Annotated in this window: 60 protein-coding genes, 2 tRNA genes and 1 pseudogene (1 of these 63 running past the window's edge); 30 read left to right on the forward strand and 33 right to left on the reverse strand. The window is 47.6% G+C overall.

From position 1 onward, the window contains the following. Nucleotides 1-268: IS3 family transposase (locus B8880_RS13685; protein ID WP_143933427.1), on the forward strand; the 268-nt coding region annotated here is incomplete at its 5' end. 109 nt (nt 269-377) lie between these two features. Here B8880_RS13685 and B8880_RS13690 read toward each other — a convergent pair. From B8880_RS13690 to rapA, 3 genes are all read right to left on the reverse strand, one after another. Further along, on the reverse strand, nt 378-1,448 hold the full coding sequence (locus tag B8880_RS13690) for an AAA family ATPase (RefSeq protein WP_084258131.1): 1,071 nt from the start codon (nt 1,446-1,448) through the stop codon (nt 378-380). Between the two features lie 112 nt (nt 1,449-1,560). After that, the gene (rluA, locus tag B8880_RS13695) at nt 1,561-2,220 is read right to left on the reverse strand and encodes a bifunctional tRNA pseudouridine(32) synthase/23S rRNA pseudouridine(746) synthase RluA (protein ID WP_084258132.1); all 660 of its coding nucleotides are present in this window, start codon (nt 2,218-2,220) and stop codon (nt 1,561-1,563) included. Between the two features lie 15 nt (nt 2,221-2,235). Beyond that, nucleotides 2,236-5,172 carry an RNA polymerase-associated protein RapA gene (gene rapA / locus B8880_RS13700; protein WP_084258133.1) on the reverse strand — a complete coding sequence of 979 codons (2,937 nt, stop codon included), beginning with the start codon at nt 5,170-5,172 and terminating at the stop codon, nt 2,236-2,238. 211 nt (nt 5,173-5,383) lie between these two features. On the opposite strand from rapA, the gene pnuC reads away from it, so the two are divergent. Then, nucleotides 5,384-6,073 carry a nicotinamide riboside transporter PnuC gene (gene pnuC / locus B8880_RS13705; RefSeq protein ID WP_084258134.1) on the forward strand — a complete coding sequence of 230 codons (690 nt, stop codon included), beginning with the start codon at nt 5,384-5,386 and terminating at the stop codon, nt 6,071-6,073. 42 nt (nt 6,074-6,115) lie between these two features. Here pnuC and B8880_RS13710 read toward each other — a convergent pair whose 3' ends face one another. After that, nucleotides 6,116-6,865, reverse strand: a complete 750-nt coding sequence (locus tag B8880_RS13710) for a tRNA1(Val) (adenine(37)-N6)-methyltransferase (protein WP_084258135.1) — start codon at nt 6,863-6,865, stop codon at nt 6,116-6,118. A gap of 180 nt (nt 6,866-7,045) precedes the next feature. Here B8880_RS13710 and srmB point away from each other — a divergent pair, with 180 nt between their 5' ends. From srmB to B8880_RS13730, 4 genes are all read left to right on the forward strand, one after another. Then, a complete protein-coding gene (srmB, locus tag B8880_RS13715) occupies nt 7,046-8,461 on the forward strand; it encodes an ATP-dependent RNA helicase SrmB (protein WP_084258136.1) in 1,416 nt (471 codons plus the stop codon). A 362-nt stretch (nt 8,462-8,823) separates the two neighbouring features. Continuing rightward, nucleotides 8,824-10,947: a FepA family TonB-dependent siderophore receptor gene (locus B8880_RS13720; protein ID WP_269807792.1), complete on the forward strand. Its 2,124-nt coding sequence runs from the start codon at nt 8,824-8,826 to the stop codon at nt 10,945-10,947. A 76-nt stretch (nt 10,948-11,023) separates the two neighbouring features. Beyond that, nucleotides 11,024-11,881, forward strand: a complete 858-nt coding sequence (locus B8880_RS13725; protein ID WP_084258138.1) for an alpha/beta hydrolase — start codon at nt 11,024-11,026, stop codon at nt 11,879-11,881. Nucleotides 11,882-11,965: 84 nt separating this feature from the next. Continuing rightward, entirely contained in the window at nt 11,966-13,012 is a 1,047-nt protein-coding gene (locus B8880_RS13730; RefSeq protein ID WP_084258139.1) for an NADP(H)-dependent aldo-keto reductase, read from the forward strand. A gap of 12 nt (nt 13,013-13,024) precedes the next feature. Here B8880_RS13730 and B8880_RS13735 read toward each other — a convergent pair whose 3' ends face one another. Together B8880_RS13735 and envC are read right to left on the reverse strand one after the other, a co-directional pair. Further along, entirely contained in the window at nt 13,025-13,849 is an 825-nt protein-coding gene (locus tag B8880_RS13735; RefSeq protein WP_084258140.1) for a divergent polysaccharide deacetylase family protein, read from the reverse strand. Continuing rightward, nucleotides 13,849-15,084 carry a murein hydrolase activator EnvC gene (envC, locus tag B8880_RS13740; protein ID WP_244165655.1) on the reverse strand — a complete coding sequence of 412 codons (1,236 nt, stop codon included), beginning with the start codon at nt 15,082-15,084 and terminating at the stop codon, nt 13,849-13,851. The genes B8880_RS13735 and envC overlap by 1 nt, the downstream gene beginning before the upstream one ends. Before the next feature lie 289 nt (nt 15,085-15,373). Here envC and B8880_RS13745 point away from each other — a divergent pair, with 289 nt between their 5' ends. The 6 genes from B8880_RS13745 (at nt 15,374) to cysE (ending at nt 19,530) form a co-directional block, all read left to right on the forward strand. Then, nucleotides 15,374-16,057 carry a 2,3-diphosphoglycerate-dependent phosphoglycerate mutase gene (locus B8880_RS13745; RefSeq protein ID WP_084258141.1) on the forward strand — a complete coding sequence of 228 codons (684 nt, stop codon included), beginning with the start codon at nt 15,374-15,376 and terminating at the stop codon, nt 16,055-16,057. 202 nt (nt 16,058-16,259) lie between these two features. Continuing rightward, nucleotides 16,260-16,700: a rhodanese-like domain-containing protein gene (locus B8880_RS13750; RefSeq protein ID WP_084258142.1), complete on the forward strand. Its 441-nt coding sequence runs from the start codon at nt 16,260-16,262 to the stop codon at nt 16,698-16,700. A gap of 44 nt (nt 16,701-16,744) precedes the next feature. Beyond that, nucleotides 16,745-17,248 (forward strand): protein-export chaperone SecB, encoded by a 504-nt coding sequence (gene secB, locus B8880_RS13755; protein ID WP_084258143.1) that lies wholly within the window; start codon nt 16,745-16,747, stop codon nt 17,246-17,248. Nucleotides 17,249-17,396: 148 nt separating this feature from the next. Beyond that, nucleotides 17,397-17,576, forward strand: coding sequence for a hypothetical protein (locus B8880_RS13760; protein ID WP_084258144.1), 180 nt, complete (start codon nt 17,397-17,399; stop codon nt 17,574-17,576). A 95-nt stretch (nt 17,577-17,671) separates the two neighbouring features. Next, on the forward strand, nt 17,672-18,697 hold the full coding sequence (gene gpsA, locus B8880_RS13765) for an NAD(P)H-dependent glycerol-3-phosphate dehydrogenase (RefSeq protein ID WP_084258145.1): 1,026 nt from the start codon (nt 17,672-17,674) through the stop codon (nt 18,695-18,697). An 11-nt stretch (nt 18,698-18,708) separates the two neighbouring features. Next, entirely contained in the window at nt 18,709-19,530 is an 822-nt protein-coding gene (cysE, locus tag B8880_RS13770; RefSeq protein WP_084258221.1) for a serine O-acetyltransferase, read from the forward strand. 46 nt (nt 19,531-19,576) lie between these two features. Here cysE and B8880_RS13775 read toward each other — a convergent pair whose 3' ends face one another. The 4 genes from B8880_RS13775 to B8880_RS13790 all read right to left on the reverse strand — a co-directional run bounded on the left by B8880_RS13775 (nt 19,577) and on the right by B8880_RS13790 (nt 21,780). After that, a complete protein-coding gene (locus B8880_RS13775; RefSeq protein ID WP_084258146.1) occupies nt 19,577-20,200 on the reverse strand; it encodes a LysE/ArgO family amino acid transporter in 624 nt (207 codons plus the stop codon). A gap of 8 nt (nt 20,201-20,208) precedes the next feature. Next, nucleotides 20,209-20,694: a tRNA (uridine(34)/cytosine(34)/5-carboxymethylaminomethyluridine(34)-2'-O)-methyltransferase TrmL gene (gene trmL / locus B8880_RS13780; protein WP_084258147.1), complete on the reverse strand. Its 486-nt coding sequence runs from the start codon at nt 20,692-20,694 to the stop codon at nt 20,209-20,211. A 25-nt stretch (nt 20,695-20,719) separates the two neighbouring features. Further along, nucleotides 20,720-21,388, reverse strand: coding sequence for a WaaS/CpsH family glycosyltransferase (locus B8880_RS13785; RefSeq protein ID WP_472857737.1), 669 nt, complete (start codon nt 21,386-21,388; stop codon nt 20,720-20,722). 110 nt (nt 21,389-21,498) lie between these two features. Further along, nucleotides 21,499-21,780 (reverse strand): hypothetical protein, encoded by a 282-nt coding sequence (locus B8880_RS13790; protein ID WP_084258149.1) that lies wholly within the window; start codon nt 21,778-21,780, stop codon nt 21,499-21,501. A 257-nt stretch (nt 21,781-22,037) separates the two neighbouring features. Here B8880_RS13790 and mutM point away from each other — a divergent pair, with 257 nt between their 5' ends. Continuing rightward, the gene (mutM, locus tag B8880_RS13795) at nt 22,038-22,859 is read left to right on the forward strand and encodes a bifunctional DNA-formamidopyrimidine glycosylase/DNA-(apurinic or apyrimidinic site) lyase (protein WP_084258150.1); all 822 of its coding nucleotides are present in this window, start codon (nt 22,038-22,040) and stop codon (nt 22,857-22,859) included. A 323-nt stretch (nt 22,860-23,182) separates the two neighbouring features. Here the strand turns inward: mutM and B8880_RS13800 are convergent, their stop codons facing one another. Continuing rightward, nucleotides 23,183-24,238 carry a glycosyltransferase family 9 protein gene (locus B8880_RS13800; RefSeq protein WP_084258151.1) on the reverse strand — a complete coding sequence of 352 codons (1,056 nt, stop codon included), beginning with the start codon at nt 24,236-24,238 and terminating at the stop codon, nt 23,183-23,185. A gap of 83 nt (nt 24,239-24,321) precedes the next feature. On the opposite strand from B8880_RS13800, the gene B8880_RS13805 reads away from it, so the two are divergent. Continuing rightward, nucleotides 24,322-25,041 (forward strand): 3-deoxy-D-manno-octulosonic acid kinase, encoded by a 720-nt coding sequence (locus B8880_RS13805; RefSeq protein WP_084258152.1) that lies wholly within the window; start codon nt 24,322-24,324, stop codon nt 25,039-25,041. Here the strand turns inward: B8880_RS13805 and coaD are convergent. Together coaD and waaA are read right to left on the reverse strand one after the other, a co-directional pair. Continuing rightward, entirely contained in the window at nt 25,038-25,523 is a 486-nt protein-coding gene (gene coaD, locus B8880_RS13810) for a pantetheine-phosphate adenylyltransferase (RefSeq protein ID WP_084258153.1), read from the reverse strand. The two genes, B8880_RS13805 and coaD, sit on opposite strands and share 4 nt — an antisense overlap. Nucleotides 25,524-25,532: 9 nt before the next feature. Then, nucleotides 25,533-26,816, reverse strand: coding sequence for a lipid IV(A) 3-deoxy-D-manno-octulosonic acid transferase (waaA, locus tag B8880_RS13815; protein WP_084258154.1), 1,284 nt, complete (start codon nt 26,814-26,816; stop codon nt 25,533-25,535). Nucleotides 26,817-26,910: 94 nt separating this feature from the next. On the opposite strand from waaA, the gene B8880_RS13820 reads away from it, so the two are divergent. Next, nucleotides 26,911-27,687 carry a glycosyltransferase family 2 protein gene (locus tag B8880_RS13820; RefSeq protein ID WP_084258155.1) on the forward strand — a complete coding sequence of 259 codons (777 nt, stop codon included), beginning with the start codon at nt 26,911-26,913 and terminating at the stop codon, nt 27,685-27,687. On the opposite strand, the gene B8880_RS13825 is transcribed toward B8880_RS13820, so the two are convergent. The 5 genes and pseudogenes from B8880_RS13825 to ispB all read right to left on the reverse strand — a co-directional run bounded on the left by B8880_RS13825 (nt 27,684) and on the right by ispB (nt 32,249). Then, the gene (locus B8880_RS13825; RefSeq protein WP_084258156.1) at nt 27,684-28,724 is read right to left on the reverse strand and encodes a glycosyltransferase family 9 protein; all 1,041 of its coding nucleotides are present in this window, start codon (nt 28,722-28,724) and stop codon (nt 27,684-27,686) included. The two genes, B8880_RS13820 and B8880_RS13825, sit on opposite strands and share 4 nt — an antisense overlap. Continuing rightward, nucleotides 28,721-29,788: a glycosyltransferase family 9 protein gene (locus B8880_RS13830; protein ID WP_084258157.1), complete on the reverse strand. Its 1,068-nt coding sequence runs from the start codon at nt 29,786-29,788 to the stop codon at nt 28,721-28,723. The genes B8880_RS13825 and B8880_RS13830 overlap by 4 nt, the downstream gene beginning before the upstream one ends. Before the next feature lie 75 nt (nt 29,789-29,863). Then, entirely contained in the window at nt 29,864-30,334 is a 471-nt protein-coding gene (locus B8880_RS13835; RefSeq protein ID WP_084258158.1) for a hypothetical protein, read from the reverse strand. A 129-nt stretch (nt 30,335-30,463) separates the two neighbouring features. Beyond that, a pseudogene (locus B8880_RS13840) lies at nt 30,464-31,108 on the reverse strand (epoxyqueuosine reductase QueH); the annotation flags it as partial. A 148-nt stretch (nt 31,109-31,256) separates the two neighbouring features. Then, nucleotides 31,257-32,249: an octaprenyl diphosphate synthase gene (gene ispB / locus B8880_RS13845; protein WP_084258159.1), complete on the reverse strand. Its 993-nt coding sequence runs from the start codon at nt 32,247-32,249 to the stop codon at nt 31,257-31,259. 247 nt (nt 32,250-32,496) lie between these two features. Between ispB and rplU the strand changes: the two genes are divergently transcribed. From rplU to cgtA, 4 genes are all read left to right on the forward strand, one after another. Beyond that, nucleotides 32,497-32,808: a 50S ribosomal protein L21 gene (gene rplU / locus B8880_RS13850; protein WP_084258160.1), complete on the forward strand. Its 312-nt coding sequence runs from the start codon at nt 32,497-32,499 to the stop codon at nt 32,806-32,808. Between the two features lie 17 nt (nt 32,809-32,825). Beyond that, on the forward strand, nt 32,826-33,083 hold the full coding sequence (rpmA, locus tag B8880_RS13855) for a 50S ribosomal protein L27 (protein ID WP_034614873.1): 258 nt from the start codon (nt 32,826-32,828) through the stop codon (nt 33,081-33,083). 120 nt (nt 33,084-33,203) lie between these two features. Beyond that, entirely contained in the window at nt 33,204-34,139 is a 936-nt protein-coding gene (locus tag B8880_RS13860; RefSeq protein WP_084258161.1) for a DMT family transporter, read from the forward strand. A 59-nt stretch (nt 34,140-34,198) separates the two neighbouring features. Next, nucleotides 34,199-35,374 (forward strand): Obg family GTPase CgtA, encoded by a 1,176-nt coding sequence (cgtA, locus tag B8880_RS13865; protein ID WP_084258162.1) that lies wholly within the window; start codon nt 34,199-34,201, stop codon nt 35,372-35,374. A gap of 65 nt (nt 35,375-35,439) precedes the next feature. Here the strand turns inward: cgtA and B8880_RS13870 are convergent, their stop codons facing one another. The 4 genes from B8880_RS13870 to B8880_RS13885 all read right to left on the reverse strand — a co-directional run bounded on the left by B8880_RS13870 (nt 35,440) and on the right by B8880_RS13885 (nt 37,783). Beyond that, complete coding sequence (locus tag B8880_RS13870; protein ID WP_418889023.1) at nt 35,440-36,774, reverse strand: SLC13 family permease; 1,335 nt, start codon at nt 36,772-36,774, stop codon at nt 35,440-35,442. A gap of 368 nt (nt 36,775-37,142) precedes the next feature. Further along, nucleotides 37,143-37,352 carry a transcription antiterminator/RNA stability regulator CspE gene (gene cspE, locus B8880_RS13875; protein WP_084258164.1) on the reverse strand — a complete coding sequence of 70 codons (210 nt, stop codon included), beginning with the start codon at nt 37,350-37,352 and terminating at the stop codon, nt 37,143-37,145. A gap of 242 nt (nt 37,353-37,594) precedes the next feature. After that, a tRNA-Arg gene (locus tag B8880_RS13880) sits at nt 37,595-37,671 on the reverse strand. Nucleotides 37,672-37,706: 35 nt separating this feature from the next. Next, nucleotides 37,707-37,783, reverse strand: a tRNA-Pro gene (locus tag B8880_RS13885). A 175-nt stretch (nt 37,784-37,958) separates the two neighbouring features. Here B8880_RS13885 and folD point away from each other — a divergent pair. Beyond that, nucleotides 37,959-38,813, forward strand: a complete 855-nt coding sequence (folD, locus tag B8880_RS13890; protein WP_084258165.1) for a bifunctional methylenetetrahydrofolate dehydrogenase/methenyltetrahydrofolate cyclohydrolase FolD — start codon at nt 37,959-37,961, stop codon at nt 38,811-38,813. 83 nt (nt 38,814-38,896) lie between these two features. Further along, nucleotides 38,897-39,343, forward strand: coding sequence for a hypothetical protein (locus tag B8880_RS13895; protein ID WP_084258166.1), 447 nt, complete (start codon nt 38,897-38,899; stop codon nt 39,341-39,343). Nucleotides 39,344-39,419: 76 nt separating this feature from the next. Here B8880_RS13895 and cysS read toward each other — a convergent pair whose 3' ends face one another. After that, nucleotides 39,420-40,799 carry a cysteine--tRNA ligase gene (gene cysS, locus B8880_RS13900; protein WP_084258167.1) on the reverse strand — a complete coding sequence of 460 codons (1,380 nt, stop codon included), beginning with the start codon at nt 40,797-40,799 and terminating at the stop codon, nt 39,420-39,422. Nucleotides 40,800-40,890: 91 nt separating this feature from the next. Here cysS and B8880_RS13905 point away from each other — a divergent pair, with 91 nt between their 5' ends. Next, the gene (locus B8880_RS13905; protein ID WP_084258168.1) at nt 40,891-41,400 is read left to right on the forward strand and encodes a peptidylprolyl isomerase; all 510 of its coding nucleotides are present in this window, start codon (nt 40,891-40,893) and stop codon (nt 41,398-41,400) included. A 61-nt stretch (nt 41,401-41,461) separates the two neighbouring features. On the opposite strand, the gene B8880_RS13910 is transcribed toward B8880_RS13905, so the two are convergent. The 9 genes from B8880_RS13910 to B8880_RS13945 form a co-directional block, all read right to left on the reverse strand. Continuing rightward, on the reverse strand, nt 41,462-41,767 hold the full coding sequence (locus tag B8880_RS13910) for a CcdB family protein (protein WP_084258169.1): 306 nt from the start codon (nt 41,765-41,767) through the stop codon (nt 41,462-41,464). Between the two features lie 2 nt (nt 41,768-41,769). After that, on the reverse strand, nt 41,770-42,000 hold the full coding sequence (locus B8880_RS13915; protein ID WP_115306432.1) for a type II toxin-antitoxin system CcdA family antitoxin: 231 nt from the start codon (nt 41,998-42,000) through the stop codon (nt 41,770-41,772). Between the two features lie 109 nt (nt 42,001-42,109). Next, on the reverse strand, nt 42,110-43,003 hold the full coding sequence (xerD, locus tag B8880_RS13920; protein WP_084258171.1) for a site-specific tyrosine recombinase XerD: 894 nt from the start codon (nt 43,001-43,003) through the stop codon (nt 42,110-42,112). Nucleotides 43,004-43,008: 5 nt separating this feature from the next. After that, the gene (locus B8880_RS13925) at nt 43,009-43,305 is read right to left on the reverse strand and encodes a type II toxin-antitoxin system RelE/ParE family toxin (protein WP_084258172.1); all 297 of its coding nucleotides are present in this window, start codon (nt 43,303-43,305) and stop codon (nt 43,009-43,011) included. After that, nucleotides 43,295-43,459, reverse strand: coding sequence for a hypothetical protein (locus tag B8880_RS14505; protein ID WP_159460765.1), 165 nt, complete (start codon nt 43,457-43,459; stop codon nt 43,295-43,297). Before B8880_RS14505 ends, B8880_RS13925 begins: the two co-directional genes overlap by 11 nt. A gap of 119 nt (nt 43,460-43,578) precedes the next feature. After that, nucleotides 43,579-44,667, reverse strand: a complete 1,089-nt coding sequence (locus tag B8880_RS13930; RefSeq protein ID WP_084258173.1) for a 5-methyltetrahydropteroyltriglutamate--homocysteine S-methyltransferase — start codon at nt 44,665-44,667, stop codon at nt 43,579-43,581. Between the two features lie 24 nt (nt 44,668-44,691). Continuing rightward, nucleotides 44,692-45,459 carry an amino acid ABC transporter ATP-binding protein gene (locus B8880_RS13935; protein WP_084258174.1) on the reverse strand — a complete coding sequence of 256 codons (768 nt, stop codon included), beginning with the start codon at nt 45,457-45,459 and terminating at the stop codon, nt 44,692-44,694. Between the two features lie 5 nt (nt 45,460-45,464). Further along, the gene (locus tag B8880_RS13940) at nt 45,465-46,181 is read right to left on the reverse strand and encodes an amino acid ABC transporter permease (RefSeq protein ID WP_084258175.1); all 717 of its coding nucleotides are present in this window, start codon (nt 46,179-46,181) and stop codon (nt 45,465-45,467) included. Further along, nucleotides 46,165-46,980 carry an amino acid ABC transporter substrate-binding protein gene (locus B8880_RS13945; protein ID WP_084258176.1) on the reverse strand — a complete coding sequence of 272 codons (816 nt, stop codon included), beginning with the start codon at nt 46,978-46,980 and terminating at the stop codon, nt 46,165-46,167. Before B8880_RS13945 ends, B8880_RS13940 begins: the two co-directional genes overlap by 17 nt. A gap of 424 nt (nt 46,981-47,404) precedes the next feature. Here B8880_RS13945 and B8880_RS13950 point away from each other — a divergent pair, with 424 nt between their 5' ends. Next, a complete protein-coding gene (locus B8880_RS13950; protein WP_084258177.1) occupies nt 47,405-48,388 on the forward strand; it encodes an amidohydrolase family protein in 984 nt (327 codons plus the stop codon). A gap of 651 nt (nt 48,389-49,039) precedes the next feature. On the opposite strand, the gene argE is transcribed toward B8880_RS13950, so the two are convergent. Further along, complete coding sequence (gene argE, locus B8880_RS13960) at nt 49,040-50,182, reverse strand: acetylornithine deacetylase (RefSeq protein WP_084258179.1); 1,143 nt, start codon at nt 50,180-50,182, stop codon at nt 49,040-49,042. Nucleotides 50,183-50,345: 163 nt separating this feature from the next. Between argE and argC the strand changes: the two genes are divergently transcribed. From argC to B8880_RS13995, 7 genes are all read left to right on the forward strand, one after another. After that, complete coding sequence (argC, locus tag B8880_RS13965) at nt 50,346-51,368, forward strand: N-acetyl-gamma-glutamyl-phosphate reductase (RefSeq protein WP_084258180.1); 1,023 nt, start codon at nt 50,346-50,348, stop codon at nt 51,366-51,368. A 12-nt stretch (nt 51,369-51,380) separates the two neighbouring features. Next, nucleotides 51,381-52,154, forward strand: coding sequence for an acetylglutamate kinase (gene argB, locus B8880_RS13970; protein WP_084258181.1), 774 nt, complete (start codon nt 51,381-51,383; stop codon nt 52,152-52,154). An 88-nt stretch (nt 52,155-52,242) separates the two neighbouring features. After that, a complete protein-coding gene (gene argH, locus B8880_RS13975) occupies nt 52,243-53,616 on the forward strand; it encodes an argininosuccinate lyase (protein ID WP_084258182.1) in 1,374 nt (457 codons plus the stop codon). Between the two features lie 183 nt (nt 53,617-53,799). Then, nucleotides 53,800-54,624 (forward strand): Slam-dependent surface lipoprotein, encoded by an 825-nt coding sequence (locus B8880_RS13980; RefSeq protein WP_084258183.1) that lies wholly within the window; start codon nt 53,800-53,802, stop codon nt 54,622-54,624. Nucleotides 54,625-54,818: 194 nt separating this feature from the next. Continuing rightward, nucleotides 54,819-55,145, forward strand: coding sequence for a DUF2288 domain-containing protein (locus B8880_RS13985; protein WP_084258184.1), 327 nt, complete (start codon nt 54,819-54,821; stop codon nt 55,143-55,145). 85 nt (nt 55,146-55,230) lie between these two features. Continuing rightward, complete coding sequence (locus tag B8880_RS13990; RefSeq protein ID WP_084258185.1) at nt 55,231-56,052, forward strand: Cof-type HAD-IIB family hydrolase; 822 nt, start codon at nt 55,231-55,233, stop codon at nt 56,050-56,052. A 9-nt stretch (nt 56,053-56,061) separates the two neighbouring features. Beyond that, nucleotides 56,062-56,585, forward strand: partial view of a glutathione S-transferase N-terminal domain-containing protein gene (locus tag B8880_RS13995; protein WP_084258186.1) — the 5' portion only. 91 nt of this gene lie beyond the right edge of the window; only the first 524 of its 615 coding nucleotides appear in the window; it begins with the start codon at nt 56,062-56,064; its stop codon lies off the right edge, out of view.

Here is a 56,585-nt window from a genome sequence, read left to right on the forward strand (position 1 = left end):
GTACCAAATGCCGTCTTATCGCAACATATTGGCGGCGAATCGGATTCAAATCAGTATGTCGAGAAAGGGCAACTGCTTGGACAATGGCGCGATGGAAAGTTTTTTCGGCAGGCTGAAAACAGAATGTTTTTATGTGCGACAGTTTGATACGGTTGATGAAATTGAACAGGCGGTTCATCAATATATTCAGTATTACAATGCAGAACGAATTCAAGTAAGATTAAAAGGATTAAGTCCGATACAATATCGAACCCAATTCTTTCATTAAACAGTCCAACTTTTGGGGGTCAGATCACAAGGCAAAACCGCACTTTTATGTGATTTTAGCGAAAATTATACGAAGAAAGTATAATTATATAAGATGAGTATAATTTTAGCTAATTTTGACTAAGCGCTTGATCCAACAACCATGTTTTAAACGCGCTTTCGTTAATCGCCTGCTTATTTTTGGTATCTTTGGTCAGCAATTCTCGATTTTCCAATTTGCGCAAGCTGCCCTGAATCGACGAGGTTTTCACCTCTGCCACACCCAATTTCGTCGCTAATTCACGCCGATTGCGCTCGCTATAAAGTGCGGTTTCTCCCTGCGCCACCACCAATAACAGTTGTTGATCCAACGCCGTCAAATCTTGCCACCATTTGTGGTAATCTGCGCCCGTGCCGCTTTGAGCAATCCGCATTTCTGCGGCCTGTGCAAGGCTCAAAGCAGGGTTGATAATCATATCTTCGATAATCAAGCGCAGATACATCGGTGTATGGTTCAACCGTTCAAAAATGCGGTAAAGTGCGGTTTTATCAATCGTTTTTTGGGTTCTTTGCCGATAAATATCGGCTAGAAAATCGGTAAAATCACGCCCCAACGGCGGAAAATCAATCTGGTGGGAAAAATGGAAAAACGGTGCTTTGCCATCGTTAAACATCGCACGCAAACCGTTGGTGGACGAGCCGGTGAAAATCACTTTGATTTTATTACGATACAGATCCAAACCGGTGCGCAACGAACCGATCACTTCCTGATTTTTCGTACCACGCGCCAGCTCTTGAATTTCGTCTAGCAGTAATAAAATCGGCTTTTTCCCTTCCGCCAAGCGCGCAATAATCCGGCTAATCGCTTCCGTCGGTTTATCAGATTCCAACTCGACACCGCTACCGGCAATCGAAATCCCTTTGACTGACGACAGCCAGTTTTTGACTGCGCTATTTTTATTGTCGGCAAACGCTTGCAATGCACCGCGAAAATCATTGTCGCTATCCATAAAACTGAAATAGAACACGCGAAATCCCTGTTTATCCGCCAACTGCGCCACATCATTCAGTAAAAACTGGGTTTTGCCCATGCGGCGTGGCGCAAACAGGGTAAAGGCGTGGGAAATGCCGGCTTTAAAATTCGCCAGTAGTGTTTCCGCCAGCTCAGTGCGGTGAAAATAGAGTGGATCTTGAATCGGCATAAAACCCCCAATCAGTCGGAATCAGCTAAAATTATACTTGAAAAGTATAATTATACAAGGTGAGTATAATTTTAGCTAAGATTCAATCAAGCAACCGCACTTTCACTCCCGATTAAAACTCCGCCTTTGCCGAAAAAGTGATTTCGCCGCCGTTAATCGGGTGGGTGACGGTCAGCGATTCGGCGTGCAGGCACAAACGCGGCGCAAGGGCTTTGGCGGCGGGGTGGGAGTAGAATTTGTCGCCGAGAATCGGGTGTCCGAGCGCCAGCATATGCACGCGCAACTGGTGTGAGCGTCCGGTGATCGGCGTCAGGCGCACCCGTGCGCTGTTGTTCGGGTAGCGTGCCAGCACCTCGTAATGGGTGACCGCTCTTTTGCCGCGCTCGTAGCAAATTTTCTGGCGCGGGCGGTTTTCCCAATCGCAAATCAGCGGCAGATTGATAAAACCGCTGTCGGCTTCGGGGTGTCCCCACACCAACGCCTGATAGTGCTTTTTGGTTTCGCGCTCGCGGAATTGGCGTTTCAGTTCCTGCTCGGCTTTTTTGCTGAGGGCGAACAGAATAATGCCGCTGGTCGCCATATCCAAACGGTGCACCGCTTCGGCAAAACCGAATTTTTGCCGCACGCGCGTGGTGGCACTGTCGAGATATTCCGGACGGTTGCCCGGCACGGACAGTAAGCCGCTCGCTTTGTTGATCGCCGCCAGATAGTTGTCTTGATAAACAATATCTAACCACGGCTCGGTCGGCGGATCGTAATGAATTAATGCCATTCTCGTTCCTTGTTGCTATTCCTTATTGCTGACAATCACGCGCAAGCAATCCAAGCGCCAGTTTGCTTGTTGCAACTGTTGCAGCGCTTGCTGTTGCAGCTGTTCAAGTGCGGTCACTTCGTCTTGGCGGATATTTTTATTCACCGCCTGAAGTGCGGTCAGGCGCTGATATTCGCTGTTCAGTTGCTGTTCGGCGTTGCGTTTCGCCTCGTCAATCAGCTGTTGCGCTTTGGCAGCGATCAGCTTTTCGCCCTGTTGCAAGCCGTGTTCGACCGCACTTCGGGTCATTTTCACCACTTTATTCGCCATATTTTTACCGATCGGCTTGAGCTGTTTCTGCAAAGCACTAACGGCGACTTTATCCGATAAATCGTTGCCTTTGCTGTCGAGCAGCAAACGAATCGGAGTCGGCGGCAAGAAACGCGTGAGCTGTAATGCCGGCGGCGCTTGCACTTCCACCACATAAATCAGCTCCAACAACAACGTACCGGCTGGCAGGGCTTTGTTAATCAGTAGTGAAACCGCACTTTTGCCGATGTCGCCGGAGGTGATCAAATCAATACCGTTGCGGATCATCGGATGATCCCAAGTCAGAAATTCCAACTCCTCGCGCGCCAACGCCAATTGGCGGTCGAAAGTCACGGTGCTGCCGTCCTCTTTCAAGCCCGGAAAATCCGGCACCAGCATATGCCCGGTCGGGTGGATCACGATGCTTTTCTCGCCCAAATCTTCCTGTTCCAAACCGATGATATCAAACAGGTTGAGGCTGAATTGAATCAGATCGGTGCCGGCATCATCATTGGCAATCGCAGCGGCAAGTTGCTGCGCACTCTCACCACCGTTAGAGTTCAGTTCCAACAAACGATCGCGCCCCTGCTCCAGTTCGTGTTTCAATTGTTCCCGCTGTTGTCGGGTGGATTGGACAAATTGGGCGAAATCGTCGCTGTTGTTACTGTCCGCCGTTTCGGCTAAAAACGCCTGCAACCGCACTTTCTGCTGCGCAAAAATCGCCGCCGCCATCGGGCAAGTTTCTTCAAAGGCATTCAAGCCGTCGTGATACCATTGCGCCAACAGTTGTTGGCTGCTGTCGGCAAAAAACGGCACATAAATTTGAATATCGTGTTGCTGCCCGATCCGATCCAAGCGTCCGATACACTGTTCCAATAAATCGGGATTGGTCGGCAGGTTGAACAGCACCAAATTGGAGGCGAACTGGAAGTTGCGCCCTTCCGAGCCGATAGTCGAACTGAGCAAAATTTGCGCTCCGTCTTCGTCCTGCGCAAAATAGGCGGCGGCTTTGTCACGCTCGACAATGCTCATTTTTTCATGGAACACCGCGGCACGAATCCCCTCTTTTTCACGCAACACTTGCTCCAACTGCATGGCGGTATTGGCGTGCTGGCAGATCAGCAGGATTTTTTCATCACGGTGATTTTTCAGGAAAGTGATCAGCCACTCAATGCGCGGATCAAAATCCCACCACGCCGCACTCGGATTGAGTTTTTGGAACAGCATTTCCGGATAGAACAGCACGTCGTCGGCAACCTCTTCGCCCAACATATGCCACACTTTCAGCGCGTTTTGATACTGTTTCGGCAGCTCCAATTTAATTTGGTGCAAAGTGCGGTTCGGGAAGCCTTTCACCGCCTGACGGGTATTGCGGAACAGCACGCGGCTGGTGCCGTGACGGTCGATTAAATTGTCGATCAGCTCCTGCCGTGCTGCGGTCTGCTGTTCAGCGGAGGATCTTTGGCTGTTGATAATTTTAAACAGCGGTTCAACGTCTTGCTCGGACAGCAGCTCGGCAATGCTGTTCTGCTCGACCGCACTTAAGGCGTTATCATTCAACAGCGTATTGACTGCGTCTGCAACCGGTTGATATTGTTGCTGTTCTTTTACAAAGGCGGCGTAATCATAAAAACGCTCAGGGTCTAACAGTTTCAAGCGTGCAAAATGGCTCTCTTGCCCCAGTTGTTCCGGGGTGGCGGTCAGCAACAGTACCGCAGGAATCTGCCCTGCCAGCTGTGCAACCAATTGATATTCTGCGCTCGGCGCATTTTCGCTCCATTGCAAATGGTGCGCTTCATCGACAATCAGCATATCCCAATCGCTTTGGCACAATTGCGCGGCGCGTTGCGGCTGTCGCACCAGCCAATCGAGGGAACAAATCACAAGGGCTTCGCTATCAAACGGATTTTCTGACTCCGTCTCGACCACACTTTCACTATTTTGCCGATCAAAATCTTGGCTACGTTCTTCATCAAACAGCGAAAAATTAAGATTGAAACGGCGCAGCATTTCCACCAACCATTGGTGTTGCAGCGTTTCCGGCACAAGAATCAGCGCGCGCTCCACTTTGCCGCTGAACAATTGCTGTTGCAAAATCATACCGGCTTCAATGGTTTTGCCTAAGCCCACTTCGTCCACCAACAACACGCGCGGCGCAATCCGATGTCCGACTTCGGTGGCGATGTGCAACTGGTGCGGAATCAAACCGGCACGAATACCGCGCAAACCACGCAACGGCGACTGAAACTGCGCTTGCTGGTGTTTTAACGCCTGATAACGCAAATTGAAATGTTCATTGCGATCGATTTGTGCGGCAAACAGCCGATCCTGCGGTTTGCTGAAGGAGATGTTGTGATCCAGTTCCATTTCGCGCAAAACCGCACTTTCGCCGCTATCGATCCGCTCGCCCAGATAAACAATCAGCCCTTGCCGTTCCTGCACTTCCGTCACCTGCAACTGCCAACCGTCGTGGCTTTTCACCACGTCACCGGCACCAAACAACACGCGGGTCAACGGGGCGGATTCCAGCGCATATGCCTGTTGTTCGTCCGCCGCCGGAAACAGCAGCGTCACCGTGCGCCGTTCCAACGCAACGACAATTCCCAAACCCAATCCGTTTTCACTTTCGCTGATCCAGCGCTGTCCGATTGCAAATACCGTCATATCTTTCTTTGAAACCCATACTCAATTTTTAAAACATAAAAAGGCGCTGATTATAGATGAAACCGCCTCCCTAGTTTAAGCTTTTTCATTAAAAAAGGTTAAACTATTAGTATAAATGTTAAATATAACCGTTAATTGGTATTTCAGCTGGTGCTTTACAAAAGATGTGGGCTATAATTCACCGAACAATCATGACCCGTAAGGACGTTTTATGAATTACCTGACGTTAATCAAAAATGAGTTGTTTTCCGGCTGGACCAAATTTGAAATGGCATGGATTTTTTTATTTCTTGCCTTACAAATCGGGGTTTATGCGTATCAGCCCGAATCCTTGCTGGCTGTGATTTCCGGCATCACCGGCTTGCTGTGTGTGGTTTTCGTCAGCAAAGGCAAAATCAGTAACTATTTCTTCGGTTTGATTTTTGCCTACACCTATTTTTATGTCTCTTGGGACAATAAATTTTACGGTGAAATGAGCACCGCACTTTATGTCTATATTCCGTCGCAATTCATCGGCTATTTCCTGTGGAAAGCCAATATGAACAGTGGCGACAACAATGAAAGCGTGCTCGCCAAAACGCTGACCTTCCAAGGCTGGTTGCTGACCTTACTGCTGGTCAGTGTCAGCTCCGCCCTGTTTATTATGTTCCTGAAAACAACCGACGGCAATTCTATCGGTCTCGACGGCATAACCACCATGCTGGTGGTGGCAGCACAAGCACTGATGTTGTTACGCTACCGCGAACAGTGGAATTTTTGGATTATCATCAATATCCTGTCGATTATTCTGTGGGCAGACACCGCCGCAATGTATCTGATGTATTCCGCTTATCTGCTCAACTCGCTGTACGGTTACTACAACTGGACCAAATTGTCCGCACAGAACAAGGTACAACGTTAATCCTGCCAAACCGCACTTTAACGCATAAGTTAAAGTGCGCCATCAAAACTTCAAATAAAACGCTTTGGTCAGATCGATAAAATCCTGATGATAGCGGTTATCACGTTGATAAATCGTGATTTGTTCATTGACCGTTAGCGGCCGAACCGCACTTTTTGCCAAACGAAATTCCACTAACAACCGCTGTGGCGGTTTGCCCTGTTTGGTGATCACCTCAGTCCGCTTGGTGCAGCAAAGTGCGGTATGTTCCAATTGTTGCAACAATTGTTCAGCCGCCTCAAACGGCAGCACAAAGGCGATTCTGCCGTTCGGATTCAACATTTTTTGCGCCAGTTGCAGCCAGTGTAAATGGCTGTTTTCCGGCGTGGCATAACGTGCGGTTTGCCGAGTGAGATCGCGGCAAGCGACACCGGCGGCAAAATAGGGCGGATTGGCGACAATCAAATCAAAGCGCGCATTTGTGTCTGCGGCGAATGCGGTTAAATCCTGCTGCACCACCTGAATTTTATCCGCCCATTTTGAGCGCCGGACATTCTGCTGCGCCTGTTGTGCCGCCGCCGGATCGATTTCAATCGCGCTGATTCGGTAATTCTTGTCCTGTTCGGAGGCATAGTGTTGCGATAAACGTTGCGCCGCCATCAACGCCAGCAAACCGCTGCCGCAGCCCATATCCAACACTGACCGCACTTGCGCCAGCGCCACCCAAGCACCGAGCAAAATACTGTCGGTGCCGACTTTCATCGCACAGTGATCGTGTTGCACATTGAATTGTTTAAATTGAAAGCCTGACATTCGCCATCCTTGTTCTGTTTTCATGGTTTTGAATTTTACTCGCAAAGACCGCACTTTGTCTTTTTTCTCTTGCAGTTAAAATTGAAGTGCGGTCATCGTCAAATACAACCCGACAGACAAATTTAAGACGGCTGAAATAAAACAAGCTATAATCAGCACACAGAAATATTGAGGTAACTTATGACAACAGAACAACACACCGCCGAGCCTGTCGAACAAACCGCTGTCACACAGCGTTTTGAAACTTTTGATCTTGCGCCCGAACTGCTGAAAGCCCTGCGCGATAAAAACTATCAACGCCCGATGTTGATTCAGGCGGAAGTGATTCCGCACGCCTTGGAAGTGCGCGATATTCTCGGCTCTGCCCCGACCGGCACGGGTAAAACCGCGGCATTTTTATTGCCGGCGATTCAGCATTTATTGGATTTTCCACGCCGCAGTCCGGGGGCGCCGCGTGTGCTGGTGCTGACCCCGACCCGTGAATTGGCGATGCAGGTGGCGGAGCAAGCCAAAGGACTGGCGAAATATACCAACCTCAGCATCGCCACCATCACCGGCGGTGTTGCTTATCAAAATCACGGCGAAATTTTCAATAAAAATCAGGATCTGGTGGTCGCCACGCCGGGACGTTTGCTGCAATATATCAAAGAGGAAAATTTTGACTGCCGTGCGGTGGAAATCCTGATTTTTGACGAAGCGGATCGCATGTTACAAATGGGCTTCGGGCAAGATGCGGAAACCATTTCCGCCGAAACCCGTTGGCGGCGGCAAACCCTGCTGTTTTCAGCCACGCTGGAAGGCGAATTGCTGGTCGATTTTGCCGAACGAATCTTAAATGATCCGATCAAAATCGACGCCGAACCGAGCCGCCGTGAACGCAAAAAGATCCTGCAATGGATCTATCATGCCGACAGCAAAGAGCACAAATTCAAATTGTTGGCACGCTTAATCGAAAACGAAGCGGTGGAGCGCGGCATTGTGTTTGTGCGCAAACGGGAAGACGTGCGCGAACTGTCGGATAATTTGCGCAAACGCGGCATTCGCAGCACCTATTTAGAAGGCGAAATGGCGCAAAGCCAGCGCAACAATGCGATTGATAAACTGAAAAAAGGGATTGTGAATATTTTGGTTGCCACCGATGTTGCCGCACGCGGGATCGACATTGACGACATCAGCCATATTTTCAATTACGATCTGCCGTACAGCGCCGACACCTACCTGCACCGTATCGGACGCACCGCCCGTGCCGGCAAAAAAGGCAATGCGATTTCGCTGGTGGAAGGACACGATTATAAACTGCTCGGTAAAATCCGCCGTTACACCGCCGAGGCGTTGAAATCACGGATTGTTGAAGGGCTTGAACCGCGCACCAGCCCACCGAAAGACGGCGATCAAAAAAGCGTCAGCAAAAAACAAAAAGCCCGTTTAAAAGAGAAAAAAGCGGAAAAACAGCAAGAGAAGAAAAAAGTCAAAGTGCGCCATCGCGACAGCAAAAACATCGGCAAGCGGCGTAAACCGAGCGATCCGCAACGTGTCGCACAGGCAGCAACGGAGAAAAGAGCGGTTAGCGTCGGAAGAAATAACGATTCCGAATAGCCATGCTCACAGTGGATTATCGTTTTTAAAATTACCGCTTAATTCCATTTTTCCTGCCTCCATGATTGGCCTCCATTCCCTTTGCGTGCATGTCGCGTGCAGGGAGTGAAGGCTAAACAAGCTCCCAACTATTCCGGCAATAACACCACTAAAAATTTACCGCTATATCAAATCCCTCCAAACACGATAACCGGCTGACATATCAAGCAAAATGTCAAAAACAGAAAAGCATTAATTTTTATTGATAGATATTATCATTTTTATTATCATTCTCGTCAGGAAATTTTAATGATAATAAACACCCAAGGAACCCATCGATGAATATAAAGGTAAATAAAACCCCACTCTCTCTTGCCGTACTGATGGCGCTTACACCGTTGGCCTATGCCGCCGAAACCGCTGAACTGGACGAAATCACGATTACTGCGGAAGACCAAGTTAAACAACAGCTTGGCGTATCGGTGGTAACGGCTAAAGATTTGGAAAAACGTCCGGCGACCAATGATATTTCCGAAGTCTTAAGAACGATGCCGGGAGTGAATTTAACCGGCAATACCTCTTCCGGTCAGCGTGGTAATAAACGCCAAATCGACTTGCGCGGAATGGGGCCGGAAAATACCTTGATTTTGATTGACGGCAAACCGGTAACCTCGCGCAATGCCGAGCGTTATGGGGTGCGCGGAGAGCGCAATTCACGCGGCGACTCCAACTGGGTGCCGGTCGAAGCCATCGAATCCATTGAAGTATTACGCGGTCCGGCGGCTGCACGCTATGGCTCCGGCGCGATGGGCGGGGTGGTCAATATCAAAACCAAACCGACTACGGATAAATTAACCGGCAGCGTAACCTACTATGTCAGCCAACCGGAAGACAGCAAAGAGGGGAATACCAACCGTGTCGGCTTTAATTTAAGCGGCCCGTTAACTAACGCCTTATCTTTCCGTTTATATGGTAACTGGAATAAAACCAAAGCCGACGCAGTGGATATCAACTCAACGGTGACCGGCGATAATTACACTGCCGGTCGTGAAGGGGTGCGTAATAAAGACATAAACGGTCGGTTATTGTGGAAATTAAACGAAGCGCATCAATTCACCTTGGACGCCGGATTTAGCCGTCAAGGCAATATTTATAACGGTGATACGCAAAACAGTAACGGCGGCGGAAATAATGCGCCCAACACGATGGCATTGGCGGAAAACGGCGCCGAAACGGCACGTCTGTATCGTCAGAACTACGGGTTAACCTATGACGGCAAGTGGGGCTGGGCGGATAACCGCACCTATATTACCTACGATGAAACCAAAAACAGCCGCTTACCGGAAGCGTTAGCCGGCGGGCCGGAAGGCAGTTATTCCAGCAAAACGGATTACACCAACAGCATTTTGAAAAATACCCGTTTCAGCTCTGAAACCTATATCCCGTTCAACTGGCTGTTCGAACAAGTCATGACCTTTGGCGTTGAGGCGGTGCACAGCTCACTGAATGACGCATCGTCCATGACCCAATCGCTCTCTTTTGGTGCGATTCCCGGCCTCAACAGCAATCGTGACGGCAAATCCAGTCAGTCCGAATACGCCGTATTCCTTGAAGATAATATTGCCGTTGCCAAACGGACTTTCTTAACGCCGGCCGTGCGTTTCGACTACAACACCAAATCCGGTTCGAACTGGAGCGGCGGTTTAAACTTTACTCACGGACTGAACGATAATTGGAACATTAAGGGCGGTATCGCGCGCGCCTACAAAGCCCCGAATCTTTATCAAAGTAATCCAAATTACTTATTAGCCAGCCGTGGTAACGGTTGCCCGACTTATACCACCAGCGGATCTTGCTATTTTCAGGGCAATGAAAACTTAAAACCTGAAACCAGTATCAACAAAGAAATCGGCTTTGAATATAGCAACCCGCAAGGCTATCTGTTCTCATTGGCCTATTTCCACAATGCGTACCGTAATAAAATCGTTTCTACCGGCAGCTACGTCGGGCTAACCACCTCAGGAAACTATATTTTCCAATGGGGCAACGCCAACCGCGCCGTGATTGAAGGTTTTGAAGGCAACGTCACCTTGCCGTTGCTGCAAGACAAATTAAGTTGGATTAACAACTTCACCTATATGCGCCGTTCAATCAATAAAGATACCGGTAATCCATTGTCGATTATTCCAAAATATACCTTGAACTCAACCTTGAGTTATCAAGTCACTCCACGTTTGGATACACAATTAACCTACACCCAATATGGCAAACAAGAACCCAATACGGTTGCGGCAATCCGCTCGCAACGCAGCAATTTAAACACGGATTCTGTCGGCAGCTATGCCGTTTGGGGAGTGAGCGCCGGTTATAACTGGAATGATGATATTAATATTCGTATTGGTATCAATAACTTATTCGACAAACAACTTTATCGTAGCAATTCAGGCGCCAGCACTTATAACGAGCCGGGACGCGCTTACTATGCAACGGTGAAATATACCTTCTAACCGCTTGTCTATCACAGGGCGTATGCTATACGCCCTTATTTTTCGACCAAGATAAAAGCGAGGCGGTACGCTATAGATGATATCCATCAAACAATTTGCTTATCTATTTTACGGATTCTTAATCAGCATGATCACTTTCGCTACCGAAGCGCAAAGTGCGGTTCTATCCGCCGACGCGCTTTTCGACATCAAACAGCACGACCGCACTTTTAACGCCAAAAATTACCGCTTGTTTATCGCCGTACCGAAACAGCATAACAACGGCAACGTACTCTATTTATTGGACGGAAATGCCCATTTTCCGTTGGCGTTACAAGCAATTGATCCCGTCCTGCCACTGCCGACCATTATTGCCGTCGGCTACCCGACGCAAGAGGCTTACGCCGTTGCCGAGCGCACCCGCGATTATACCTTTGCCGCGCAGGGCGAAGAATTTGTCTATGGCGGCGGTGCGGCGGATTTTCTTACCTTTATCAGCGGACTACCGCACTTTTTAGCACAAAATTATGCCGTCAATGCGCAGCGCTCGCTGTTTTTCGGACACTCTTTCGGCGGCTTATTCGGGCTGTATGTGTTATTGAACCAACCGCAGCTGTTTGATGACTATATTCTTGCCAGCCCATCGCTATGGTGGGGCAACGGCACGCTGTTGCAACAACGCAACGTTGAATTCCACCGGATTCGCCCGTCCTCGCTATTATTTACCCTTGGCGAATACGAAGCCAATCCGTTAGCCGATCCGGATCAAAATTCTGCTCGCATTCAACGGATTTTTAACCGTCGTAACATACTGAAAATAGAAGATCTGCAACAACAATTGGCGGAGAAAGGCGTTAACGGCGACTTCATTTTGCTTGAGAAACACAATCACGGCAGCAGCGCTGCGCCGGCATTAAACATGGCGGTACAAAAAGCACAACAAAGCGCGCCATAAAGATCCGCAAGACAAGGTCGAAAAAAATTTGCTATAGTTTTGTTGGCAGTGAACATGATGACGGGTAACAATAAGGAAAGCAAAATGCAATATCGACAACTAGGCAACACGGATCTGAATGTCAGCTTAATCTGTTTGGGCACGATGACCTTCGGCGAACAAAACAGCGAAGCGGACGCACACCAACAGTTGGATTATGCGCTGGCACACGGAGTGAATTTTATCGACACCGCCGAAATGTATCCCGTACCGCCAAACGGCGAAACCTACGGGCGCACCGAGCAATATATCGGCAGTTGGCTGACGAAACAGCAGCGGGATAAATTAATTGTCGCCAGCAAAATCGCTGGTCCGTCGCGCGGCAGTGATAATCAAAACTATATTCGCGGCGGTTCGCGTTTCACCCGACAGCAGATTTTCGCTGCTTGCGAGGCGAGCCTGAAACGGCTGCAAACCGATTATTTGGATCTGTATCAGCTGCATTGGCCGGAACGGCAAGTGAACTATTTTGGGCAATTAGGGCTGACCGCACTTGATGAACCAGCGGATATTACGCCGTTGCAAGAAAGTCTGGAAGCGCTGCAAACCTTGCAACAGCAAGGCAAAATCCGCCATTTCGGTTTGTCCAATGAAACGCCGTGGGGCGTGATGGAGTGTTTGCGCCTACATCGCGAATCAAACCTGCCACGCGTGCTGTCGGTGCAAAATCCGTACAACCTGCTCAACCGCAGTTATGAAGTGGGTTTGAGCGAAATTTCGCTGCGTGAAAACGTCGGCTTATTGGCGTATTCGCCGTTGGCATTCGGCTTACTCAGCGGCAAATACCGCACGCAACCATGGCCGGAGAAAGGGCGTTTAACCCTGTTTGAACGTTTCCAACGTTACACTAAACCGCAAGCGTTTGCCGCGGTGGAACGTTACGCCGCGATTGCCGAACAAGCCGGTATCAGCCTGACCGCACTTTCACTCGCCTTTGTCAATCAACAGCCGTTTGTCGCCAGCAATATTATCGGCGCAACCACGTTGGATCAACTGGCGGAGAATATTGCCAGCGTAAAAGTGCGGTTGGGGGCAGAAACGCTGGCGCAGATTAATGCGGTGCACGCCGAAATCAGCAATCCTTGTCCGTAAAACGGTAAGCCTTTATTCCGGCACGCCGCGCAACAGCGGATATTTCACAAAAGGCGCAACCGAAGTCGAAGCCGGTAAGTCGTTAAACAGCAGAATAAACGGCTTCGGCGGAATCACTTTTTCGTTGCGCCACAAGCTGCCCATGCCGACCAGTTGAATATCCTTCGGCAGGTTGGCAATCCCTTGTTGCAACACACGAATCGTGTTTTTGCGCGGGTGTCCGATCACAATCGCCGTACCGTGTTTGCGTGCGTACTGAACGGATAAATTAAACTGGCGCTGCACATCGGCGTATGCGTCGCTATCGTCCAAGAAAATATGCCGATCCAACGCCACCACACCGTTTTCACGCGCCACTTTGCTCGCCACGCTGCTGCCGATGGTGCGGCTGTCGAGGAAAAACAGTTTATGTTTTTGCAGCTGCTGCATCAAATGCTGCATCAAAGTGCGGTCGGCGGTGGCGGCACTGCCCATATGGTTGTTCAAGCCGATCGCATACGGCACTTTTTGCCGTGCATATTCAATGTTAGCGCTCACTTGCGCCGCCGACATGCCCAACACCAAGCCCTCTTTTTCCAATCTCATTTTGGCCTTCGGTTGCATCGGCTGGTGGATCAAAATATCCCGCCCCTGTTGTTTTGCCTGCTTGGCGCGAGCGGTGGCGTTCGGCGCCGACGGAATAATCGCCACCGAAATCTCTTTCGGCAGATTATAAATTTTTTGATCGTCGGCACGATAGCCGATATCGTCGATCACAATCGCCAAACGCGCCGCCAAGCCGCTGGCGGCTGGCAGCAGTAACGACAAGCAAAGTGCGGTTTTGGATAGTCTCCCCATCACTTCACCCAATTCAACGGATTCACCGGATTGCCTTTGCGGCGGATTTCGAAATAGAGCGACGGTTTGCCTTGTCCGCCGCTGCTACCGACTTCGGCGATTTTCTGACCGCTCTTGACGTATTGTCCGTTCTGTACGCTTAAACGTTGGTTGTAGCCGTACAAACTCATATCGCCGGCACCGTGATCAACCACCACCACCAAGCCGTAGCCTTGCAGCCAGTCGGATAAAATCACCCGTCCGTCGGCAATGGCTTTCACCGCCGCGCCGCTGCTGCTGTTGACCACAATGCCTTTCCAGCGCAGTTCCCCCATTTGCACCGAACCGAAGCGGTTGGCGATGCTGCCGCTGACCGGCATCGCATACTGTTTTTTGCCTGCGCCTAAACCGTTGGTTTTGCGGGTCAGGTTTCTTTCGTTCTCGGTCGGCTGATAAGGTTTATCGGTTTTTTTCTCTTGCTCGGCTTTTTTCTTCTGATAAGCAGCCAACTCTTCCTGCTCCCGTTTACGCGCCCGCTCTTGCGCTTGCGCGATCGACCGCTTCAGGCTGTTTTCATTTTCTTTCAGCACTTCCAAGCGGTTTTCGCCCTGTTTAATCGAGCGATCCAACTTGTTCAGGGTCGATTTGCGCTCGTTTTGCGTTTTTTGCAACGAAGATTGCGACTGTTTCTGTTTGTTTAAAATCGCCTGCTGCTGTTTTTGCTGCTGCTGCGCTTCGGCTTTTTGCCCTTCCAGCTCGGCTTGCGTCAGTCTAATCGATTCGATTAATTCGGTGCGCGAACGGTTAAACTGTTGGTAATACGCCAACATACGGTCACTGACCTGCGCTTTTTCCGACAGGATTTTTTCGATAACCGACGGATTCAGACCGGCACGATAGGCGGAATCCAACTGTTCCGCCAGTTTTTGTTTTTGTGCCGATAACTGCTTTTCCAACTGGGCTATCTGCTTGTCGGTTTCGCGAATGCTGCGCTGCAACTCGCTCAATTCCTGCTCGGTTTTGCGTAACTCGCCCAACACGTTATTAATGCTGTTTTCCTGCTTTTTCAGCTCTTGCTGCAGGCGGTTCTGTTCCTTGCGCTGCTGCGACAGCTGCTGCTGCTGCTGCTTAATCTGCTGCTGAACCTTGGATAAATCTTGTTGATTGGCATAACTGTCCGGACTTATGCCTGCGGCGATAAATCCGATCGCACATAAAAAAAGCAGTAAATGTTTTTGAATCCCCTGCACTGGCACCGGCGGTCACTCCTGTTAAGTCTGACAAATTCGAATCGGTAGTGGCTTCATCTGATTTTATTTTTGGTCATTCGACAAAACACCTACACGTCCCTAACAAAATTAACACATTTTAATCGCTTCTTGGCAAAAGATCAGCAATTCTCGGCAGAATATCAGCAAAGATCCGGCTTGGCTATTTCAACTTCGACAAATATTTGCTATAAATGCCTCACGATTTTTCAATGATTTTTTACTTTCGGTTTTTACTTTCTTAAAAACATGTTTAAAACATACAGGAGAACTTTTTATGGAATTAGTATTCATTCGTCACGGTTTCAGTGAGTGGAATGCCAAAAATTTATTCACCGGTTGGCGTGATGTGAACTTGACCGAGCGCGGTATCGAAGAAGCCAAATCCGCCGGTCAAAAATTGAAAGAAGCCGGTTTTGAATTCGACATCGCGTTCACGTCGGTATTAACCCGTGCGATCAAAACCTGTAACATCGTGTTGGAAGAGTCTGATCAATTATGGATCCCGCAAGTGAAAAACTGGCGTTTGAACGAACGTCACTACGGCGAATTGCAAGGCTTGGATAAAAAAGCGACTGCGGAAAAATACGGCGACGAACAAGTGCATATCTGGCGCCGTTCTTACGACACGTTGCCGCCGTTATTGGCACAAGATGATCCGAACTCCGCCCATAACGATCGCCGTTATGCCCACCTGCCGAGCGATGTCGTGCCGGACGGTGAAAACCTGAAAGTGACCTTAGAGCGCGTACTGCCGTTCTGGGAAGATCAAATTGCTCCGGCACTGTTAAGCGGACAGCGCGTGTTAGTGACAGCGCACGGTAACTCACTGCGTGCGTTGGCGAAACACATCGAAGGCATTTCCGATGCCGACATTATGGATCTGGAAATCCCGACCGGTCAGCCGTTGGTGTATCAATTAGACGATAACTTGAAAGTGGTTAAAAAATACTATCTGTAATTTAACCGCCTAAGGTGATCCAACCGCACTTTGCCGCTGAAAAAAGCCAAAGTGCGGTTTTTTATATCCGTTTGACCGCACTTTGCCACCGATCTGACAATATTTGTACAGTCTCACCCCAGTTTTGTTTGGTTAAAGCGGGTAAGAGCGGTTATACTTGGCTCTCTTTTTTAACACTATTTTTTACGGATTGAGATTTTAAATGGAAGATTTTATCCCTAAGGCTATCGAATTTGCCGGCAATCACACCATTATGGTGGTGGCTTGGGTTGTTGTATTTATCGGTGTTATCGTCACTTTTGTCAAATCAGCCACTTCATCGGTCAAAGTCATCGACAATGCGCAACTGACACAGCTGATCAACAAGGAGAACGCCGTTGTGGTTGATGTTAGAACACTGGACGAATTCCAACGCGGCCACATCATCGGCAGTGTGCAAGTGTTGCCGAGCGAGATCAAAAACCACAATGCCAGCGTACTGGAAAAACACAAAAATGTGCCGTTAATCGTAGTTGATGCCAGCGGTCTGGGTTCCGAAGCCTTGGCAAACCAATTGCACAAACAAGGTTTCGCACAGGTTTACAGTTTGAAAGAAGGCATTGGTGGCTGGCGCGCAGCAAACCTGCCGGTAGTCAAACGTTAATATTTTTATTTCAAGCATTTCCAACTAATTACAGGGAGCTGAACATGGCTGACGAAAACACACAAGCAGCAAACACTGAAGAGCAAGCGGTGCAACCGACCTTACAAATTCAACGCATTTACGTTAAAGACGTTTCTTTCGAAGCGCCGAATCTGCCGACCATTTTCCAACAAGAGTGGAAACCGCAGTTAAAATTCGATTTGAACACCGAAACCGTTGAATTAGCGGAAGGCTTATACGAAGTCTGCTTGAATCTGACCGTTGAAACCACGCTGGAAGACAGCAACGATGTCGCATTCATCTGCGAAGTCAAGCAAGCCGGCGTCTTTACCGTATTAGGCTTGGAAGGCGTACAGCTGGCACACTGCCTGACCGCACAATGCCCGAATATGCTGTTCCCGTATGCGCGTGAGCTGATTTCCAGCCTAGTTAACCGCGGCACATTCCCAGCCTTGAACCTATCACCGGTTAATTTTGATGCGCTGTTTATGCAACAACTGCAAGCACAACAAGAAGAAGCCGAAAAAGCGGCGGAAACCACGCACTAAGCATTAATTTCTTTCACGCAGTTCAAAAATCGCAGGCAATTGTCTGCGATTTTGTTTTATAATTTTTCACTTGCTGTAAAACCATTGCATAGCACATTTGCCGTCTGTATGATATTGCATAGAAGCACCACTCAATGAGGACTTAACCATGAGCTTGTCTGCAAAAGCACCCCCGTTCGAAGTAACCACGAAGCAAGCTTATCTTGCACAAATTCAAGCGGTTGAAATACAACGTACAAAATTACGAACGCTCATCAAGCAGGCTGAAGAAAGTGAGTTTGAGGTGTGGGAAAATATGGAAACGGATTTGGATACGATTTTCCCTTAATAGACAAACTCTCACCTTAGCAAATTTCCCTTTTTCTAAATGATAAATAGCAATAAAATCAATGATATTATAAAAAAGCTAACATAGGAAAGAATATGACTACCGCACTGACCAATACCCCAATCACCGTGCTTGGCGCCGGTTCGTTCGGCACTTCGCTGGCAATTGCATTTTCGCGTAACGGCTACCCGACCTATCTGTGGGGACACGATCAACACCATATGCAAAATTTGGCGAACGAGCGCCGCAACAGCCAATTTTTACCCGATATCGAATTCCCCGAATCCTTAATTATCGAACCGAGCCTAAGCAAAGCGATTCAAGCATCGCGCGACATTTTATTGGTCGTGCCCAGCCATGTGTTCGGCGATGTCATCGCTCAAATCAAACCGTTGCTGCGTGAAGACAGCCGCCTGCTTTGGGCGACCAAAGGTTTGGAACGTGACAGCGGCAGATTATTGCAAGACGTAGTCAAAGAACAGCTCGGCAGCCGCTATCCGTTAGCGGTATTATCCGGTCCGACCTTCGCCAAAGAGCTGGCAAACGGCTTGCCGACGGCGATTGCGCTGGCTTCCGACAACGAACAGTTCGCCCGTGAAATACAGACCCGCATTCATTGCAGCAAGCATTTTCGGGTGTATATCAACAACGATATGATCGGCGTACAATTGGGCGGTGCGGTGAAAAACGTAATCGCCATCGGCGCCGGTATTTCCGACGGCATGGGCTTCGGCGCCAATGCCAGAACCGCACTGATCACGCGCGGTATTGCCGAAATCACCCGCTTAGGGCTCTCCTTAGGCGCACAACCGGCAACCTTTATGGGCATGGCAGGCTTGGGCGACTTGGTGCTGACCTGCACCGACGACCAATCGCGTAACCGCCGTTTCGGGTTGATGTTAGGGCAAGGCTTCGCCGCGCAAAAAGCGCTGGATAATATCGGGCAAGTGGTCGAGGGTTTTTACAACACCAAAGAAACCCACCTATTGGCACAGCGACAAGGGATCGAAATGCCGATCACCGAACAAATTTACCAAGTGCTGTTCTGCGGCAAAGATGCGCGCGAAGCGGCATTAACCCTGCTAGGTCGCGAACGCAAAGAAGAATATACAAGAGAGTGATTATGACCGAGATGTCCCCGCAAAAACTGCTCGATTTATGGCTGTCGATTCGCAACGAGGCCAAAGAACTGGTGGAAAACGAACCGATGTTGGCGAGTTTTTTCCATGCCACCATTCTGAAACATTATGATTTGGGTTTGGCGCTCAGCTATATTTTGGCGAATAAACTGTCCAATCCGATTATGCCGGCGATAGCCCTGAAAGAAATTATCGAAGAAGCCTATGAGCAAAACCCCGATTTAATCGCTTATGCCGCCTGCGATCTACTGGCGGTACGCGAACGCGATCCGGCGGTGCAGATGTTCTCTACGCCGTTGCTGTATCTGAAAGGCTACCACGCGCTGCAAAGCTACCGTATCACCCACTACTTGTGGCAAGTGGGGCGCAAAGCGTTGGCGATTTACCTGCAAAACCAGATCTCGGTGGCGTTTGATGTCGATATCCACCCTGCGGCACGGATCGGCAAAGGGATTATGCTCGATCACGCCACCGGCATTGTGATCGGCGAAACCGCGGTGATTGAAGATGACGTCTCGATTCTGCAAGGCGTCACCCTCGGCGGAACCGGCAAAGAGTCCGGCGACCGCCACCCGAAAGTGCGCGAAGGCGTGATGATCGGCGCAGGGGCAAAAATTCTCGGCAATATCGAAGTCGGACGCTTCGCCAAAATCGGCGCAAGCTCGGTGGTGCTGCAAGCCGTACCGGAATACGCCACCGCCGCTGGCGTACCGGCAAAAATCATCGCCCACCACCAACAAACCAAACCGTCTTTCGAGATGGATCAATATTTCGACGACAACGATCAGTTGGAATATGAATTTCGTAATATTTAATTCATCTCGTTAAACCAAAGTGCGGTTCGCAACCGCACTTTGATGCTTAAAGTAAATTCAAGGCATAACGCGCCAAACTAAAGGCGATCAGCCACATAATGCAGCCGATAGCGAAATCCAATATGCGCCAGGTTTTTGGGCGTTTAAATAACGGAATCAGCAAACGTGCGCCGTAACCCAAGCCGAAGAACCATAAGCCGGATGCAAACACCGCGCCGATCAGGAATTGCAGTTTTTGCTCGAATAACAAAGTCGAAGCAATGCCGCCGATAATCACCACCGTGTCTAAATACACATGCGGATTGAGCAAGGTTAAGCCCAAGGTAATCAACACGGTTTTGACCGCACTTTGCGGCGGTCGCTCTGTTTGATCGAGCGTCAAACCGCTGCCACCGCGATAGGCGCTGCGGAACGCCCTTGCGCCATAGACCAGCAAAAACAGAGCGCCAACCACCGCCAAGGCTAAGGTTGCGCTCGGGCTTTGCCCGATTAAGCTGCCAAATCCCATCACACCAATGCCAATCAAAACAAAATCGCAGATAAAACAAGTGAGCGCAACCCAGAAAATATTTTGTTTCAGCAAGGCTTGTTTTAACACAAACGCATTCTGCGCACCAATCGCGATAATCAAACTGGCGGTGACCAAAAAGCCTTGTAATAACTGTTCCATTTCTTCCCCTAATCCTGTGTTACATTTGGATTAACCGCATTTGCAAAACCCAGTTGCCGCCATGCTTCATACACCGTCACCGCCACCGCATTGGATAAATTCATGCTACGGCTGTTCGCCACCATCGGCAAACGGATTTTTTGTGCCAACGGCAAGCTGTCTAAAATCAGGCGTGGAATGCCGCGGGTTTCCGGCCCGAACATCAAAAAATCGCCCGATTGATAACGCACTTCGGCATGATTCGGCCCGCCTTTGGTGGTTAAAGCAAACAGCCGTTGTGGTTGTGCCTGCTGCATAAACACCTCGAATGACGGGTATTTTTTAATTTCGGCAAATTCGTGATAATCCAATCCCGAACGACGCAATTTTTTATCGTCCCAAGCAAAGCCCAACGGCTCGATTAAATGCAAACGAAAGCCGCAATTGGCGCATAAACGGATAATATTACCGCTGTTTTGCGGAATTTCCGGCTCGTATAATACAATGTCTAACATAATTTTTAATACTTTTGGTTAATAGTTACTTTTTAGGTAAAATTATTGCTTGATGTGGTTCAATATCTAAAACATATTTGATCCAATTACCAAAACTATACTTTTCCTTAATTTTTTGCTCGATGTTATAAAATGGTTTTGCCAGAAAATCCGGAAGCTCATCAATATTATTTTCGTTTAAGATAAAAATATTATTAGGGTGATAAAAATCATAATCGATAATATCACCATTGGTTGTAATTAATTTTTTATCATGACCTAATGCTTCAAAAGCTCTAAATGAAAGACCGTGATGTGCATTAATAACAAAATCGAGTAATACTTTAGATTGTCGCGCTTCTAAAAGATTATCATGAAAACTCTTTAATTGATTAGAGTGCAATAAAGTAATATTTTCCGGATAAGATTTTTTCCAACGCTCTCCATTGCGCGGTAATACTATATTAAAGTTAATATCCCAACCCATTCTGTTAGCAAAACTTGCAAAATTAGTAATAATGCTCAAACGATCTTCACTGTGAACACCTAAAAAATAGAAATCCTGCTTGTTCGGAAGTGGCTTTAAATCATAATCAAAATAAAAATTCGTTGTTGGTAAAAAATTATAATTAGGCTTCTTGATATCTCTAGGATCAAAAACATAAAAACGGTCAAAAAACGGTAATAATGAATAAACTGCCGGAAAACGATCAATACCGTCCTATTGGTAGTTAATCATATTTCCTTTTTTCACATAACTACGAATAAATTTAAGCAAATCATAAGAATAACTTTGGGCTAAAAAGAAAAGTGCATAATCAAATTTTACATCAGGCGAACATTTTTTAAAAATTCACTTTGTATTAGTTTTGATTTAAGTTTTACTTTTGCCTGTTTATCCTTGAATATTATTTTTTTATATTTCACCAGAAAATTAGAGAGCAATGACGGGTAACGAAATTCATGTGTATATTTATCTGTATACTGATCATATTCACAAATATTAGTCACATCAAAACCATAATACTTAAGATTGCGCTCAATCAATTCTGAAATTCCATTTACTGCGGATAATCCTAATAAGATTTTTCTTTTATCATCTTCCATCACAGGCCTTCAATATTTTTCAAATATATTCTTTAAGATTAATAAATCATATGCTACATTAATATTAGTAAAAGCTTTCAACTTTATTAATTGGTGAAAATAAAATAATTATTCTATTAATATTTATTACATCAAACATTTTAGAATAAACGTAAAAATAGACATGATACCATTGATTTTGTTATAAGGCTAACTTGAAATACTCGAAACCGTCCTTATCATATATATTCCAAATACTTAACATTTATGGATCCCTTATGCCTGAATTACCCGAAGTCGAAACCACCCTGCGCGGCATTGCGCCGTTTGTGTTGGGGCAACAAATCGAGCAAATCCGTGTTCACCGCAGCAAACTGCGCTGGGAGGTCAGCCCGGAACTCAGTGAGTTTTACAATGTACGGGTGATCACTTTACAACGCCGCGCCAAATATCTGATTCTCGAAACCGAACAAGGCTATATTATCGGGCATTTGGGAATGTCGGGGTCGCTGCGAATTGTCGATATTAACGATCAAAGTGCGGTGCGTGATAAACACGATCATCTGGAATTTATTTTCGGTAACGGTAAGATTTTACGTTACAACGATCCGCGCCGTTTCGGGGCGTGGCTATGGACGAAAACATTAGCCGATTTTCCGCTGTTCGCCAAACTCGGCCCCGAACCGCTATCCGACGAGTTTAATGCGGATTATTTTTGGCAAAAAAGCCGCAATAAAAATACGCCGCTCAAATCGTTTTTGATGAATAATGCGGTGGTGGTCGGCGTAGGCAATATTTACGCCAATGAAACCCTGTTTCTGTGCGGTATTCACCCGCTCACGCCGCCGAGCAAATTGACCCGTGCGCAATGCGAACAACTGGTCGGGCAAATTAAGTTGGTGTTAAAAGAAGCTATCCGTCAAGGCGGCACATCGTTGAAAGATTTTATTCAACCGGACGGTCGCCCCGGCTATTTTGCACAACAGTTGTATGTCTATGGCAAAGCCGGCGAACCTTGCCCGACTTGCGGCACAAAAATCGAAAGTGCGGTCATTGGGCAACGGAATAGTTTTTTCTGCCCGAGATGTCAGGGGTTATAACGGTAAGAAACAGATCTGTACAACCCGAAGTGCATACACAACTTCGGGCAACAAATTACCCGAGATTACGGATGAATCAACCCTGTTAGGGTGGTGAAATACCGCACTTTTCCTTCGCCCCTTGTGGGAGAAGGACAGATTTTTGCTTCGTTCAGAAGCGAAAATCAGGATGAGGGGTAAAGTACAGGGCAGTGAACCAAGATCTCACCTCATCCGTCCTACGGACACCCTCTCCCATCAAGGAAAAAAAGGAAGGTGGGAAACAGTCCGAAGTGTAAACAATGTCATCGGGTTAATATGTAAAGGATGTTCGGGTTGTACCATCAACTCATTCCCAACAATCCTTTCATCTGCGCAATCACCTGTTCCGCTCGAATCTGTTGCATCAAATCCTTGCCTTTGGCGCGTGTTGCCCAAGGCAGTTCCGCAGACGGTTTGCCGTATTGCGCTTGGATATTTTGTTCGTACACCGACACCACATTGGCGAGATTGTTATAAGGGGCGGTGCGCAGCGGATTGTGGATTGCGTATAATCCGATTACCGGCGTGCCTTGCGTGGTCGCCATATGCGCTGGGCCAGAATCAGGCGAAATCAGCAAATCCACTTGACCGATCAATGCTATCAATTGTAATAACGAGGTTTTACCGACCACATTGGTCAGCGCAATACCGCACTTTTGCGCAATTTCAGCCGCCATCGCTATTTCGCGCGGCGCAGGGGAGCCGGCGAGAATAACGTTGACATTCTGTTGCGCCGCATAGCCTGCCACCGCAGCATAACCCTCTACCGTCCAATCTTTTTCCGCTTTACTGGAACAAGGGCAAATCAGCAGATTTTTTCGGGTCGGATCAATCAGACTGCCGGCATACTCCCGATCCGCCGCCGCCAGTGGAATATCCCAACGAGGCGGGCTTGGCGGTACGCCGATTGCCTCGGCAAACGCCAAAAATCCGTCTAAGACATGTAGATTTTGCGGCTCGCTGATGGTGCGGTTGGTAAACAACCACTGTCCTTCGCGCGCCCGTTTTTTGCCGAAACCGATTTTATACTTGGCTTTGATCCCTAGCGATAACACAGAGGCACGAAGTGCGGTTTGCATATTCAACAGGGCTTCAAAACGTTGGTTTTTCAATTGTTTCCAAATCGCCAACACGCCGCGCCAACCGCACTTTTTATCAAACACCACGGTTTTCACATTCGGCAACACTGCCACCAACTGCGATTCGGTTTTGCCGACAATCCAAGTGATTTCCGTTGTCGGATAATGGTGTTGAATCTGCTGCACCATCGCAATCGCATTGCAGACATCACCAATTGCAGATAAGCGCAAGATGCAGAGTTTTTTCGGTGGCGTAGTAAAAAGAGGCTGTTTTAGCATAATTAAATCGATTTCTGATTGGGATTTGATTTATTCTAAAGTAAAATCCAAAAATTATCATTGTTAATATACGAGGATAGCCGATGTCGTACCTTCAACAGGCAAACCACTATTATTTACTCAACGTCGAAACCGCACTTTCGCCCGAACAATTGTTTGATATTCACTTTTGGCAGCAGCAACGGCGGGTGATTGGACAGGCGAAAGGGCGCGGGATCACTTGGTTTTTACAGGCGGACGATTTGGATATCGGTAAAAATCTGGCGTTGCGCCACTATTATCGCGGCGGCTGGTCGGCAAAATTCAATCGTGACCGCTATTTCGACCGCTCTTTGAAAAACAGCCGCAGCTTTGCCGAATTCAAAATGCTACGCCGCCTGCACAAAGCCGGCTTGCCGGTGCCGCAACCGATTGCAGCGCGCGTCATCAAAAAAACCGTGGGCTATCAAGCGGATATTTTATTGGAAAGAGTGGAAAATTCTAGCGATCTGACCGCACTTTTACATCAGCAAACCTTATCCGTTGCACAATGGCAGGAAATCGGCGAACTCATCCGTCAAATGCATGATCTACAAGTCTGTCACCGTGATTTAAATGCGCACAATATTTTACTGCAACAACAAAACGGGCAACAAAAATTTTGGCTAATCGATTTTGACAAATGCGCTTTCTTATCCGGTGACGACTGGAAACAAGGCAATCTGGAACGGCTGCACCGCTCTTTTCTCAAAGAGGTCGGCAGAATGCGAATCCGCTTCAGCGAACAGAACTGGCAAGCCCTGCTCGACGGCTATCATCTCTAAACTTCGCGTTGTTTATTTAAAAGTGCGGTATAAACCGCTTCCGGCACCAACGCACGGGTGTCGCCGCCGTGCAGGCTGATTTCACGGATCATGGTCGAGGAGACATACGACCAGCGATCCGACGGCGGAAAAAACAGGCTCTCCACACCGTTGGTCAACAGCCGGTTCAAATGCGACAGTTGCAGCTCATATTCAAAATCCGCCACGGCACGCACGCCGCGAATAATCGCCTTGACCTGATACTGTTTGATCACATCTGCCAGCAGACCGGAAAAGCCTATCACCTCAACATTATCGAGGTGCAAGGTTGATTGTTTAACCAGCTCGATCCGCTGTTGCAAATCGAATAACGGCTTTTTGCTCGGGCTTGCCGCCACCGCCACAATAATTTGCGGAAACAGCAGCGCGCTGCGCTCGATAATATCCAAATGCCCGTTGGTAATTGGATCAAAAGTGCCGGGATAAATCACGCTGGTTTGCATATTGAAGTCCTATTTTTCGAGATAAGGTTGCAATAATAACATCAGGCGATCCAAAGCGCCTCTGTTTTTCATCAGCACTTGGTAGCCTGCCTCGCCGTAACGCTTCGCCTGTTGCGGTGCCGACAGCAAATCAGCGACACTTTTCGCCAGTTGATCGCTTTGTGCATCGATTTCCAGCACGCCGCGTACGGTGCGCAATTCGGCAAAAATTTCCGGAAAATTAAAGGTGTGCTTGCCGGAAATCACCGGCAATTTAAATGCCAACGGTTCCAGCGGATTATGACCGCCAATCGACAACAAACTGCCGCCGACAAAGGCTACATCGCTGATACCGTACATCTGCATCAGTTCGCCCATGGTATCAATTAACACGACTTGCGTCGTTTTACTCGGCAGTTGTTGCGTAGAGCGGCGCACCGCACTTAAGCCGGATTTTTCGATTAATTCATACACTGCTTGAAAACGTTCCGGATGGCGCGGCACGAGCAGCAGTAGCAAATCCGGATAGCGTTGCAATAAAGTGCGGTGCGCTTCCAGCACGATTTCATCTTCGCCCTGATGGGTGCTGGCGGCAACCCACACCGGACGTGCGTTCGGCAACCATTGGCTACGCAACTCGGCAACCTGCTGTTGCAAGACCGCACTTAAGCTCAAATCATATTTCAAATTACCGGTGATCGTCAGTTTGTTTTTATCGTAATCCAATCCTAAATAGCGACCGGCACTCACCCCGTCCTGCGCTGCAATATGCGTGATTTCCGACAGCATTTTGCGTAACAGCTTCTTCACTTTGCCGTAACGCCGCGCCGAGCGTGCCGACAGGCGGGCATTGGCAATCACAAACGGAATCTCACGTTTCGCCAGTTGGTGGATCAAATTCGGCCACAATTCGGTTTCCATCACAATACACAATTTCGGCTGGACAAAACGCAAAAAACGCGCCATCGAGGTCGGGGTGTCATACGGCAAATAAACATGGCTGACGTTGTCGCCGAATGCCGATTTCACCCGTTCGGAACCGGTCGGCGTAACAGTGGTAATCGTCACCGCCAAATCAGGATATTGGCTTAGAATCGCATTCACCAACGGCCGCGCCGCCAGCACTTCACCGACGGAAGCGGCATGAATCAACACGCCTCCCTTTTGCGGCGCAACCGTTTGTGCGCTATAAAAGCCATAACGCTCATTCAACCGACGGCGATAAGCGGGGGATTTGAGGCTGCGATAAAAATTATATAGCAGCACCAACGGTTGAATCAGATAAATTAATACATTATATATATAGAAAATCATTAGGTTTACTTTCCCCTCATACATTGGGTTTTGATTATACCCTATTCGGAACTTCTGTTAAGATAATAAGACATTTCGCTTAAAAGGAGTTAACATGCCAAAACCAACGCTTGCCGTTGCCATGATCGTAAAAAATGAAGAAAAACATCTTGCCGCTTGTTTAGATACGGTAAAAGATTGGGTCGATGAAATCGTGATTTTAGATTCCGGCAGCTGGGATCAAACTGAAGCCATTGCTCGTTGTTATACCGAGAAATTTTATCAAAACCTTGACTGGCGGGGCTTCGGTAAACAACGCCAGCTTGCCCAGCAATATGTGGCAAGTGATTATGTTTTATGGTTGGACGCCGATGAACGAGTTACCCCTGAATTACAGCGAGCCATTCAGCAAGCCGTCATCGCCGATAAGCCGGACACACTCTATCAAATCGGGCGTTGCAGTGAAGTTTTCGGGCGCGAAATCCGGCACTCCGGCTGGTATCCCGACTGGGTGATCCGCCTTTACCGCACTTCGGATACTCAATACAACGATTCGTTGGTTCATGAAAAAATCGTTGAACCGGATGGATTTAAGATCGAAAAATTGAGCGGTGATTTACGTCATTACACCTATGAGGATCTTTACCATTACCTGACTAAATCCGCTTTTTACGCCAAAGCTTGGGCAGAACAACGGCAAAAATCAGGAAAACGCGCCGGCCTATTGCAGGGAATTACCCATGCGCTCACCTGTTTTATCAAAATGTATCTGATAAAGCGCGGTTTTTTAGACGGTAAACAAGGCTTTTTATTGGCGGTTTTATCGGCACATTCAACATTTGTCAAATATGCCGATTTATGGATTCGCACCCAGACTGAAAAAAAGCCTTAATCTTGTTGCCAGTGTTGTTGCACAAAAGGAATAATCTGGGCGACAACCTGTTCGGCTTGAATCTGCGCCATTTCACGGCTCTCGTCATGCCCCTGAGGCGGTGTGAACGCCAAATGGCGATCGGTTTGATTAATCGGTTGCCAACGTAACGCTTTCGCCGAACGCTTGCTGGGGAAAAAGCCGACGGTCAAACCGTTCAAGGCCGCGGTTAAATGCAATGGTCCCGTTGAACCGGCAATAAACAGATCGGCGCAGGCTAAAGTGCGGGCAAAATCAAGCAGGCCGTCATTTTCGGCATAGATCTTGATCTGCTGCGCGCTTAAACCGCTCAATTTTGCCAAACTTTCCGCTTTTTCTTTTTCGCCCGGCCCTGCCGTCAGCACAATCTGACAGTCCAGCGATTGATTCAACCCTTGAACAATTTCAGCATACTGCCGCAAGGTTAAATTATTGGCCGAACCGCCTGTGCCGGCGTGGACAAAAACCCATTTTTTGCTTGGCGACAGCTCCAGAAGATCGATTAATTTTTGTTTTTGTTGTAACAATTCCGTCGCGGTAAACCTGAAATAAGGCGGATTCGGCTCTACAATCAGCAACCGTTGATCGCGTAAAAAGGCGCGAATCAAATCTAAATTATACTGATATTCCGCTTTTAATGATTGCGAACGGCGTTGCTTAATCCGCTTATTATATAAAAATTGGATAATTTTCGTTGCCGGTGCCAGACGATAGGGGATTCTCGCTTTCCACATCAACAGTGCATTATAACGATCCGAAAACAGATTAATCACCGCATCGAATTGTTGTTCACGAATCGTGTTTAACGTAGCTTGCTGCGCTGCTCGGCTCGCGTTTTTACCGGCATCAATAATCACCTCGTCAATATAAGGACAAGCGCGTGCCAATTCAGCGGTATACGCTGGTACAAGTGCGGTAATTTGCAAATTGGGCGCTGATTGTTTCAACATGGCAAAACTCGGCCATGCCAACATAAAATCACCTAATTTATCATTGCGGACAACTAAAATTTTTTTCATGCTGACACTGATCCCTCTTGAATATTGAGCCAATCTGCTTGGATAGCCTCTGGCGGAATTTCGTTCAGATTATGTTGGTAAAATAAAATATGGGTTTGCCCGTGATTATTTGGGTACCAATGGGTGAAATTAACCGGATCCTGCTGTTTATCTTGATAAAACGCGATGACGTTTTTGCTAAAACCACTGGCAATATGAATAATAGAAGTATCCGGCGAAATTACGGTTTCCGCCTGTTGAATCAATGCGATCGAATCAAAAATAGTTCGAGTGTCGGCATATACCACGACATTATCATATTTATCTGCAATTTTTGTTAATTGCGCGGTTACTTGCGGATAGGTGAGTAAGACAATCGTTTTATTCGCACACAACGGCGCTAAATAATCTAACAGGCGGATAATATTTTCTGTGGAAAAACGTCTGGCACTCGCCGCGCCAAAACAATTTAAAGCAATTATCGGCGCCAACTGATTCCGTACAATAAAATCGGCGATATTCTGCGTGCTGATCGGATCTTGCGGAATATCATATCGGTCGTCAATATTTTCAATCCCCAATAATCGCAATGCGTTGTAATAAACGGCTGAAAAATGCAGTTGCGGATCGGCGATATTCACATTAAATATTCCATACTCCGCTTTTAAATAACCGATATTCACCCTGGCATTAATTAAGCGAATTAACATCAGATCACGGTTACGCAAAAAAATCGTTGGGTCAATCAATACATCGTACCGCACTTTGCGCAGTTTCAATCCGGTTTTAAGATAATCAATGATATTTTTCTTTTTCACCCGATAAATATGATCAATATGCGGATTTTTAATAAACAGGCTGTCATCGCTGCACACTACGCCGATTTCAAGATTAGGGTTGTATTTTTTCAATTCGCGAAAAACAAACGAGCTGACGATATAATCGCCGATTTTACCGTCTTGGCGTAGAAAAAGAACCCGTTTTAACGAGGTTTGATCAAGCGCGCCTGTCGGTTTGGTTTGATCCAACAGCCGTTTGCCGAAGGCAATGCGCCATTGACGTAGCAATTGTTTAAATTTTTTCATGGTTTAATCGGATGGCTTATCAATACCAATACAAAAAACCCCGCTAGGCGGGGCTTGTTTCATTATTCAGAAAATTTATTTTTTCTCAATTTTTTCTTTCAGGGCTTGGATGCCTTGCGCGGCTTCCAATAATTTGGTTGTTGCTTGTTGCTGTAATGCGACCAAGGCATCTTGTTGTTCTTGGCTTGGCGGAGTAACCACATAGGTTGCGGAGTCGCTCATTAATTTAATAAAATCATCAAAACCGGAAGTGAATTTGCCTTGCAAGGCTTTGGCTTCGGCGGTTTTGATATTTAAACCGGCGACGCTGTTTTTGATTTCTTTATATTTATCTGCGATTTTGTTGAAGATCACCGCCTGCTCTTCCGGCGTGGTTGCGCTCATCAAATCCGTTTGGAATTTTTGAATTTCCGCCAGATTGCCGTTTTGTTCGGTTGCAACATCAAAAGCCTGTAAATCGGCTTTTAAATCGGCATTTTTATCACCACAGGCGACAACCGCTAAAGCAACGAATACGAAAGTAAAAAATTGGTAGAAACGTTTCATGGAATAATCCTCTAAAATGAATAAAATTTATCTTCTTGCGTCTTGTTTGTCTTAAAAATCGGACGCAAGATTCGGCTAGTTTACGACCTTTATTTGATTAGGTAAAGACATTGTCTGTTTTTACCGCAATTAATCGGCAGAATAATACAGCTTGCCGATCTCGATTTTTTGTCTGCCGCTGGCTTCGCGCCATTTGTTGGTATCACGCAAAGAGTAGACGCAGCCGCAATATTCCTGCTGATAAAAACGTTCGCGTTTGCTGATTTCAATCATACGCTGCGAACCACCGCCTTTGCGCCAATTGTAGTCCCAATATTCGACATCGTCATATTTTTCTGCCGCACGGTGTCCGCAACCGTTGATTTGATTCATGTCTTTCCAACGGGAAATGCCCAAACAGCTGGTAAACACAGGAAAGCCGTTTTGATGGGCGTATTCGGCGGCCTTTTCAAAACGCATGTCGAAACACATAGTGCAGCGAATACCGCGCTCCGGCTCGTCTTCCATACCTTTGGCACGATCAAACCAGTTTTGGCGGTCATAATCGGCATCGATAAACGGAATATTAAATTTTTCGGCAAAGCGGATATTTTCCTCTTTGCGGATCAGATACTCTTTCAGCGGGTGAATATTCGGGTTGTAAAAATAAATGGTAAATTCAATCCCTGAGGCTAAAATCGCTTCCATCACTTCGCCGGAACAAGGTGCGCAACAGGAGTGCAACAACAGCTTGTTGTGTCCGTTCGGCAGCGTCAAGTTAGGGCGCACAAACGGGCCTTTTTCTTTTTGTTTACGCCGCTTCTCACGCACCGATTGCACTGGCACGGCGTTAAAGTGCGGTTCACTGGTTTGTACGCTTTTTTGTGCGTTTTCTGCAACCGCACTTGCTTGGTTTAAATCTAATTCAGTCATCATGTTAATCTTAATAAGTGCGGTCAACGGATAAATACGCTAACGCAATCAGCGCTTGTTTATAATCACTCTCGGCAAGCGGCGCAAGGGCATCAACCGCTTTTTGCGCTTCTTGCCGCGCTTTTTGCATGGCGTAATGCAACGATCCGTGCTGCTGCATCGCTGCCAGCACTTGCGGCAGTTGATCGCGCCCGTTGCCTTGCTCAATCACCGCACGAATCAAGGCTTGTTGCTGCGGATCCCCGTGTTGCATGGCATGTAAGAGCGGTAACGTCGGCTTGCCTTCCGCCAAATCATCACCGATGTTTTTACCCAACGCCTGCTGATCGGCGCTGTAATCCAACACATCATCGACCAGCTGGAACGCCGTGCCGAGATAACGTCCGTAATCTTGTAGCGCTTGCTCGATCCGCTCATCGGCTTGGGTGACAATCGCGGCACATTGGGTCGCGGCTTCAAACAGACGCGCGGTTTTGCTGTAAATCACCTGCATATAGCTTTGTTCGCTGGTGTTCGGATCATTACAGTTCATCAACTGCAACACTTCCCCTTCGGCGATCACATTGGTGGCATCGGACATAATCTTCAGGATCTTCAACGAATCCAACGAGGTCATCAACTGAAACGCGCGGGTATAAATAAAATCGCCGACCAACACGCTGGCGGCATTGCCGAACAACGCATTGGCGGTCTCTTTACCGCGCCGCATATCCGATTCGTCCACCACATCATCATGCAGCAACGTCGCAGTGTGGATAAACTCGATAAAGGTCGCGGCCGTAATATGCGCCGCACCCTGATAGCCGAGCGCACGCGCCGCCAGCACGGCGATCATCGGACGAATCCGCTTACCGCCGCCGCTGATAATATAATGTCCGAGCTGGTTGATCAGCACCACATCGGAATTCATTTGTGCCAGAATCAATTCATTGACTTTGCCCATATCATCGGCGCAAAGGGCTTGGATCTTTTTAAGATCAAACGAGAGTTGTTGTTTCGTCATGCCTGCAAATTTGTTAGATGTCGATTATTCAGGGGCTGATTGTACCTGAATTTTGCCAATAGCTAAACAGGATTTCAGGCATCAACGCACATGAGGATCAAATTTTTTAGACTTATCCGAAATAGTTGCTTGCTATCGGCTGAATTTTTGCGTAAAATCCGCACCCTATTTATATGAATTTTGATTGTGCCTACTCAAGTAAACAGCTTTGTTTATTCGGCACATACTTTTAGCGGAGTTTTTTTCTATGTACGCGGTTTTCCAAAGTGGCGGCAAACAACACAGAGTGAGCGAAGGTCAAGTAGTTCGTTTAGAAAAACTTGAAATCTCGACCGGTGAAACGGTTGAATTCGATTCAGTGTTGATGGTCGTCAACGGTGAAGATGTAAAAATTGGTGCCCCATTAGTTGATGGCGGTAAAGTAGTGGCTGAAGTAGTGGCTCACGGTCGTGGCGATAAAATTAAAATCGTTAAATTCCGTCGTCGTAAACACAGTCGTAAACAACAAGGTCACCGTCAGTGGTTCACGGAAGTGAAAATCACTGGTATCAGTGCCTAATTTAGAGGAGATCGAAAATGGCTCATAAAAAAGCTGGTGGTTCCACTCGCAACGGTCGTGACTCTGAAAGTAAACGTCTTGGTGTTAAACGCTTTGGCGGTGAATCAGTATTAGCCGGTAGCATCATCGTTCGTCAACGTGGTACTAAATTCCACGCTGGCAGCAATGTTGGTATTGGTCGTGACCACACTCTGTTTGCTACTGCAAACGGTAAAGTTAAATTTGAAGTGAAAGGCGATAAAAATCGCAAATATGTAAGTATTATCGCTGACTAATTTAAACTGAGAGTTTGAGAACCCCGCACTTTTATAGCGCGGGGTTTTTTATTGTCGTCGAAGCAGGTAGAATAGCAGGTCATTACTGCCTGAAAAGTCACTGAATAAGTTGAAATAACCATGAAACAGACAATCCGACCGGTAAGCGGCTTCCTTTTTGCCCTCGCCACTGCCATTTGTTGGGGAACCGTACCTTTGGCGTTGAAACCAATCGTGCAAATTATCGACAGCAGTACGATTGTCTGGTATCGCTTTGCTGTTGCGGCAATCGGATTGTTGGTTATCTTAACGTTGTTGGATAAATTACCGCATGCCAAACTGCTGCTCAGCCCACGTTTCCGCTGGCTGACGGTGATTGGCATCTTTGCACTCGGCGGTAACTTTTTGCTGTTCAACACATCGCTGACCTATTTGGATCCGGCCGTGACCCAAGTCATTGCGCAAGTTTCGCCTTTCCTGATGATGGTGGCAAGTGCGGTTTTCTTGAAAGAGTTGATTGGTCCGACGCAAAAAATCGGCGCTGTGTTATTGATCATCGGCTTGTTGCTGTTTTTTAACGAACGCTTGGCTGAACTTTTTACCAGCATGACTGCCTACACCAAAGGTGTGCTGCTCAGTTTATCCGCTGCGTTAGTTTGGGTCGGCTATGGTTTGGCACAGAAACTGATGTTGCGCCGTTTCAATTCGCAACAAATTTTACTGATTTTTTACGCCGGTTCAGCGCTATTGTTTACCCCCTTGGCAACGCCAAGCGATGTCACGAAGCTGCCTTGGTTTGAACTTTTTTGTTTGGCTTACTGCTGTTTAAATACGCTAGTGGCTTACGGCTCTTATGCCGAAGCAATCAACCGTTGGGATGTATCCAAAGTCAGTGCGATTATCACGCTGACACCGCTGTTTACCATTCTGTTTTCGGAAATCGCGCACTGGGTTGCCCCCAATGTCTTTGCGTTACCGGATTTAAACTTATTATCATATATCGGCGCTTGTGTCGTGGTTGCCGGTGCATTATGTTCGGCAATCGGACACAAATTTTTATTTCGTCATAAAAATTAAAATGTTATGTCTTAGCTGATAAGCAACATAACCCACCATATGACGGACAGGAGAACAAGATGAAATTTATTGATGAAGCGTTAATTCGCATTGAAGCCGGTGACGGCGGCAACGGCTGTGTCAGTTTCCGCCGTGAAAAATACATTCCCAAAGGCGGTCCTGACGGCGGCGACGGCGGCGACGGCGGCGATGTTTATCTGATTGCCGACGAAAACCTGAACACGTTGATCGATTACCGCTTCGAAAAACGTTTTGCCGCCGAACGCGGCGAAAACGGCCGCAGTGCCAACTGTACCGGACATCGCGGTAAAGATATTACCTTGCGTGTGCCGGTCGGAACCCGTGCAATTGATCACGATACCCAAGAGATTGTCGGCGATTTGACCCGACACGGCATGAAAATGCTAGTGGCAAAAGGCGGGTATCATGGTTTGGGCAACACCCGCTTTAAATCCTCAATCAACCGCACCCCACGGCAAAAAACCAACGGCACGGCAGGTGAAAAACGCGATCTGCAACTGGAATTGATGTTATTGGCCGATGTCGGCATGTTAGGATTGCCCAACGCCGGTAAATCGACCTTTATCCGCGCCGTTTCCGCCGCAAAACCGAAAGTGGCGGATTATCCGTTCACCACCTTAGTGCCGAGTTTAGGCGTTGCCAGAGTCGACTCCAACCGCAGTTTTGTCATCGCCGATATTCCGGGCTTGATCGAGGGGGCTGCCGACGGCGCAGGCTTGGGGATTCGTTTCCTGAAACATCTGGAACGTTGCCGTGTTTTAATCCATTTAGTCGATTTGGAGCCGATCGATCAAAGCGATCCGGCGGATAATATTGCCATTATCGAATCGGAACTGTTGCAATACAGCGAAGCCTTGGCGGAAAAACCGCGCTGGTTGGTTTTCAATAAAATTGATATTTTAAGCGACGACGATGCGCGTGCCAAAGCCGAAGAAATCACGGCACGCTTGGGCTGGGAAGAGGATTATTATCTGATTTCCGCCGCTACCGGCAAAAATGTCAAAGATCTGTGCCGTGATATCATGCAATTTATCGAAGATAATCCGCGTGAAACCGAACAAGCCGAGCCACAGAGCGAAGAAGTGAAATTCAAATGGGACGATTACCATCAACAACAAATTGCGGCGCATAGCCATGAAAGCGATGATGACGATGATTGGGACGATTGGTCGGAAGAGGACGAAGAAGGCGTAGAAATTATCTACAAGCCATAAGGCTGAACCGCACTTTTAACCGCACTTTGTACTTACCATGCAAAGTGCGGTTTGCTTTTGAAGCGCTAATTAAATAGTGAAGTCACTACCAAAACCCAGACAATACTGCCCAACGGCCCCAATAACCCCATCGAAACACCGCCCAACCTAAATTCTGCCTGCTTAATCAAGCCGGTACTGAACGCAATCGCATTCGGCGGAGTGGATACCGGCAGCAACAAGGCACAAGAGGCGCTGAGCGCAATCACCAACGGCAACACCGCCGGACTAAAATCACCGCTGGAAATACTCATCAGCGACAACGCTATCGGTACCAAAATGGTGGTCGCTGCCGTATTACTCATAAAGTTAGACAGCAAAACCGTAATAAAACCAAACAGCAACATCAGCAGATAAAAATTAATCTGCACATGGCTGAGTTTATCCACAAAATGGCTGGCCAATTCCTGTTCCTGAATCGCCATTCCCAAGGCCAAACCACCGGCGACCAACATTAAGGTATCCCACGGCAAAGAGCGGACATCATCTGCGTCCAACACGCCTAACATGGTCAAGGCTACAATCGGAATACCCGATACTGCGGCAATCGGAATACCAAACCATTTAGAGGTCAGCCAGAAAAACAACGTCACCGCCAATACGACAATCATAATGGTTTTCTGCAAACGCAACTCTTTCGCAACAAAGTGATCGCCACAATTTTCTTCCCCCGGTACGGCAAATTGAATATTCATCTCTTCACGCCCGACACGATAACGGCGCAGTAAGATTCGCCAAAAAATATAGAGCAGGATAAAGGCGATAGGCACACCGATAATCATCCATTCCAAGAAAGAAATGCTGATCCCGACCGCCTCCAACGCCCCCACGGCGATCGCATTCGGCGCTGATCCGATAATCGTTCCCATACCGCCGATCGAAGCCGCCGTCGGAATACCCAGCAACAAGGCGCGCGAGAAATTGGACTTTTTATCCAAAGAAGCAAAAATCGGGCTGACGGTTGCAATCATCATCGCGGTTGTTGCCGTATTACTCATCAACATGGAAATCACGGCCGTCGTCAACATCAATCCCAACAGGATAAATTCCGGTTTTTTACCGAATTTTGGCAATAGAATTTTAAGCAATGCTTCATCCAGTTTGGTTTTTTTCATTCCTTCCGCCAGAAAAAAACCGCCCAAGAATAACCAAATCACACCATCAGACCAAGTTTGAACATAACGCATCGCATGTTGGTTTTCATCGGTGCCCATCACCACCACCAAATAACCAATCACAAGAATCCCAACGGAAAACGGCGGAATCGCTTCGGTAATCCACAAGGCTATCGCCATGAACAGCAACACCAATACCAAATTCTGAGTTTGGGTAAAGCCGGGATCCGATAACCAATACATCATTCCCAAACCAAATAAAATGGAGAGGAGAAACTGGATAACCTTGCTTTGCCTTGCCATCGCAAAAGGATAAAGGCTCAATTTTTTAAGAGAATATGCTCGTGAATCTGCCATAAAATACATCCATTAAATCAAATCGGTAACGATGATTTTAGGCGGAATACACCACTTTCGACAAACTATCCGGCGACAAACTGCTAGTTACTTCACATATTATTTTGCAAAACAACAATTAACTAGCAAAGAATTAACGATAAAATTACAAAACGATTGATAAAGAATAACTTATCATAGGTTGCACACACTTGCCTGCTATTTCCGGCAATAAAAAACCCCGCCGTAGCGAGGTTTGTCAAACTGGTCGTATCAGATTAAAGCACAACCACATCAACCGCTGCCGGGCCGCGTTGAGAGTCTTGTACGTTAAATTCTACACGCGCACCTTCTTCCAAGGTTCTGTAGTTATCACCTACGATTCCTGAAAAGTGAACAAACAGATCTTTGCTGCCGTTCGCAGGGGTGATGAAGCCGAAGCCTTTAGTTGAGTTGAACCATTTTACAGAACCGGTTAATTTAGACATGATGTCATCCTTAATAAATTAAATTTTAAATGTTCGCTTGAAATAAGCGGTTTGCTAATAACTTGAACTTAGATAGAGATTGGTATTCAAAGACTTTCAGGAAAACAAAATAAAATTTGTATTAAGGAAGTGCAGGAAATATCGAACTTAAATAAACTGTCGTCTAGCTGGAAACGATTAGAACACGATTATGATCGAATAACAAGCGGTTTCTGGTTTTATTTTCAAAATTGATAAACACATGGCACGCCCTACAGGATTCGAACCTGTGACCTACGGCTTAGAAGGCCGTTGCTCTATCCAGCTGAGCTAAGGGCGCATTGTCGTTGGATATGAAAAAAGGGAAGCAAGAAGTGGTCGGCGAGATAGGATTTGAACCTACGACCCACTGGTCCCAAACCAGTTGCGCTACCAAGCTGCGCTACTCGCCGACAAGTAGCGTGCATTATAAGAGCCTGAATTTTTTCGTCAATCATTTTTTGCTTTTTTTAGTTCAGTCGCTTATTTTTTAACGGATTCAGGGTTACAATAACCGCACTTTTCTGCCAAAATATCTGTTTTAGCCATATTGGTTTATTCTTCTGTATCACATTAAAAGGACGACTCATGTCAGCTCAAATTATTTCCGGCACGCAAATTGCCAAGCAAATCAAAACGGAAATTGCCGAACAAATTTCTCAACGCCTTGCTTGTGGAAAACGTGCGCCGGGCTTGGCAGTCATTTTGGTCGGGGCTGATCCGGCGTCGCAAGTCTATGTCGGCAGTAAACGCAAAAGCTGTGCCGAATTGGGGATTCACTCCAAATCTTACGATCTACCGGCAGATACCAGTGAGCAAGAACTCCTACAACTGATTGACCAATTAAACGCTGACGCAACGATTGACGGTATTTTGGTACAGCTGCCATTGCCGCAACAAATCGACTCGACCAAGGTGATCGAACGGATCACACCAAGCAAGGACGTGGACGGATTCCATCCGTACAATGTCGGTCGTCTGTGCCAACGCATTCCGCTGCTGCGTGCCTGCACGCCTTACGGCATTATCAAACTGTTGCAAACCACCGAAATTGATCTGTACGGCCAGCATGCAGTCGTGGTCGGCGCGTCCAATATCGTCGGCCGCCCGATGGCGCTGGAACTGCTGCTCGCCGGTTGCACCGTCACCGTTACCCACCGTTTCACCAAGGATCTGCAAAATCATGTACGCCAAGCCGATATTCTGGTGGTTGCCGTCGGTAAACCGCACTTTATCCCCGGCGAATGGATTAAACCGGGTGCGGTTGTGATTGATGTCGGTATTAACCGCACCGAAAACGGGCTGGTAGGCGATGTTGATTTTGACACGGCGTCACAACAGGCCGGCTTTATCACTCCGGTTCCGGGCGGTGTTGGGCCGATGACCGTCGCCATGCTGATGAGCAACACGTTGTATGCTTGTGAGCATTATCATGACAAATAGCGTATACTAGGGCGTCCTAAGGCGGAAACTTAACTTGCCAAGCTCAAGTTTTTTGTCTTGCAACCTAACGTTAGGAGAACACCATGACTTTGAAAAAAAACGCAATATTGATCGCAGTTTGTTCAGTCGCTTTGGCCGCTTGCTCTGCCGACAGCACATCGGGCGATATCAAGGTAAAGGACTATCAGCAACCGGTACTGGACGCCAAATGGGTACAATATCAATGTGAAGCCGGCGTGGATCAACAACAAGCCGAAGCGCGTTATCACTTTGGCGAAGCCACGGCGATTGCCCAAGTCAAATTGGGCGAAGAAATTCTGACCCTGGACTATGACGGCGAGCGTTCCAACGCCGAAACCACGGTGTTCAGCGTCGGCAATTATGCCTGGTCTATCAGCAATAAATTTGCCGGACAAAAACCGGAATTGGAAGACAACGGTTTCCTGACTGTCAGAAAAACCGAAACCGTTAATGCAACCACAGTTGAAGTGGAAGAAATCCTGAAAAAAGCCTGTTTTCCGCTGAAATAAACGGTTAACCGACACACCAGCAAAGTGCGGTAGCAGGCTAACCTGTACCGCACTTTTGCCTTTTTAGCCCTATTATTTACGCTTTACGCCACGTTGTGCCGTTGGCGCCGTCTTCCAGCACAATCCCCATTGCCGTCAGTTTATTGCGCGCTTCGTCTGCCGCCGCCCAGTTTTTATCGGCGCGCGCTTGATTGCGTTGCTGAATCAACGCTTCGATTTCGGCGACTTCGCTATCGTCCGAACCGGCTTGCAAAAACTCTTCCGGTTGTTGATACAAAATGCCGAGTACGTCGCCCAATTCACGCAAACGTGCGGCTAAACCATCGGCTTGGTTTGGATTTTCCTGTTTGGCTCTGTTGACCGCTCTTGCCAGTTCAAATAGCACCGACAACGCATTCGGCGTGTTGAAATCGTCATCCATCGCCTCGTTAAACGCCGCCACAAATTCTTCACCACCGCTGGCAACCGCACTTGGGTCAGTGCCTCGCAGGGCGGTGTATAAACGTTCAAGTGCGGTATGCGCCAAGTTCAGATTCTCTTCACTGTAATTCAATTGGCTGCGGTAGTGGGCGGTCAACAGAAAATAGCGCACACTTTCGCCGTTGTAATGCTTCAGCACCTCACGCACCGTGAAAAAATTGCCAAGCGATTTCGACATTTTCTCTTTATCAACCATAATCATGCCGGAGTGAATCCAATAATTGACATAATTATCACCGTGCGCACAGCAGGACTGCGCAATCTCATTTTCATGATGCGGGAACATCAAATCCGAGCCGCCGCCGTGAATATCAAAATGCGCGCCCAGTTCTTTGTGATTCATCGCCGAACATTCGATATGCCAGCCCGGACGCCCCAAACCCCACGGCGATTGCCAACTTGGTTCGTTTGGTTTTGACATTTTCCACAGCACGAAATCCATCGGATTTTGCTTAATCGAGGAAATTTCCACCCGCGCACCGGCTTGCAGCTGATCCAGATCTTGCCGTGACAGCAAGCCGTATTTGCCAAAACTCGGCACCGAGAACATCACATCGCCGTTATCCGCTACATAAGCATGTTTACGCGCCAGCAATTTCTCGACAATCGCAATAATTTCTGCGATATGGTGGGTAGCGCGCGGTTCGCTGTTCGGCGCTTGAATATTCAATGCTTTGAAATCGTTGTGCATTTCAACCACCATACGATCGACCAACTGATCGCAGCTTTCGTTGTTTTCCAGCGCACGTTTGATGATTTTATCGTCCACATCGGTGATGTTGCGTACATAATTCAGTTGATAACCGCTGTAGCGCAGATAACGGGCAATCATGTCAAAACAAACGAAAGTGCGTCCATGCCCGATATGGCAGAAATCATAGACCGTTACGCCGCAAACATACATGCCGACTTTGCCTGGTTCAATCGGGGTAAACACTTCTTTCTCTCGTTTTAAGGTATTATAAATTTTTAACATGATTTCACTCTCTAAACCGCACTTATAGCGATCCTGCTGTTTTTATGGAATAATAGCCGCCACTTTTATCACCCGTTATAGGATATAAATTATGGTAACCCTACACACTAATTTTGGCGATATAAAAATCGCATTAAACACTGAAAAAGCCCCAATTACCAGCGAAAACTTTTTAAATTACTGCAAAAAAGGCTTTTACGATAACACCATTTTCCACCGCGTAATCGACGGCTTTATGATCCAAGGCGGCGGTATGGAAGTCGGCATGAAAGAGAAAGCGACCGATGCGCCGATCCAAAATGAAGCCAACAACGGTTTAAGCAACAAAAAAGGCACTATCGCCATGGCTCGCACCAGCGATCCGCACTCCGCTACCGCCCAGTTTTTTATCAACGTCGCCGACAACAACTTTTTGGATTACCGCGGCAAAAAAATGTACGATCGCGACGTGGTTCAAGAGTGGGGCTACGCCGTGTTTGGTGAAGTGGTTGAAGGCATGGACGTGGTGGAGAAAATCCGCAAAGTCAAAACCGGCAACCACGGCTTCCACCAAGATGTGCCGAAAGAAGATGTGATTATTCAATCAGTGACGGTTGCGTAAGTTATATTCGCTAGAATAAAGCCGGTTAGTGCCGGCTTTTTTGTTTGATAGCCCAAGAACTTTAAAAACCATCTAATAAAAAATCTATCGCATTTTTAATTAGCTGTCGTTGCGAGAGTAAACTCGCCACCTCGTCCCCCAATAGTGTAGTGCGGACACTTGCCATTTCATGAGTCATCAATAAATAATCTTCCCCTTCAATATGAATAACCGGATTTAATCTTTCCGCCGGACGAGCCTGAAATAACTTTAACGGAAATAGCGGAATAACTAAGCGAGTATTTAAATTACCGATAATATCACTTTGCACATCAACTAAATACGGATAGTTTATATTGCTTCGATTACGATATAGCATATATTGCATGATCAAAATGTCCTATATTCATCAGATAATAGACCATATTTTTCAGTAATATCATTCAGTTCCTGCAAGGCTTCTCGATTATTTACTTTCCAGTTTTCAGCTTGTAATTTTCTTAACTCTTCTTTTAATGCGGTTGATAGTGTAGCCGATAAATTTAAACCCATTTCTCGTGCTTGAGAAAGTAGCTCAAGATCTAAGGTCACACTCACTGTTTTCTTCTGAATAACTGCCATAAACCATGTCCTATTCATTTGTTAAAGACCCGTGCTATAAACACCTGTAAAAAGCAAGTGAGAGTTAGTCTAACAGGTTTAATTGAGCATGCCAATATTTATGGCTGTTCTATCCCCGCGGGTGAAACTGTTGGTGCAGCTTTTTCAACCGCTCTTTGGCAACGTGGGTGTAGATTTGGGTGGTGGAGAGATCGCTGTGTCCGAGCAGCATTTGCACCACACGCAGATCCGCACCGTGATTGACCAGATGGGTAGCAAAGGCGTGGCGTAAAACATGCGGTGAAAGCGCATTTTGGTCGATTTGTGCCAACAGCGCGTAGTGTTTAATCCGGTGCCAAAAGGTCTGACGGGTCATCATCGTGCCACGCAGGCTGGGGAACAGCACATCGGAACTCTGCCCTTTCAACATCACCGTTCTGCCGTATAGCACAAATTGTTCGATCCAGTAAGTCGCCTCTTCCCCCATCGGCACTAACCGCTCTTTGTTGCCTTTACCAATCACCCGCACCACGCCCTGATTTAAACTGACGCTATCCATGGTCAACGTAACCAATTCCGTCACCCGCAAGCCGGTGGCGTACAGCAATTCCAACATGGCTTTATCGCGCAGCTCCAACGGTTCATCGGTTGCCGGCGCATTGAGCAGATCAGTAACTTGATCTTCGCTGAGATATTTCGGTAAACGCGACGGCAGTTTCGGCGAGGTTAAAAGTGCGGTTGGATCATCACTACGGTATTTTTCGCGGTACAAATATTGGAACAGTTTGCGCAATGCACTCAGCATACGCGCCGAACTGGTAGCTTTATAGCCTTTGGCAAGCCGTTCGCCGAGAAAGGTTTGCAGATCAATATGATCAAGGGTTAATAAGGTCAGATTTTGTGCCGTCAGCCAAGTGCAAAGTGCGGTCAAATCCAAACGGTAAGAGGCTACGGTATTTTCGGATAAGCCTTTTTCCAACCAAAGTTCGTTGAGGAATAAGTCTGTCAACATAGCATCTTTCATAAGAATTAGGCTTGCTTCGGATAGCGCTGTTTACAATGAATAATAGATAAAATGGTGATCATATTGTCATCAATTTGATAGACAACCCGATAACCACGCGGATAAAGCTCACGCGTTCCGCTAATATGTCCGATTTTTCCCATCAGTGGATTTATTTCTAACAGTGCAATCGTATTTTGAATATCTTGCGTAACCGCAACCGCCGAGTTGATACCGGCAACTTCAGTAATATGATAGGCGATATCATTTAAGTTTTTCTGTACCGGTACGGTATAGCGAATAAGGTAAGCCTCAGGCAACATTGGCTTTCATTTCCTTTGCAGCTTGCAAAATACTGGCTAACACACTTTCTGCAACCGCATCTGGGGTGACAACTTCGCCATTGGCAGCTGCTTGTCGTCCGGCTTCAATGCTCTGTTGTAAAAACTGTTTATATTCTTCGCTCATATTTTCCATACCGTCCCCCTTAAGTTGGAATCTAATCCGATTGTACGCAGATTTGCCACATAATAAAACAAAATCCTCTTACCGACAGTCAATCAGTAAGAGGATGACGAGTAATCACGAACGAAAAATTAATCCTCGCCCCATACCTCTTGCGCAATTTCTTCCACCAACCGCACTTTTGCCCACTGTTGCACTTCGGTCATGATGTTGCCCTCTTCCGTTGAGGCAAAACCGCACTGCGGGCTGAGCGCCAGTTGTTCCAAAGGGACATATTGCGCCGCTTGTGTGATACGATCTTTGATCAGTTGTTTATCTTCCAATTCAGGGAATTTTGAGGTGATTAAGCCCAACACCACACGCCCTTTATTGCCTTTGAAATGCTGCAACGGCTCGAAACCGCCGGAGCGTTCGTTGTCATATTCCAAGAAATAACCGTCAAACGTGGTTTGTCCGAACAATTCTTTGGCAATCGGATCATAAGCCCCTTGCAGCATATAAGTGGATTTATAGTTGCCACGGCAAACGTGGGTGGTGATTGCCATATCCGCCGGTTTCTTGGCTAACACCGCTTGCACGTTCGCCAGTGCAATCGCTTTGTTTTGCGCGAAATCGTCCGCATTCGGATCGTTACACAGGTGTCCCCAATAGACATCGTCGAACTGCAAATAGCGGCAACCGGCTTCATAAAAGGCTAACATCGCGTCGATATAGGCTTGTTGCACATCTTTTGCCAACGCTTCTTTGGTGGCGTAAATTTCCGGATTGAACACGTTTTTGTGCATCAACTGGTTCGGGCTTGGAATGGTGAATTTCACCACCGCACGCCCGTTGACGATACGGTTCAGCGATTTGAAATGCTCCAAAAACGGGTGGTTTGGATTCCATGACACTTTACCGCAATTACGGATATTATAACGGCGCACTTGCACCCCGTGGAATTGATAAGCCTGCTCCGGCTCGTAACCTTCGATGCCGTTCAACCCTTCCAGAAAGTCGATATGCCACCAAGAGCGGCGGAATTCGCCGTCGGTAATCACTTGCAAACCGGCGGCAAGCTGCGCTTCAACCAGTTTTGCCACTTCTTGTTCTTCCAATAGGTTCAGCTCGCTGCGGTTAATTTTGCCGGCGTTAAAATCAGCACGCGCTTTTTTCCAAGCCTCGGTGCGTAAATAGCTGCCGACGGTATCGGCGTGTAAGGGTAAGGTTTGTTGTGTCATCTTGATTTCCTTGGTTTGCTCTTTTTAAATACAAAAATCTTGGTAATCTTCCGGATCTACCTGTTGCAGAAATTGCTTGGTGCGCTCCTGCTGCGGACGGCTGAAAAAAGCTTTGGCTGCACCTTGTTCCACAATATTGCCTTGATCGATAAAAATCACCCGATCCGCCACCTCTTGCGCAAAACGGATTTCGTGGGTAACGATCACCATCGTCCAACCCTCTTTCGCCAACAGCTTCAAGGTTTGCAACACTTCGTTGACCAGTTCGGGATCAAGGGCGGAAGTCGGCTCGTCCAGCAAAATCACTTCCGGCTGCACCGCTAGCGCCCGTGCAATGCCGACTCGCTGCTGCTGTCCGCCGGACAGTTGCGACGGATACAAATCCAGTTTATCGCCTAATCCGACTTTTTCCAACAAGGTTTTGGCTTCCTGCCGCGCTTGGGCTGGAGCTTTTTTCTGCACCACAACCAGCCCTTCCATCACATTTTCAATCACGGTACGGTGCGGAAACAGATTATGCTGCTGAAACACCATCGCCGTGCGGCGGCGCAGCTGCAAGGTCTGCTGTTTACTGATTTTCTGGGCAAAATCGATCCGCAAAGTGCGGTCGCTGAATTCCAACGTACCCTGATCAGGCGTTTCCAACAGGTTTAAACAGCGTAAAAAGGTGGTTTTACCCGAACCGGACGGCCCGAGAATCGCAATCACTTCGCCTTTTTCCACCTGTAAATCAATGCCTTTCAGAATTTCGTTGCCATGAAACTGTTTATGAATATTTTTAACCTGTAACATTGCAGTTAACCATAACGTGAGAAGTGTTTTTCCAGCCTGCCCTGTGCCAACGACAACAAGAAACAGATCAACCAATAAATCAGCGCCGCTTCACTGTAAATCCACAAAAATTCATAGGTGGTCGAGGCAATATTCTGCGCTTCACGGAACAGCTCGGTCACTAACACCGTCGAAGCAAGGGAAGTATCTTTCACCAAACTGATAAAGCTGTTCGACAACGGCGGCACGGACACCCGCATCGCTTGCGGCATAATAGTACGGCGGAACGTTTGCGCATAGCTCATGCCGATCGAATACGAGGCTTCCCACTGCCCTTTCGGGATCGACAAAATCGCCGCCCGCACGGTTTCCGAAGCATAAGCGCCGATATTCAAGGAAAAGGCGATCACGGCAGAAGGAAAGGGATCGAGCTTCACCCCGATATTCGGCAAACCGTAGAAAATAATAAACAACTGCACCAGCAACGGCGTGCCGCGAATCGCGGAAACATAGATGCGCGCCAGATAATAGCTGACACTGTAGAACGGGTTATGGCGCGGGATCACCCGCAACAACGCCACCAGCAGCGCAATCAACATACCGAAAAAAAACGACAGCAAAGTCAACGGAATGGTATTGGAAATCGCCCCGCGCAACATCGGCCAAAAAGCGTCGATCAGCATCGACGCTTGTTGTTCGTCCAGAAACGGCAGTCCTGCCAGCAGATTATTCAGTAACGTCATCGCCAAACCATTGAATTGACAAGGCTTTCAATGTTCCGTCTTGACGCATTTCATTCAAAGTGCGGTTAAACTGCGCCACCACCTCGTCATTGCCTTTCAAAAAGACAAAACCGGAACCGATTTTATTGTCGTCTTTATAAGCGATTTTCAAACCGGAATTCGGCTGCTGTTTGAAATAATCCAAAATCGCCAACTGTCCGTTAAAGGTTAAATCGGCACGTTTTTGTTTGACCAGTTCCAACGCCGGTGCCATGCCCTCTACCGGCAGGATTTCCGCACCGTTTTCTTTCGCCAACACATAGTAACTGCTGTTAATGCTCTGCGCCGATTTTTTGCCTTTCACTTGCTCAAGTGCGGTTAAATCTTCGCTGTCGGCGCTGGTCACGATCACCGCACGCTCGAAATTATACGGTTCGGACAGCAGGTATTTTTGCTGGCGCTCCGGATTGGTCAAATCCACCTGATTGGCAATAATATCAAAGCGTTTAGCATTCAAACCGGCAAACATCGCGTCCCATTGGGTTTCGAAAAATTCCACTTTCAGCCCCAAACGTTTTGCCACCTCACGCACCACTTCCACATCAAAACCGGTCAATTTGCCGTCTTTATCGTGGAACGTGAACGGCGGATAAGTACCCTCGGTGCCGACCCGAATGGTTTTCGTGCTTGCCAAAGTTTCGGCTAACGTCGCTTCTTTTTTCTCACTAACCGCACTTTGATTGCTTTGATCGCACGCGCTCAGTCCCAATGCCGCAATCAACACGGTAAAAATCGAAAACAGTTTTTTGTTTAATTTCATTTTGTTATATTCCCGTCGGTTTTAAATCAAAAATTGAGGGGGACAGTATAATAGATTGTGCCTAATCCGCCTATAATTACATTTCCTAAGTTATACGCTTTTATTATAAAAACTGGCAACAGGCGGCGATCAAACAAAAAGCGCTTTATTTCCCCGTCGCAACTATTTATACTATCCTTCTAGTGCCGATAAGGAAGCCCCAACCAAGGAACTAGAACTATGCAAACGCGCTCATTTGACAATAACCGCTCTTTTTGCTTCGGCAAAACCGTTATGCGATCCCTGCGCAGCTTACCGCCGTTATTTTCATTTGATCAGCAATCCTCAGTCAATGGGGATTTTTTTTGCCCGCAGTTTACGCCCCTGACCTCTCGCACCATTCGCTTCATTCCTATTTTGATACCTAATTCACGGAGTAACCGCAATGCAACACGTTCGTACTTTTAATACCTATATTCGCGATGAAATTATCAAAAAAGGCGGCTGGGTCAATTCCCATGCCCACGCCGACCGTGCGTTCACCATGACTCCGGAAAAAATTGATATTTACCGCACTTGCAATTTGCAGCAAAAGTGGGATTTGGTGGACGAAGTCAAACGCAACTCCAGCATTGAAGACTATTACGCCCGTTTTTGCCAAGCGATTGAAATGATGATTCAGCAAGGTGTCACCGCATTCGGTACGTTTGTAGATATCGATCCAGTGTGTGAAGATCGCGCGATCATCGCCGCCCACCGCGCGCGCGAAATGTATAAAAACGACATTATCCTGAAATTTGCCAACCAAACCTTGAAAGGCGTGATCGAACCGACCGCGCGCAAATGGTTTGACATCGGCGCCGATATGGTCGATATGATCGGCGGCTTGCCGTATCGTGATGAATTGGATCACGGACGCGGTGAAGAAGCGTTTGACATTCTGATGGACGCTGCCAAATCACGCGGCATTATGTGCCATGTCCACGTTGATCAATTCAACACGCCACGCGAAAAAGAGACCGAAATGCTGTGCGACAAAACCATCGAGCACGGTATGCAAGGTCGGGTCGCCGCCATTCACGGCATCTCCATCGGCGCGCACCCGAAAGAGTACCGCTATCAGCTTTACGCCAAAATGCGCGAAGCACAAATGATGATGATCGCCTGCCCGATGGCATGGATCGATAGCAACCGCAAAGAAGATCTGATGCCGTTCCATAATGCCTTGACCCCTGCCGATGAAATGATTCCGGAAGGGATCACCGTGGCAATCGGCACGGACAATATCTGCGACTACATGGTGCCGTTATGCGAAGGCGATATGTGGCAAGAACTCAGTCTGCTCGCCGCCGGCTGCCGCTTCCCGGATATCGAAGCGATGATTAATATCGCCAGTGTGAACGGGCGTAAGGTGTTGGGGTTGGATTAGGCTAAGTTTTTCTCATTTATCTTAAAGTCGCTATCGGGTTTCGCCGATGGCGATTTTCTTTTATCACTATCGCTATTTCGCCTTGCGGCGACCTTACTTTTCTTTGCTTGTGCAAAGAAAAGTAGGCAAAAGAAAGCACCCCCTAATGAACTGCTTTTCTTCGCTTAGTGTGAATTTGCTTAACGGAAAATTTTTAATGCGCCTGCTTCGCAGGCAAACTCGCTTTGCTCAAACAAAAAAATTTCCCTACAAATATCACACACGCTCAGGCAGTTCACAAGGGAATCCGAAAAATGCGACGCAGAATACGAGATTTTAAAAATAGAAAGGAAAAATGAAAGTGCAGTGCAGTTGGTTTTAAATTCCCCATCTGTAGTGCCTGAGCGTTTGCGTGAAGATTTCAAGGTCAATTTGTCGTGTTCGAAGCCTGCACAGCAGGCAAGTTTACAAATTGACCGTAGAAATTAGCAAAGGCGAAGAGCAGCACTACAACTGGGGCGTGTTTCTTTGCCTTCTTTCTTTGCACGAGCAAAGAAAGAAGGTCGCCATCGGCGAAACCCGATAGCGACTTTAAGATAAATGAGAAAAGAGTGAGTACCGTCGTTGCAAAACGAAAAACGATAGTAATAAAAAAACCAAAGTGCAGTTCAATCACCCACAAAAATGCCCAATCAGCTTCGCCAATAAATCCCGGGTTGGTTGCACATATTTGGTTTCTAAAAACTCATCGGGTTGGTGCGCTTGTTCGATTGAGCCCGGGCCTAGGATCAAGGTCGGGCAGAGTTGTTGGATAAACGGCGCTTCGGTGCAGTAATTGACGGTTTCGGCTTTTTCGCCGAGCAATTTTTCCACCACCTGCACCACTTGCGCCGAATGCGGGCATTCATAGCCGGGAATCGGTTCGTAAAGTGCGGTCAGGGTCACGCGGTCGCCCCAACGTTCGATCAGCGGTTGCAACGCTTGCTGCATCATCTCGTTTAAATCTTTCAATTCCAGATTCGGCAACGGGCGAATATCAAATTGCAGTTCGCAGCAGGCACAAATTCGGTTGAGCGCGTCGCCACCGTGAATGTTCGCCAGATTCATGGTCGGATAGGGAATCACAAAACCGTCGTGGCGGTATTTTTCACGCAGCGTATCACGCAGCCCAATCAACTGCGTGGTCGCTTGGTGCATAATTTCAATCGCATTAATCCCCTTATCCGGATCGCTCGAATGCCCCGATTTGCCGGTAACACGCACCGCATTGCCCATATACCCTTTGTGCGCGCGGATCGGTTTTAACGACGATGGTTCGCCGATAATGGCGCAATCCGGACGGATATGCGCATGTTGGGCAAAGGTGCGCGCACCAAGCATGGTGGTTTCTTCATCGGCGGTGGCTAGAATGCGCAACGGCTTTTTCAGCCGGGTTAAATCCATGTTGGCAACGGTATCGACGATAAAGGCAAAAAAGCCTTTCATATCCGCCGTGCCCAAGCCGTAAAACTTGCCGTCTTGTTCGGTCAGTTTGAACGGATCAAAGGTCCAGCGTCCCTCGTCAAACGGCACGGTGTCGGTGTGCCCTGCCAGCAGCAATCCGCCTTCGCCCTCGCCGAAAGTCGCCAATAAATTGTATTTATCGCGTGCGCCTTCCACGGCGATGATTTCGGTTTTAAAACCCAAGGTTGTCAGCCAATCCGCCAATGTTTCAATCAAAGTGCGGTTGGATTGATCCTGTTCCGCCTCCAGACTGCTGATGGTCGGCAAGCGGATTAAAGTGCGGTATAAATCGAGAAATTGCGGTACCGGCATGATTTTTTCCTGAATAATAGTTGATTAATTTAGATAATTATGCAAAATATCGCATAATTAATCACTCTTAAACTTTATTTAACGCTTGGTGCAAATCGTGTATAAATCACATACAATAGCCTTAACGTTGTCATTCTTCATGTTATAAGGATTAGCCTACCCTATGTCAAAATTAAAAGCTATCATTGTCGGCGCCAGCGGCTACACCGGCGCAGAACTTGCCCTGATTTTAAACCGTCACCCGCAGTTTGAACTGAGCGGCTTATTTGTTTCCAGCAACAGCGCCGATGCCAACAAACCGATTTCCGCCCTGTACCCGCAATTGCGCAGTGTGGTCGATTTGCCGCTGCAGCCGCTGCCCGCCGACAACGCCGAGATCGGCAAATTGGCGCAGCAGTTCGATACGGTTTTCCTCGCCACCGCCCATGAAGTCAGCCACGATTATGCGCCGATTTTCCTCAACGCAGGCTGCCAAGTGTTCGATCTGTCAGGTGCCTATCGGGTCAACCGCGCCGAATTTTATCCGCAATATTATGGCTTTGAACACCAATATCCGCAACTGCTGCAAAGTGCGGTTTACGGCTTGGCGGAATGGAATCATGACAAAATCAAACAAACCGATTTGGTCGCCGTTGCCGGTTGTTATCCGACCGTGTCGCAACTGAGCCTGAAACCGTTGTTGGCAAACGATCTGATTGATCGCAGCCAACTGCCGGTGATTAATGCGGTCAGCGGCGTGAGTGGCGCAGGGCGCAAAGCCAGCATGACCAACAGCTTTTGCGAGGTCAGCCTGAATGCCTACAGTGTGTTTAACCACCGCCACCAGCCGGAAATCGCCACCCACTTGGGCTGTGAGGTGATTTTCACCCCGCACTTGGGCAATTTCAAACGCGGCATTTTAGCAACCATCACTGCCAAACTGAAAGCTGGTGTCAGCGCCGAGCAAGTACAAGCGGCGTTTGAGCAAACCTATCAAGGTCGCCCGTTGGTGCGCTTATGCGGTCGCAATTTCCCGTCGATTAAACAGGTGGAGTTCACGCCGTTCTGCGATATTGCGTTTGCCATCAAGGATCAACACATTATTATCGTCGGCGCAGAGGACAACCTGCTAAAAGGCGCGTCGGCGCAAGCGGTGCAGTGTGCCAATATTCGTTATAACTTCCCTGAAACCAGCGGATTATTTTAAGAGGATATGCCGATGAGAGCCTTAGTATTAAAAGTCGGCGGCGTGTTGCTTGATACGCCGCAAGCGATGGATAACCTGCTAACCGCACTTAGCCGCTATCGCCGACAACATAACCGTCAAATCGTGATCGTACACGGCGGCGGCGTTGTGGTGGATAATCTGATGAAAAAACTCAATCTGCCGGTAGCGAAGAAAAATGGCTTGCGCATCACCCCAAGCGATCAAATTGATATTATCGTCGGCGCATTGGCAGGGATTGCCAATAAAACATTGCTGGCTAAGGCATTAAGCATGCAGCTTAACGCCGTCGGTTTGTTTTTGGGCGATGGCAATATGACCGAAGCACTGCAGTTCGATGAAGAACTCGGACACGTTGCCAACGTTACCCCGAACGATCCAACTCTGTTGAAACAACTATTACAGGCGGATTTTCTGCCGATTATCAGCTCGATCGGTTTGGATCAACAAGGGCGTTTGATGAATGTTAACGCCGATCAAGCGGCGATTACGATTGCCAAACTGATCGATGCCGATTTGGTGATGTTATCCGATGTAGACGGCGTGCTGAATGCCGATAAACAACGGATTCCGCAGCTCAACGCCGCACAAATCGCACAGTTGATTGAAGATAACGTGATCACCGACGGCATGATCGTCAAAGTCAATGCGGCGCTGGAAGCCGCGAAAGATCTAGGGCGCGGCGTGGACATCGCCAGCTGGAAACACCCCGACAAACTGACCGCACTTTTAAGCGGCGAAATTGTCGGCACGCGGATTAATCCGTAAAGAAACACCATCATCACTCCGTATACAACAATACTTACTTTTGAGATGGGCTGTGATTCAAATTTAATGACACAAAAAAGGAAATTTTATGGCACTTTGGGGCGGTCGCTTTACACAAGCGGCAGATCAACGGTTTAAACAATTTAACGATTCACTGGTATTTGACTACCGCTTGGCAGAACAGGATATCGAAGGTTCAATCGGTTGGTCGAAAGCGCTGACCGCCGTCGGTGTCTTAACCGCCGCCGAACAGCAACAACTGGAAAGCGCACTGTTGGAGCTACACGCCGTCGTTGCCGCCGATCCGCAAATTATTTTGCAAGACGATCATGAAGATATTCACAGTTGGGTGGAAAGCAAACTGATTGAAAAAGTCGGCGATTTGGGCAAAAAACTGCACACCGGCCGCAGCCGTAACGACCAGGTGGCGTTGGATATTAAACTGTGGTGCAAACAGCAAGTCACCGAGTTGCAAAAAGCGATTCGCCAGTTGCAACGTAAACTGGTCGCCACTGCCGAAGCCAATCAAAGTGCGGTCATGCCCGGCTACACCCACTTGCAACGGGCGCAACCGGTCACTTTTGCCCATTGGTGTCTCGCCTATTTCGAAATGTTGGAGCGCGACTATTCCCGTTTGGCGGACGCTTACCAACGCATGAACAGCTGTCCGCTCGGTTGCGGCGCACTTGCCGGCACAGCATATCCGATTGACCGCGAGCAATTGGCGCAGGATTTGGGCTTTGCTTATGCCACCCATAACAGTTTGGATACGGTGTCTGACCGCGACCATATCATCGAACTGCTGTCGGTTGCTTCGTTAAGCATGGTGCATTTATCGCGTTTCGCCGAAGACTTGATTATCTTCAATAGCGGCGAAGCCAATTTCGTCGAGCTGTCGGACAAAGTGACTTCCGGCTCATCATTAATGCCGCAGAAGAAAAATCCAGACGCATGCGAATTGATTCGCGGCAAAACCGGTCGTGTGGTCGGCGCATTGAGCGGAATGTTGATGACGGTCAAAGGCTTGCCGCTGGCATACAATAAGGATATGCAGGAAGACAAAGAAGGCATTTTCGACGCACTGGATACTTGGCACGACTGTTTGGATATGGCGGATTTGGTGTTGGACGACATTAAAGTCAATACCGAACGCACCAAAGATGCGGCACTGAAAGGTTACTCCAACGCGACCGAACTGGCGGATTATCTGGTCGCCAAAGGCATTCCGTTCCGTGACTCGCACCATATCGTCGGCGAAGCGGTGGTGTATGCGATTGGGCAACAAAAAGCCTTGGAAGAACTCAGCCTTGAAGAATTCCGCCGCTTTAATGCGGTGATCGCTGATGACGTGTACCCGATTTTATCATTGCAATCCTGCCTCGATAAACGTTGTGCCAAAGGCGGCGTCGCTCCGCAACGAGTAGCGGAAGCGATTGCAAACGCCAAAGTGCGGTCGGCGTAAAATATAGCAACCCCTTTTAAAAATCGCTAACATGGTCTGTTGTTAGCGATTTTTTATTTCTCCGCCTTACAACGTTGATCACGATCATGTTTTCACCCGTTATCATTTGAAGCAACCCCACTTTAAATGTAAAATTGTCTAGTTACATTTACAATTTTTATCATTAAAATAAGGAATGAAGCCATGCCAATTAACCAATCAATCAAAATGAGCTTAACCGCACTTTGTATCGCTGTCTTAACGGCTTGCGGTGGTAGTGGCGGCGGTGGAGGTAGCGATAATGCCAATTCAACTTCAACCATTAATAACAGCGGAACAGCAAGTACAACAGATTCAAACACAACGAATACGGCGACAACAGCTGTAAGCGGACAGGTTCTAGTTACCAAGGGAGATACCTATTCAGCAGAAGCGTCCTCCAAGCTACAAAACATCACTACAACCAACCTAAAAGCAATTACGGTTGACGGCATCACAATTCAATTAGAACGTAGTGGCATTTATGCTGCTGGCTGGTCAACATTCAATCTCGGCAGTGATGCCACCCAGAAAAACACCATCACTTGTTGCGGCACTCAGCAAAATGTGAAAATTGGCGCATATGATGAAGGTGAAGACGGCGCATCTTATCTATTCTACACTGGCAACCCAACCGCTGAAACACAAATCCCAACAAGAGGCTCAATCAGCTATCAGGGAAATTCATTATACTCACCTTATAACCCTGATTTTGATGAAGATTATTACCAAGGTAGCACAAATTTAGTCGCGAATTTTGATTCAAAATCACTATCTGGAGAGCTGAAAAGCGAAGTTGCGACCATCACAGTCGTAGCAGACATTAGCGGAAACGGATTTTCCGGTCAAGCGACCTCTTCCGCTGAAACCGCAAATGCGCAATTACAAGGGAAATTTTACGGCACAAATGCGCAAGAAATTGGTGGAATAGCATCTGCCAATGAGCGTGATAGTCGCTGGGGCGTGGTTTTCTCCGGTAAACAACAATAATGACTTCATGCTAGTATAGTGTTATAGGTGGGTGTTAACCGACCTATAACCCATAAACTGTAACTGCAACAATCAATCCTGTTTGGTAATAAAACAAAGCAGCCAAACAGATATATAGTAAGTCGGTTGGGTTGGATTTGCGAAACCCAACCGACAATTTAAATTGACAGATAATCAAACCAAAAATAAGCGCCATGCAAACCGATAATCTCGATCTCAACCAACAAACCGCTAAAATCCATTGGCATGAACTGCAACCGCACTTTGCGCGCGGCAAGGTGCTGTATCTTGATCCGAGCTTGGATTTGATTGAAGTGGCGCAGGCAATGTTGCAGGATAACAGCGCTTATATTGCCGAATTGATCGAACGGCGGCAGGTTTATGCCGTTACCGCAGCGCAGGCGTTGCAATTTTATCAATATAATCAGCTGATGTGGGCAGTGGTGTTAGCGCCGTGGGTGTTAGCGCAACCGGTGGAAAACGCAACGCCAGCCGAACAAAGCGCTCGCCCTCTCCAGTAAAAAATCGATTAAATAAATAGTACAACCGCTACCGCACTTTGCTATGATTAGGCATAAATGATTTCACTTTGCAACAGGACGTTTTATGTCGTTTAACCACGCTTTCCGTGCCGTTGTCTCCGATCTGGACGGCACTTTGCTCACCCATCAACACGTTGTCGGCGGCTACAGTGCCGAAACCATCAAACGCTTGGAAGAACAAGGTATTGATATTATTCTCGCCTCCGGACGCAATCACATTGATATGGCACATATTCTGAAGAAAATTGAATCCGAGCATGCTGCGATGATCACTTCCAACGGGGCGCGCATTCACGATCTGCACGGCAACTTGTTGTACAGCAACAGCCTGCAAGAAAACATCGCGTTCGCATTGATGAATTTGGAATTTGATCCGACGCGGGTGGTGCTGAATTCTTATCAGGACGAGGGTTGGTTTATCAATATCGACCTTAAGCAACTGCGCAAATACCATAAAGATTCCGGTTTTGATTATCAAGTCGTCGATTTTTCCCACCACCACGGCAGAGGCACGGAAAAAGTGTTTTTTATCGGCAAAACCGCTGCCGATCTCGCCCCGATTGAACAGACTATCCGCCAACAATATGGCGATCAAGTCAGCATGACCTACTCTACCCCGATCTGTTTGGAAATTATGAACCAAGGGGTGACCAAAGCCAATGCGCTGGCGCATTTATTGCAGGATCGCAGCTATGAATTGAACGACTGTATCGCCTTTGGCGACGGTATGAACGACATCGAAATGTTGAGCGAAGTCGGGCGCGGCTGCATCATGGGCAATGCCGATCCGCGCGTCAAAGCGCTGCTGCCGCACTTGCAACAAATCGGCTTGAACCGTGACGAATCGGTCGCCGCCTATTTGCGTGCGTTATTCAATTTAGTCTAAGAGGTGAATATGAAACTTTGGTACTCCACCACCAGTCCGTTTGTACGCAAAGTGCGGTCGGTGATCGCACATCATCAATTGGAACAACAGGTTGAGCTGCAAGCCACCGTCGCCGCCAAAGCGGAATCGCCGCATAATCAGGATAATCCGCTGGGACGCATTCCGGCGTTGCAGACGGATCAGGGCGACTGGTTGTTTAGCAGCACGTTGATTGCGGAATATCTGGATCAATTAGGCAAAAACCAACCGCTGTTTCCACGGGGAGAAAACCGCTGGCAGGTGCTGAATTTGCATGCGATTGCCGACGGCATTATGGAAAATACCCTGATGTATTTGGGCGAACGTATGATGCGCGATCAAACGGAATGGTGGGATAACCGCCATCAACAGATGATTGAACGTAATATCCGCTCGTTGCAGTATCTGGAACAACGCTTGGATCAGCTTGGCTCGGAGCTGAATATCGCCACGTTATACGTTGTGTGCGTGATCGATTTCTTCCATTTCCGCCTGAATTTTATCGGCGTAAATCC

It is taken from the genome of Pasteurella testudinis DSM 23072 (assembly GCF_900176075.1).
GTDB lineage: Bacteria > Pseudomonadota > Gammaproteobacteria > Enterobacterales > Pasteurellaceae > Chelonobacter > Chelonobacter testudinis.

Coding starts and splice junctions, on each gene's coding strand:
- B8880_RS13690 (WP_084258131.1), bottom strand. CDS start 1,448: ATGCCGATTCAAGATCCACTCTATTTTCACCGCACTGAGCTGGCGGAA.
- rluA (WP_084258132.1), bottom strand. CDS start 2,220: ATGGCATTAATTCATTACGATCCGCCGACCGAGCCGTGGTTAGATATT.
- rapA (WP_084258133.1), bottom strand. CDS start 5,172: ATGACGGTATTTGCAATCGGACAGCGCTGGATCAGCGAAAGTGAAAAC.
- pnuC (WP_084258134.1), top strand. CDS start 5,384: ATGAATTACCTGACGTTAATCAAAAATGAGTTGTTTTCCGGCTGGACC.
- B8880_RS13710 (WP_084258135.1), bottom strand. CDS start 6,865: ATGTCAGGCTTTCAATTTAAACAATTCAATGTGCAACACGATCACTGT.
- srmB (WP_084258136.1), top strand. CDS start 7,046: ATGACAACAGAACAACACACCGCCGAGCCTGTCGAACAAACCGCTGTC.
- B8880_RS13720 (WP_269807792.1), top strand. CDS start 8,824: ATGGCGCTTACACCGTTGGCCTATGCCGCCGAAACCGCTGAACTGGAC.
- B8880_RS13725 (WP_084258138.1), top strand. CDS start 11,024: ATGATATCCATCAAACAATTTGCTTATCTATTTTACGGATTCTTAATC.
- B8880_RS13730 (WP_084258139.1), top strand. CDS start 11,966: ATGCAATATCGACAACTAGGCAACACGGATCTGAATGTCAGCTTAATC.
- B8880_RS13735 (WP_084258140.1), bottom strand. CDS start 13,849: ATGGGGAGACTATCCAAAACCGCACTTTGCTTGTCGTTACTGCTGCCA.
- B8880_RS13745 (WP_084258141.1), top strand. CDS start 15,374: ATGGAATTAGTATTCATTCGTCACGGTTTCAGTGAGTGGAATGCCAAA.
- B8880_RS13750 (WP_084258142.1), top strand. CDS start 16,260: ATGGAAGATTTTATCCCTAAGGCTATCGAATTTGCCGGCAATCACACC.
- secB (WP_084258143.1), top strand. CDS start 16,745: ATGGCTGACGAAAACACACAAGCAGCAAACACTGAAGAGCAAGCGGTG.
- B8880_RS13760 (WP_084258144.1), top strand. CDS start 17,397: ATGAGCTTGTCTGCAAAAGCACCCCCGTTCGAAGTAACCACGAAGCAA.
- gpsA (WP_084258145.1), top strand. CDS start 17,672: ATGACTACCGCACTGACCAATACCCCAATCACCGTGCTTGGCGCCGGT.
- cysE (WP_084258221.1), top strand. CDS start 18,709: ATGTCCCCGCAAAAACTGCTCGATTTATGGCTGTCGATTCGCAACGAG.
- B8880_RS13775 (WP_084258146.1), bottom strand. CDS start 20,200: ATGGAACAGTTATTACAAGGCTTTTTGGTCACCGCCAGTTTGATTATC.
- trmL (WP_084258147.1), bottom strand. CDS start 20,694: ATGTTAGACATTGTATTATACGAGCCGGAAATTCCGCAAAACAGCGGT.
- B8880_RS13790 (WP_084258149.1), bottom strand. CDS start 21,780: ATGGAAGATGATAAAAGAAAAATCTTATTAGGATTATCCGCAGTAAAT.
- mutM (WP_084258150.1), top strand. CDS start 22,038: ATGCCTGAATTACCCGAAGTCGAAACCACCCTGCGCGGCATTGCGCCG.
- B8880_RS13800 (WP_084258151.1), bottom strand. CDS start 24,238: ATGCTAAAACAGCCTCTTTTTACTACGCCACCGAAAAAACTCTGCATC.
- B8880_RS13805 (WP_084258152.1), top strand. CDS start 24,322: ATGTCGTACCTTCAACAGGCAAACCACTATTATTTACTCAACGTCGAA.
- coaD (WP_084258153.1), bottom strand. CDS start 25,523: ATGCAAACCAGCGTGATTTATCCCGGCACTTTTGATCCAATTACCAAC.
- waaA (WP_084258154.1), bottom strand. CDS start 26,816: ATGATTTTCTATATATATAATGTATTAATTTATCTGATTCAACCGTTG.
- B8880_RS13820 (WP_084258155.1), top strand. CDS start 26,911: ATGCCAAAACCAACGCTTGCCGTTGCCATGATCGTAAAAAATGAAGAA.
- B8880_RS13825 (WP_084258156.1), bottom strand. CDS start 28,724: ATGAAAAAAATTTTAGTTGTCCGCAATGATAAATTAGGTGATTTTATG.
- B8880_RS13830 (WP_084258157.1), bottom strand. CDS start 29,788: ATGAAAAAATTTAAACAATTGCTACGTCAATGGCGCATTGCCTTCGGC.
- B8880_RS13835 (WP_084258158.1), bottom strand. CDS start 30,334: ATGAAACGTTTCTACCAATTTTTTACTTTCGTATTCGTTGCTTTAGCG.
- ispB (WP_084258159.1), bottom strand. CDS start 32,249: ATGACGAAACAACAACTCTCGTTTGATCTTAAAAAGATCCAAGCCCTT.
- rplU (WP_084258160.1), top strand. CDS start 32,497: ATGTACGCGGTTTTCCAAAGTGGCGGCAAACAACACAGAGTGAGCGAA.
- rpmA (WP_034614873.1), top strand. CDS start 32,826: ATGGCTCATAAAAAAGCTGGTGGTTCCACTCGCAACGGTCGTGACTCT.
- B8880_RS13860 (WP_084258161.1), top strand. CDS start 33,204: ATGAAACAGACAATCCGACCGGTAAGCGGCTTCCTTTTTGCCCTCGCC.
- cgtA (WP_084258162.1), top strand. CDS start 34,199: ATGAAATTTATTGATGAAGCGTTAATTCGCATTGAAGCCGGTGACGGC.
- B8880_RS13870 (WP_418889023.1), bottom strand. CDS start 36,774: ATGATGTATTGGTTATCGGATCCCGGCTTTACCCAAACTCAGAATTTG.
- cspE (WP_084258164.1), bottom strand. CDS start 37,352: ATGTCTAAATTAACCGGTTCTGTAAAATGGTTCAACTCAACTAAAGGC.
- folD (WP_084258165.1), top strand. CDS start 37,959: ATGTCAGCTCAAATTATTTCCGGCACGCAAATTGCCAAGCAAATCAAA.
- B8880_RS13895 (WP_084258166.1), top strand. CDS start 38,897: ATGACTTTGAAAAAAAACGCAATATTGATCGCAGTTTGTTCAGTCGCT.
- cysS (WP_084258167.1), bottom strand. CDS start 40,799: ATGTTAAAAATTTATAATACCTTAAAACGAGAGAAAGAAGTGTTTACC.
- B8880_RS13905 (WP_084258168.1), top strand. CDS start 40,891: ATGGTAACCCTACACACTAATTTTGGCGATATAAAAATCGCATTAAAC.
- B8880_RS13910 (WP_084258169.1), bottom strand. CDS start 41,767: ATGCAATATATGCTATATCGTAATCGAAGCAATATAAACTATCCGTAT.
- B8880_RS13915 (WP_115306432.1), bottom strand. CDS start 42,000: ATGGCAGTTATTCAGAAGAAAACAGTGAGTGTGACCTTAGATCTTGAG.
- xerD (WP_084258171.1), bottom strand. CDS start 43,003: ATGAAAGATGCTATGTTGACAGACTTATTCCTCAACGAACTTTGGTTG.
- B8880_RS13925 (WP_084258172.1), bottom strand. CDS start 43,305: ATGTTGCCTGAGGCTTACCTTATTCGCTATACCGTACCGGTACAGAAA.
- B8880_RS14505 (WP_159460765.1), bottom strand. CDS start 43,459: ATGGAAAATATGAGCGAAGAATATAAACAGTTTTTACAACAGAGCATT.
- B8880_RS13930 (WP_084258173.1), bottom strand. CDS start 44,667: ATGACACAACAAACCTTACCCTTACACGCCGATACCGTCGGCAGCTAT.
- B8880_RS13935 (WP_084258174.1), bottom strand. CDS start 45,459: ATGTTACAGGTTAAAAATATTCATAAACAGTTTCATGGCAACGAAATT.
- B8880_RS13940 (WP_084258175.1), bottom strand. CDS start 46,181: ATGACGTTACTGAATAATCTGCTGGCAGGACTGCCGTTTCTGGACGAA.
- B8880_RS13945 (WP_084258176.1), bottom strand. CDS start 46,980: ATGAAATTAAACAAAAAACTGTTTTCGATTTTTACCGTGTTGATTGCG.
- B8880_RS13950 (WP_084258177.1), top strand. CDS start 47,405: ATGCAACACGTTCGTACTTTTAATACCTATATTCGCGATGAAATTATC.
- argE (WP_084258179.1), bottom strand. CDS start 50,182: ATGCCGGTACCGCAATTTCTCGATTTATACCGCACTTTAATCCGCTTG.
- argC (WP_084258180.1), top strand. CDS start 50,346: ATGTCAAAATTAAAAGCTATCATTGTCGGCGCCAGCGGCTACACCGGC.
- argB (WP_084258181.1), top strand. CDS start 51,381: ATGAGAGCCTTAGTATTAAAAGTCGGCGGCGTGTTGCTTGATACGCCG.
- argH (WP_084258182.1), top strand. CDS start 52,243: ATGGCACTTTGGGGCGGTCGCTTTACACAAGCGGCAGATCAACGGTTT.
- B8880_RS13980 (WP_084258183.1), top strand. CDS start 53,800: ATGCCAATTAACCAATCAATCAAAATGAGCTTAACCGCACTTTGTATC.
- B8880_RS13985 (WP_084258184.1), top strand. CDS start 54,819: ATGCAAACCGATAATCTCGATCTCAACCAACAAACCGCTAAAATCCAT.
- B8880_RS13990 (WP_084258185.1), top strand. CDS start 55,231: ATGTCGTTTAACCACGCTTTCCGTGCCGTTGTCTCCGATCTGGACGGC.